This is a genomic window from Streptomyces sp. NPDC041796 (genome assembly GCF_055590785.1).
Genome location: NZ_JBVJAH010000007.1, coordinates 60368 through 103598 on the forward strand (window position 1 = coordinate 60368; position 43231 = coordinate 103598).

40 protein-coding genes, 1 pseudogene and 1 riboswitch are annotated in these 43231 nt (G+C 73.3%); of the genes and pseudogenes, 29 read left to right on the top strand and 12 right to left on the bottom strand.

Features of this window, described 5'->3' with window-relative positions; genetic code table 11:
- Positions 1-225 precede the first annotated feature (225 nt).
- A riboswitch (cobalamin riboswitch) is annotated at positions 226-307 on the top strand.
- 129 nt (positions 308-436) lie between these two features.
- The 8 genes and pseudogenes from ACZ6C1_RS15810 (at position 437) to ACZ6C1_RS15845 (ending at position 8967) form a co-directional block, all read left to right on the top strand.
- Positions 437-1387 carry a cobalamin biosynthesis protein gene (locus tag ACZ6C1_RS15810; protein ID WP_469241359.1) on the top strand — a complete coding sequence of 317 codons (951 nt, stop codon included), beginning with the start codon at positions 437-439 and terminating at the stop codon, positions 1385-1387.
- Complete coding sequence (locus tag ACZ6C1_RS15815; protein WP_469241363.1) at positions 1384-2898, top strand: cobyric acid synthase; 1515 nt, start codon at positions 1384-1386, stop codon at positions 2896-2898. The genes ACZ6C1_RS15810 and ACZ6C1_RS15815 overlap by 4 nt, the downstream gene beginning before the upstream one ends.
- Positions 2895-4913: a putative cobaltochelatase gene (locus ACZ6C1_RS15820; RefSeq protein ID WP_469241365.1), complete on the top strand. Its 2019-nt coding sequence runs from the start codon at positions 2895-2897 to the stop codon at positions 4911-4913. Before ACZ6C1_RS15815 ends, ACZ6C1_RS15820 begins: the two co-directional genes overlap by 4 nt.
- Positions 4913-5521 (top strand): cob(I)yrinic acid a,c-diamide adenosyltransferase, encoded by a 609-nt coding sequence (cobO, locus tag ACZ6C1_RS15825; RefSeq protein WP_126887092.1) that lies wholly within the window; start codon positions 4913-4915, stop codon positions 5519-5521. Before ACZ6C1_RS15820 ends, cobO begins: the two co-directional genes overlap by 1 nt.
- Positions 5515-6852, top strand: coding sequence for a cobyrinate a,c-diamide synthase (locus ACZ6C1_RS15830; protein ID WP_469241367.1), 1338 nt, complete (start codon positions 5515-5517; stop codon positions 6850-6852). Before cobO ends, ACZ6C1_RS15830 begins: the two co-directional genes overlap by 7 nt.
- Positions 6849-7238, top strand: a pseudogene (locus ACZ6C1_RS15835) (cobalamin biosynthesis protein); the annotation flags it as partial. The gene ACZ6C1_RS15830 and the pseudogene ACZ6C1_RS15835, both read left to right, overlap by 4 nt.
- Positions 7239-7346: 108 nt before the next feature.
- Complete coding sequence (gene cobC / locus ACZ6C1_RS15840) at positions 7347-8414, top strand: Rv2231c family pyridoxal phosphate-dependent protein CobC (protein ID WP_469241369.1); 1068 nt, start codon at positions 7347-7349, stop codon at positions 8412-8414.
- A 112-nt stretch (positions 8415-8526) separates the two neighbouring features.
- Positions 8527-8967 carry a hypothetical protein gene (locus ACZ6C1_RS15845; RefSeq protein ID WP_469241371.1) on the top strand — a complete coding sequence of 147 codons (441 nt, stop codon included), beginning with the start codon at positions 8527-8529 and terminating at the stop codon, positions 8965-8967.
- A 61-nt stretch (positions 8968-9028) separates the two neighbouring features.
- On the opposite strand, the gene ACZ6C1_RS15850 is transcribed toward ACZ6C1_RS15845, so the two are convergent.
- The gene (locus ACZ6C1_RS15850; RefSeq protein ID WP_469241373.1) at positions 9029-10021 is read right to left on the bottom strand and encodes an SCO1860 family LAETG-anchored protein; all 993 of its coding nucleotides are present in this window, start codon (positions 10019-10021) and stop codon (positions 9029-9031) included.
- Between the two features lie 333 nt (positions 10022-10354).
- Here ACZ6C1_RS15850 and ACZ6C1_RS15855 point away from each other — a divergent pair, with 333 nt between their 5' ends.
- Positions 10355-12496 carry a penicillin acylase family protein gene (locus ACZ6C1_RS15855; RefSeq protein ID WP_469241375.1) on the top strand — a complete coding sequence of 714 codons (2142 nt, stop codon included), beginning with the start codon at positions 10355-10357 and terminating at the stop codon, positions 12494-12496.
- The gene (locus ACZ6C1_RS15860; protein ID WP_469241376.1) at positions 12483-13049 is read left to right on the top strand and encodes a GNAT family N-acetyltransferase; all 567 of its coding nucleotides are present in this window, start codon (positions 12483-12485) and stop codon (positions 13047-13049) included. The genes ACZ6C1_RS15855 and ACZ6C1_RS15860 overlap by 14 nt, the downstream gene beginning before the upstream one ends.
- A gap of 22 nt (positions 13050-13071) precedes the next feature.
- Here ACZ6C1_RS15860 and ACZ6C1_RS15865 read toward each other — a convergent pair whose 3' ends face one another.
- Positions 13072-14157, bottom strand: a complete 1086-nt coding sequence (locus tag ACZ6C1_RS15865; RefSeq protein WP_469241378.1) for an amidohydrolase family protein — start codon at positions 14155-14157, stop codon at positions 13072-13074.
- An 81-nt stretch (positions 14158-14238) separates the two neighbouring features.
- On the opposite strand from ACZ6C1_RS15865, the gene ACZ6C1_RS15870 reads away from it, so the two are divergent.
- Positions 14239-15342 carry a pyridoxal-phosphate-dependent aminotransferase family protein gene (locus tag ACZ6C1_RS15870; protein WP_469241900.1) on the top strand — a complete coding sequence of 368 codons (1104 nt, stop codon included), beginning with the start codon at positions 14239-14241 and terminating at the stop codon, positions 15340-15342.
- Here the strand turns inward: ACZ6C1_RS15870 and ACZ6C1_RS15875 are convergent.
- Positions 15323-16450, bottom strand: a complete 1128-nt coding sequence (locus ACZ6C1_RS15875) for a LysR family transcriptional regulator (RefSeq protein WP_469241380.1) — start codon at positions 16448-16450, stop codon at positions 15323-15325. The genes ACZ6C1_RS15870 and ACZ6C1_RS15875 overlap by 20 nt on opposite strands.
- A gap of 598 nt (positions 16451-17048) precedes the next feature.
- On the opposite strand from ACZ6C1_RS15875, the gene ectA reads away from it, so the two are divergent.
- From ectA to thpD, 4 genes are all read left to right on the top strand, one after another.
- The gene (gene ectA / locus ACZ6C1_RS15880) at positions 17049-17594 is read left to right on the top strand and encodes a diaminobutyrate acetyltransferase (RefSeq protein WP_469241382.1); all 546 of its coding nucleotides are present in this window, start codon (positions 17049-17051) and stop codon (positions 17592-17594) included.
- Between the two features lie 217 nt (positions 17595-17811).
- On the top strand, positions 17812-19080 hold the full coding sequence (gene ectB, locus ACZ6C1_RS15885) for a diaminobutyrate--2-oxoglutarate transaminase (protein WP_469241384.1): 1269 nt from the start codon (positions 17812-17814) through the stop codon (positions 19078-19080).
- A 31-nt stretch (positions 19081-19111) separates the two neighbouring features.
- Positions 19112-19510: an ectoine synthase gene (locus tag ACZ6C1_RS15890; RefSeq protein WP_344364670.1), complete on the top strand. Its 399-nt coding sequence runs from the start codon at positions 19112-19114 to the stop codon at positions 19508-19510.
- A 3-nt stretch (positions 19511-19513) separates the two neighbouring features.
- Complete coding sequence (thpD, locus tag ACZ6C1_RS15895; RefSeq protein WP_469241386.1) at positions 19514-20398, top strand: ectoine hydroxylase; 885 nt, start codon at positions 19514-19516, stop codon at positions 20396-20398.
- A gap of 97 nt (positions 20399-20495) precedes the next feature.
- Here the strand turns inward: thpD and ACZ6C1_RS15900 are convergent, their stop codons facing one another.
- Positions 20496-21575: an alkene reductase gene (locus ACZ6C1_RS15900; protein WP_469241388.1), complete on the bottom strand. Its 1080-nt coding sequence runs from the start codon at positions 21573-21575 to the stop codon at positions 20496-20498.
- A 123-nt stretch (positions 21576-21698) separates the two neighbouring features.
- Between ACZ6C1_RS15900 and ACZ6C1_RS15905 the strand changes: the two genes are divergently transcribed.
- Positions 21699-22220 (top strand): MarR family winged helix-turn-helix transcriptional regulator, encoded by a 522-nt coding sequence (locus tag ACZ6C1_RS15905; RefSeq protein WP_469241390.1) that lies wholly within the window; start codon positions 21699-21701, stop codon positions 22218-22220.
- 36 nt (positions 22221-22256) lie between these two features.
- Here ACZ6C1_RS15905 and ACZ6C1_RS15910 read toward each other — a convergent pair whose 3' ends face one another.
- From ACZ6C1_RS15910 to ACZ6C1_RS15920, 3 genes are all read right to left on the bottom strand, one after another.
- The gene (locus ACZ6C1_RS15910; protein ID WP_469241392.1) at positions 22257-23300 is read right to left on the bottom strand and encodes an aminotransferase class V-fold PLP-dependent enzyme; all 1044 of its coding nucleotides are present in this window, start codon (positions 23298-23300) and stop codon (positions 22257-22259) included.
- 57 nt (positions 23301-23357) lie between these two features.
- Positions 23358-24056 (bottom strand): DsbA family oxidoreductase, encoded by a 699-nt coding sequence (locus ACZ6C1_RS15915; RefSeq protein WP_469241394.1) that lies wholly within the window; start codon positions 24054-24056, stop codon positions 23358-23360.
- A gap of 85 nt (positions 24057-24141) precedes the next feature.
- Complete coding sequence (locus ACZ6C1_RS15920) at positions 24142-24702, bottom strand: dihydrofolate reductase family protein (RefSeq protein WP_469241396.1); 561 nt, start codon at positions 24700-24702, stop codon at positions 24142-24144.
- Between the two features lie 104 nt (positions 24703-24806).
- On the opposite strand from ACZ6C1_RS15920, the gene ACZ6C1_RS15925 reads away from it, so the two are divergent.
- Positions 24807-25379, top strand: a complete 573-nt coding sequence (locus ACZ6C1_RS15925; protein WP_469241398.1) for a hypothetical protein — start codon at positions 24807-24809, stop codon at positions 25377-25379.
- Positions 25380-25420: 41 nt separating this feature from the next.
- On the opposite strand, the gene ACZ6C1_RS15930 is transcribed toward ACZ6C1_RS15925, so the two are convergent.
- Positions 25421-26485 carry a class I SAM-dependent methyltransferase gene (locus ACZ6C1_RS15930; protein ID WP_469241401.1) on the bottom strand — a complete coding sequence of 355 codons (1065 nt, stop codon included), beginning with the start codon at positions 26483-26485 and terminating at the stop codon, positions 25421-25423.
- A gap of 205 nt (positions 26486-26690) precedes the next feature.
- Positions 26691-28232, bottom strand: a complete 1542-nt coding sequence (locus ACZ6C1_RS15935) for an aldehyde dehydrogenase (NADP(+)) (protein ID WP_469241403.1) — start codon at positions 28230-28232, stop codon at positions 26691-26693.
- 109 nt (positions 28233-28341) lie between these two features.
- Here ACZ6C1_RS15935 and ACZ6C1_RS15940 point away from each other — a divergent pair, with 109 nt between their 5' ends.
- Positions 28342-29112 (top strand): IclR family transcriptional regulator, encoded by a 771-nt coding sequence (locus ACZ6C1_RS15940; RefSeq protein WP_469241405.1) that lies wholly within the window; start codon positions 28342-28344, stop codon positions 29110-29112.
- Positions 29112-29582, top strand: coding sequence for a GNAT family N-acetyltransferase (locus ACZ6C1_RS15945; protein ID WP_469241407.1), 471 nt, complete (start codon positions 29112-29114; stop codon positions 29580-29582). Before ACZ6C1_RS15940 ends, ACZ6C1_RS15945 begins: the two co-directional genes overlap by 1 nt.
- A 172-nt stretch (positions 29583-29754) precedes the next feature.
- On the opposite strand, the gene ACZ6C1_RS15950 is transcribed toward ACZ6C1_RS15945, so the two are convergent.
- Positions 29755-29955: a hypothetical protein gene (locus ACZ6C1_RS15950; RefSeq protein WP_469241409.1), complete on the bottom strand. Its 201-nt coding sequence runs from the start codon at positions 29953-29955 to the stop codon at positions 29755-29757.
- Between ACZ6C1_RS15950 and ACZ6C1_RS15955 the strand changes: the two genes are divergently transcribed.
- The 9 genes from ACZ6C1_RS15955 (at position 29956) to ACZ6C1_RS15995 (ending at position 38386) form a co-directional block, all read left to right on the top strand.
- Positions 29956-30627 (top strand): hypothetical protein, encoded by a 672-nt coding sequence (locus ACZ6C1_RS15955; protein WP_469241411.1) that lies wholly within the window; start codon positions 29956-29958, stop codon positions 30625-30627.
- On the top strand, positions 30624-31874 hold the full coding sequence (locus tag ACZ6C1_RS15960; RefSeq protein WP_469241413.1) for a sensor histidine kinase: 1251 nt from the start codon (positions 30624-30626) through the stop codon (positions 31872-31874). The genes ACZ6C1_RS15955 and ACZ6C1_RS15960 overlap by 4 nt, the downstream gene beginning before the upstream one ends.
- Positions 31875-31903: 29 nt before the next feature.
- Complete coding sequence (locus tag ACZ6C1_RS15965; protein ID WP_469241902.1) at positions 31904-32536, top strand: response regulator; 633 nt, start codon at positions 31904-31906, stop codon at positions 32534-32536.
- Between the two features lie 65 nt (positions 32537-32601).
- The gene (locus ACZ6C1_RS15970) at positions 32602-34050 is read left to right on the top strand and encodes a peptidoglycan D,D-transpeptidase FtsI family protein (RefSeq protein WP_469241415.1); all 1449 of its coding nucleotides are present in this window, start codon (positions 32602-32604) and stop codon (positions 34048-34050) included.
- A 124-nt stretch (positions 34051-34174) separates the two neighbouring features.
- Positions 34175-34549: a hypothetical protein gene (locus ACZ6C1_RS15975; protein ID WP_469241904.1), complete on the top strand. Its 375-nt coding sequence runs from the start codon at positions 34175-34177 to the stop codon at positions 34547-34549.
- A 113-nt stretch (positions 34550-34662) separates the two neighbouring features.
- Positions 34663-35808 carry a hypothetical protein gene (locus ACZ6C1_RS15980; protein ID WP_469241417.1) on the top strand — a complete coding sequence of 382 codons (1146 nt, stop codon included), beginning with the start codon at positions 34663-34665 and terminating at the stop codon, positions 35806-35808.
- A gap of 246 nt (positions 35809-36054) precedes the next feature.
- Entirely contained in the window at positions 36055-36864 is an 810-nt protein-coding gene (locus tag ACZ6C1_RS15985; RefSeq protein ID WP_469241419.1) for an NAD-dependent epimerase/dehydratase family protein, read from the top strand.
- Between the two features lie 43 nt (positions 36865-36907).
- Entirely contained in the window at positions 36908-37138 is a 231-nt protein-coding gene (locus ACZ6C1_RS15990) for a hypothetical protein (RefSeq protein ID WP_469241421.1), read from the top strand.
- 36 nt (positions 37139-37174) lie between these two features.
- Positions 37175-38386 (top strand): TerD family protein, encoded by a 1212-nt coding sequence (locus ACZ6C1_RS15995; RefSeq protein WP_469241423.1) that lies wholly within the window; start codon positions 37175-37177, stop codon positions 38384-38386.
- Between the two features lie 365 nt (positions 38387-38751).
- Here the strand turns inward: ACZ6C1_RS15995 and ACZ6C1_RS16000 are convergent, their stop codons facing one another.
- On the bottom strand, positions 38752-40215 hold the full coding sequence (locus ACZ6C1_RS16000; protein ID WP_469241425.1) for a hypothetical protein: 1464 nt from the start codon (positions 40213-40215) through the stop codon (positions 38752-38754).
- 197 nt (positions 40216-40412) lie between these two features.
- Between ACZ6C1_RS16000 and ACZ6C1_RS16005 the strand changes: the two genes are divergently transcribed.
- Positions 40413-42284 (top strand): endonuclease/exonuclease/phosphatase family protein, encoded by a 1872-nt coding sequence (locus ACZ6C1_RS16005; protein ID WP_469241427.1) that lies wholly within the window; start codon positions 40413-40415, stop codon positions 42282-42284.
- A 16-nt stretch (positions 42285-42300) separates the two neighbouring features.
- On the opposite strand, the gene ACZ6C1_RS16010 is transcribed toward ACZ6C1_RS16005, so the two are convergent.
- A complete protein-coding gene (locus tag ACZ6C1_RS16010) occupies positions 42301-43020 on the bottom strand; it encodes an antibiotic biosynthesis monooxygenase (protein WP_469241429.1) in 720 nt (239 codons plus the stop codon).
- Positions 43021-43231: the final 211 nt, after the last annotated feature.

Below are 43231 nucleotides of genomic sequence, written 5' to 3' on the forward strand. Positions count from 1 at the left end.
CTCTTTTCCTCGTTCCGCTCCTCTCTCGCGTCTCTCCCCCCCCCCCCCCCCCCCATCCCCCCCCCCCCCCCCCCCCCCCCTCCCCCCCCCCCCCCCCCCCCCCCCGACGCATGTGCCCACGTGCGCCGGTGTGTGCCTCAGCACAACCTCCCGGCGCAGGTCAACGGCGAGTTGACGGGCGTTCGCGGGGCGTGGTGGACTGCCGGGGCCATTACGGCGGCAGGAGAGGAAGCCGGTGCGAATCCGGCGCGGTCCCGCCACTGTGAGTCCGGTCCACCGAACAGGGGGCCGGATGAGTCAGGAACTCTCGTCGCCGGTCACGTCGAGCCAGGGCGCGGACCCTGAGTGAGGACATCGCCCATGCCCGGCTGCCGTTCAGCTGCGTACAGACATCCACGTCCACACGGTCGGCGAGGCGTATCGGCGGGCTGATCCGATGCGCAGTGACCATGTGTTCGCGTACGGCGCCGCCGCCGGGCTCGCCGCCGATCTCCTCCTGGCCGATCCCCGCCGCGGGCACCCCGTGGCCGCCTTCGGGCGCGCTGCCGCCGGTGTCGAGGGCGTGTTGTGGCGCGACCATCGCGCGTGGGGCGCGCTGCACGCCGTGGTGTGCGCCGGCGGCGCGGCCGGTGCGGCGGCGCTCGCCGCCCGGGCGGTACGCCACCGGGGCGCCCTTCCCGTCGCGCTGACCGCCGCCTCCGTGTGGGCCGTCGTCGGCGGTACGACGCTGGGCCGCGAGGCCCGGGCCATCGGGGGTGCGCTGGCCGCCGGTGACCTGGAGGTGGCGCGGGAGCGGCTGCCCCACTTGTGCGGGCGTGACCCGCAGGCCCTGGACGGCCCGGGCATCGCCCGCGCCGTCGTCGAGTCGGTCGCCGAGAACACCTCCGACGCCGTGGTCGGCGCCCTCGTGTGGGGCGCGGTCGGGGGCGTGCCGGGTCTGGTGGCGTTCCGGGCGGTGAACACCCTGGACGCGATGGTCGGGCACAAGTCCCCGAAGTACCGCCGCTTCGGGTGGGCCTCGGCCCGGCTCGACGACGTGGCCGGGTGGCCCGGTGCCCGTCTGACGGCCGCCCTGGCGGCGGTGGCGGGCGGGAACCCGCGCGGCGCGGTACGGGCCTGGCGGGCGGACGCGGCGAAGCACCCGAGCCCGAACGCGGGCCCGGTCGAGGCGTCGTTCGCGGGCGCGCTGGGCGTACGGCTCGGCGGGACGCTCTCGTACGGCGGCCGGGTCGAGCACCGGCCGGTGCTGAACGGGGAGGGCCGGGCCGTGGAGGTGGCGGACATCGAGCGGGCGGTGCGGTTGTCGCGCCGGGTGAGTGCTCTGACCCTCGCGGTGTGCGCGGGCGGGCGGCTGGCGTACGGGGCGATCAAGCGGAGGCGTACATGAGCAAGGGTGGGGGGCTGCTCGTCGCGGGCACCACGTCCGACGCGGGCAAGAGCGTCGTCACGGCCGGCATCTGCCGCTGGCTGGTGCGGCAGGGCGTGAAGGTCGCGCCGTTCAAGGGGCAGAACATGTCCCTCAACTCGTTCGTCACGCGCGAGGGCGCGGAGATCGGGCGCGCGCAGGCCATGCAGGCGCAGGCGGCCCGGGTGGAGCCGACCGCGCTGATGAACCCGGTACTGCTGAAGCCCGGCAGCGACCGGTCCAGCCAGGTCGTGCTGATGGGCAAGCCGGTCGGCGAGCTGAGCGCGCGCGGCTACCACGGCGGCCGGCAGCAGGCGCTGTTCGGCACGGTCGTGGAGTGCCTGGAGGAACTGCGGAGCACGTACGACGCCGTCATCTGCGAGGGCGCGGGCAGCCCCGCCGAGATCAACCTCCGCCGCAACGACATCGTCAACATGGGCATCGCCCGTGCCGCCCGCTTCCCCGTCGTCGTGGTCGGCGACATCGACCGGGGCGGGGTCTTCGCCCAGTTCTTCGGGACGACGGCGCTGCTGGCGCCGGAGGACCAGGAGCTGGTCGCGGGCTATCTGGTGAACAAGTTCCGCGGCGACGTGACGCTGCTGGAGCCCGGCCTGGACATGCTGCTGGGGCTCACGGGCCGCCGGACGTTCGGTGTCCTGCCGTACGCGCACGGGCTCGGCATCGACGAGGAGGACGGGCTGCGGGTGTCGCTGCGCGGCGCGGTGCGCGAGTCGGTCGTGGCGCCGCCGGTCGGCGAGGACGTGCTGCGGGTCGCCGTCTGCGCCGTACCGCTGATGTCGAACTTCACGGACGTCGACGCGCTGGCCGCCGAGCCGGGCGTGGTCGTGCGGTTCGTGGACCGCCCGGAGGAGCTCGCCGACGCGGACCTGGTCGTGGTGCCCGGCACGCGCGGCACGGTGCGGGCGCTGGCGTGGCTGCGGGAGCGGGGCCTGGCGGACGCGATCGTCCGGCGGGCCGCCGAGGGCCGTCCGGTGCTGGGCATCTGCGGCGGCTTCCAGGCACTGGGTGAGCACATCGAGGACGACGTGGAGTCCCGGGCCGGTGAGGTGCCGGGCCTCGGCCTGCTGCCGGTGCGGGTGCGGTTCGCGCCGGAGAAGACGCTCGCCCGGCCGGTCGGCGAGGCCCTCGGCGAGCGGGTCGAGGGGTACGAGATCCACCACGGCGTGGCGGACGTGCGCGGGGGCGAGCCGTTCCTCGACGGCTGCCGCGTCGGGGCCGTGTGGGGCACCCACTGGCACGGCTCGCTGGAGAGCGACGGCTTCCGCCGGGCGTTCCTCGCGCAGGTGGCACGGGCGGCCGGCAGACGGTTCGTACCGGCGCCCGACACGTCGTTCGGGGCGCTGCGCGAGGAGCAGCTGGACACGCTCGGCGACCTGATCGAGGAACACGCGGACACGGACGCGCTGTGGAAACTGATCGAGCAGGGCCCGCCCACAGGACTTCCCTTCATCGCACCCGGAGCACCTTCATGAGCGCTGCACCCCATTACCCCTTCACCGCGATCGTCGGCCAGGACGACCTGCGGCTCGGGCTGCTGCTGAACGCGGTGTCCCCCGCCGTCGGCGGTGTCCTCGTACGCGGTGAGAAGGGCACCGCCAAGTCGACGGCCGTCCGCGCCCTCGCCGCCCTGATGCCGGACGTGGACGTCGTCGCCGGCTGCCGCTTCTCGTGCGCGCCCGGCTCCCCCGACCCCGGCTGCCCGGACGGGCCGCACACCGTCGCCGAGGCGGTGCGCCGGCCGGCCCGGATGGTGGAGCTGCCCGTGGGCGCCTCCGAGGACCGGCTGGTCGGCGCGCTGGACATCGAGCGGGCGCTCGCCGACGGCGTGAAGGCCTTCGAGCCCGGTCTGCTGGCGGACGCGCACCGGGGCGTGCTGTACGTCGACGAGGTCAACCTCCTCCACGACCACCTGGTGGACCTGCTGCTGGACGCGGCCGCCATGGGTGCCTCGTACGTGGAGCGGGAGGGCGTGTCCGTACGGCACGCGGCGCGTTTCCTGCTGGTCGGGACGATGAACCCGGAGGAGGGCGAGCTGCGGCCGCAGTTGCTGGACCGGTTCGGGCTGACCGTGGAGGTGGCCGCGTCCCGGGAGCCCGACCAGCGGGTCGAGGTGGTGCGGCGCCGGCTGGCGTACGACGACGACCCGGCCGCGTTCGCGGCGCGCTGGGCCGGTGAGGAGGCCGCGCTGCGGGAGCGGATCGTGGCCGCGCGGGCGCTGCTGCCGCAGGTGACGCTCGGGGACGCGGCGCTGCGGCAGATCGCGGCGACGTGCGCGGCGTTCGAGGTGGACGGCATGCGCGCCGACATCGTGATGGCGCGCACCGCGACGGCGCTGGCCGCGTGGGCGGGGCGCTCGGACGTCACGTCCGACGACGTACGGCAGGCGGCGCTGCTGGCGCTGCCGCACCGGCGCAGGCGCAACCCGTTCGACGCGCCGGGGCTCGACGAGGACAAGCTGGACGAGACGCTGGAGGAGTTCGGCGGCGGGGACGACGACCCGGACCCCGATCCGGACCCGGACCCCGGCCCGGACGGCCCCGGTGGCGGCCCGGACGGCGGTGGCGGCGTGCCCCCGCAGGGCGGGGAGCCGGAGGCCGCGCCCGAGGACGCCCCGGCGCCCGCTCCCGCCCCGGGTCCCGGGGCCGGTGAGCAGGCACCCGTGAAGGCCGCCGAGCCGTTCCGCACGAAGGTGCTGAGCGTGCCGGGCCTGGGCGAGGGCGCGGCTGGGCGCCGTTCCCGGGCGCGTACCGAGCACGGCAGGACGACCGGGGCGCGCCGGCCCCGGGGGACGCTGACCAAGCTGCACCTGGCGGCGACCGTGCAGGCGGCCGCCCCGCACCAGCGGGCCCGCGGCCGCTCGGGGCCCGGGCTGGTCGTACGCCGTGACGATCTGCGCCAGGCGACGCGCGAGGGGCGCGAGGGGAACCTGGTGCTGTTCGTGGTGGACGCCTCGGGTTCGATGGCGGCCCGGCAGCGCATGGGCGCGGTGAAGGGTGCCGTGCTGTCGCTGCTGCTGGACGCCTACCAGCGGCGCGACAAGGTGGGGCTGGTGACCTTCCGGGGCGCGTCGGCCGATCTCGCGCTGCCGCCCACGTCTTCGGTCGACGCGGCGGCGGCCCGGCTGGAGCAGTTGCCGACCGGGGGGCGCACGCCGCTCGCGGCCGGGCTGCTGAAGGCGCACGACGTGCTGCGGGTGGAGCGGCTGCGCGACCCGGCGCGCCGCCCGCTGCTGGTGGTCGTCACGGACGGCCGGGCGACGGGCGGGCCGGAGCCGGTGGCGCTGGCCGCGCGGGCGGCCGGGCTGCACGCAGCGGAGGGCACCGCCTCGGTGGTCGTGGACTGCGAGACCGGGCCGGTCCGGCTGGGCATGGCCGCCGAGCTGGCCGGTCGCCTCGGCGGCACCGCCGTCACACTGGACGAGCTGCGGGCGGACGCCCTCGCGGGTCTCGTCAGGGATGTCAGAGCAACTACTGGGAGGGCCGCTTAATGCCGCAGGGACAGCCGACCGTCGTACCGGACGACGGTCTCACCACCCGTCAGCGCCGCAACCGCGCTCTGGTGATGGTGCACACGGGCGTGGGCAAGGGGAAGTCGACCGCCGCCTTCGGCATGGCGCTGCGCGCCTGGAACCAGGGCTGGCCGATCGGGGTCTTCCAGTTCGTCAAGTCCGCCAAGTGGAAGGTCGGCGAGGAGAACGCCCTCAAGGCGCTCGGCGAGACCGGCAAGGGCGGCACCGTCACCTGGAACAAGATGGGCGAGGGCTGGTCCTGGATTCAGCGCGACCCCAAGGACGGCGAGCAGTCGCACGAGGACAAGGCGCGCGAGGGCTGGGAGCAGGTCAAGCGGGACCTCGCCGAGGAGCGGTACAAGTTCTACGTCCTCGACGAGTTCGCCTATCTGCTGCACTGGGGCTGGATCGACACCGCCGAGGTCGTCGAGGTGCTGCGGAACCGGCCCGGTCAGCAGCATGTGGTGATCACCGGCCGCAACGCGCCCGCCGAACTGTGCGAGTTCGCCGACCTGGTCACCGACATGTCCAAGGTCAAGCACCCGATGGACGCGGGTCAGAAGGGCCAGCGGGGCATCGAGTGGTAGCACGTCTCGTCATCGCCGCGCCGTCGTCGGGCGCGGGCAAGACCACGGTGGCGACCGGCCTGATGGCCGCGTTCGCCGGCCGTGGTCTCGCGGTGTCCCCGCACAAGGTGGGCCCCGACTACATCGACCCGGGCTACCACGCGCTCGCCACCGGCCGCCCGGGCCGCAACCTCGACGCCTACATGTGCGGTACGGACCTGATCGCGCCGCTCTTCGCGCACGGGTCGCGCGGCTGCGACCTGGCGGTCGTCGAGGGCGTGATGGGCCTGTACGACGGTGCGGCCGACCAGGGGGAGCTGGCGTCCACGGCGCAGGTGGCCAAGTTGCTGAAGGCACCGGTGGTGCTGGTGGTGGACGCCTCCTCGCAGTCCCGGTCGGTGGCGGCGCTCGTGCACGGGTTCGCCTCATGGGACCCGGAGGTGCGGATCGGCGGGGTCATCCTCAACAAGGTGGCCACCGACCGGCACGAGCACCTGCTGCGGGAGGCGCTGGGCGAGTCGGGCGTGCCGGTGCTGGGCGTGCTGCGGCGCGCCCCGGCGGTGGCGACGCCGTCCCGGCACCTGGGCCTGGTGCCGGTCGCCGAGCGGCAGGCGGCGGCCGTGGAGGCGGTCGCGGCGCAGGCGGAGCAGGTGCGGGCGGGGTGCGACCTGGAGGCGCTGCTGGCGTTGGCCCGGTCGGCGCCGCCGCTGCCGGACGCGCCCTGGGAGCCGTCCCTGGAGCCGGTCGCCGGCCGGCCGGTGGTGGCCGTCGCCGGTGGCGCCGCGTTCACCTTCTCGTACGCGGAGCACGCCGAGCTGCTGAGTGCCGCCGGGGCGGAGGTCGTGGCCTTCGATCCGCTGCGGGACGAGGAGCTGCCCGAGGGGACGCGCGGGCTGGTGATCGGCGGCGGGTTCCCGGAGATGTACGGGGCCGAGCTGTCGGCCAACGCCCGGCTCCGGAAGGCGGTCGCGGAACTGGCGGCGTCCGGGGCGCCGGTCGCCGCCGAGTGCGCGGGGCTGCTGTACCTGGCGCGGTCGTTGGACGGGCAGCCGATGTGCGGTGTCCTGGACGCGGAGGCGCGGATGTCGCAGCGGCTGACGCTGGGCTACCGGGACGCGGTCGCGGTGAGCGACAGTGCCCTGGCGGCGGCCGGAACACGGATGCGGGGGCACGAGTTCCACCGCACGGTGATCGAGCCGGGTGCGGGCACGGCGCCCGCCTGGGGGCTGCGGCAGCCGGAGCGCAGGGTCGAGGGCTTCGTCCAGGGCGGGGTGCACGCGAGTTACGTGCACACGCACTGGGCGGCCGTGCCGGAGACGGCGCGGCGGTTCGTGGAGCACGGCGCGCGATGACGGTGGTGGTCGGTGTGGGGGCCGGGCGGGGCGTGTCCGCCCGCGCGGTGCTCGCGCTGATCGAGGAGACGCTGCGGGAGGCGGGGCTGGCCGCGTCCGCCGTGGGGGAACTGGCGACGGTGGACTCCAAGGCGGCCGAGGCGGGGATCGTCGAGGCGGCGGCGCGGCTGGGCGTGCGGTTGCGTACGTACCCGGCGCGGGAGTTGGCGCTCGTCGCCGTACCGCACCCGTCGGACGCGGTGCTGGCGGCCGCCGGGACGCCGTCGGTGGCGGAGGCGGCGGCGCTGGCGGGCGGCGGGGAACTCCTCGTGGCGAAGCGGAAGTCGGGGAAGGGGCGAGTGACATGTGCGGTGGCGCGCAGGCGGTTGTTGAATGTGGGTCACGGGTACACCGCTGGGGAGACACCGGAGTGTTAGACCCTGGTCATGGAGCGCTACCGGGAGGCCGTTGGTCTCCCGTCCCCCACCCCCCACTTCACCCACACGCTGGCGGCCATGTATACGCACACCGACACTCACGATCTGCGGCACCACGGTGACGCGGAGGTCCGGGACGAGAAGCTGACCGACCTCGCGGTCAATGTCCGGACGAACACCCCGCCCGACTGGCTGCGGGAGCGCATCGCGGCCTCGCTGACCGGACTCGCCGCCTACCCGGACGGGCGGGCGGCGCGGGCCGCGGTCGCGGCACGGCACGACGTCCCTCCCGAGCGGGTGCTGCTGACGGCGGGCGCGGCGGAGGCGTTCGTGCTGCTGGCGCGGGCGCTTCCGGCGCGGCGGCCGGTGGTGGTGCACCCGCAGTTCACGGAGCCGGAGGCGGCGCTGCGGGACGCGGGGCACGAGGTGCGCCGGGTGCTGCTGCGGGCGGAGGACGGGTTCCGGCTGGACCCGGGCGCGGTTCCGGACGACGCCGACCTGGTGGTGATCGGCAATCCGACGAACCCGACGTCGGTGCTGCATCCCGCCGCCCTGCTGGCGCGCCTCGCCCGCCCGGGGCGGACGCTGGTGGTGGACGAGGCATTCATGGACGCGGTGCCGGGCGAGCGGGAGGCACTGGCGGGACGAACGGACGTGCCGGGCCTGGTGGTGCTGCGCAGCCTCACCAAGACGTGGGGCCTGGCCGGGCTGCGGATCGGCTATGTGCTGGCCGATCCGGGGACGGTGACGGCGCTGGAGCGGGCGCAGCCGCTGTGGCCGGTGTCCACGCCCGCGTTGGCGGCCGCGGAGGCGTGCATGTCGCGGGCGGCGCTGGCGGAGGCGGAGCACGCGGCGCACCGGATCGCGGCGGACCGGGCCCATCTGCTGGCGGGGCTGGCGGAGTTCGACGAGGTGCGGGCGGTGACGGCGGCGGAGGGTCCGTTCGTGCTGGTCCGCATGGCGGGTGCCGACGTGGTGCGGGAGCGGCTGCGGTCGCTGGGGTTCGCGGCGCGGCGGGGCGATACGTTCCCGGGGCTGGGCGCGCAGTGGCTGCGGCTGGCGGTGCGGGACCGGGTGACGACGAACCGGTTCCTCCAGGCCCTGGACCAGGCGCTGGTGATGGCGGGGCACTCGGAGGGGCGCTGACGGCGGCGGTGCGGGCGTCGCCCCTTGGGGTGGACCTGGCGCGACGGCCCACGACGCCTCGGGGGCACCGGTACGTTCGCCCCGTACACACCACTGGTGACGGGGAGGCGCGATGGCGGGCTACGGCCGTGACGAGGGCGAGTGGGCCCGGCTGGTGGACGTCGGCCGGGCGTTCCTGGTCGAGCGTGCCGCCCTCCGGACACTGACGACGTACACCGAGCTCAACGCGACGCTGGTGCGGCGCACCGGCCTGAGGGGCTTCGACTTCGCGCACGCCGAGGAACGTGCCGCGATGGGGCACTTGCTGTACCTGATCGTCGAGGAGTACGCCCGCGACGAGGTCCGCGTCGCACCGGGCCGCCCGCGGGTCATGCTGTCGGCGCTGGTCCGCTATCTCAACGCCAACGACGCCGGGCCCGGCTTCTACACGCTGGCTCAGGAGCGGGCGCTGCTCCCCCGGGGGGCGTCGCGGCTCGTCAAGGAGAGGTTCTGGCTCTCCCAGCTGGAGGAGCTGTACGAGCGGCACGGACGCGGTCGTGGCCTCGGCGCGTAGGGCGGCGGCGAAGCCGGGTGCCCCGCCGCTCACGGAGGGGTGAGGGGCGGGGCGTCGCGTGTCAGCCGCGTTCGCGTGCCGCGCGGGCGCGGCGTGTGAGGGTGAGGGCGCCCGCACCGGCGGCGAGGAGGGCGAGGGAGCCGCCCGCGAGGTAGGGCGTCAGCGAACTTCCCCCTGTCTCGGCGAGGTTGGCCTCCCGGGGCTCGTCGGCCGTCTGGGCCCGCACGTCGCCGGGCTCGGCGTCCGCGGGGGCGTCGGCCGGCTTGGCGTCCGCGGGCTTGGCGTCCGGCTCGGTGTCCGGCTTGGCGTCCGTGGGCTTCGGTGGGGCCGTGGGGGACTCGCAGGTGGCCTCGGCCAGCGTGACCGTACCGGTGACGTCGGCGACGTCGGCCTTCAGCGGGTTCACCGACACCTTGAGCACCAGGGCGGTGGCGGCGGCGGTGCGGGAGGTGGTGTGCTTCCCGGACACCTCGAGGGTCACTTCGCCGACCCCCTGCACGTCCACCCTCGTCGGGCCGCCGGCAGTGAGCGTGACCCGCTTGCCGAGCACGGTGACGCGGCCGAGGAGGGTGGACTCGGCGACCGGTTGCTTGCCGGCCTCGCAGACCGCGCGGGAGGTGACCTTCTCGACCTCGATGAGCGACAGCAGCGGCAGCCCGGGGACGTGCAGCTTGGCGTGGGCGAGCCGGGTGTGCCCTTCCGCACGGTGCTCGTCGGCGGTGGCCTTCGCGGTGGCGGCCTCGGCCTTGAGCACCTGGACGGGCGTGCCCTGCTCGACGCCGTCGAGGGTGACGGTGAGCGCGGTCCTGTGGGCGCTCGCGGGCGCCCGCACCTCGTTGAGCGTGGCCCTGAGAGGCACGTGCACGCCCTTGTCGAGCAGGGAGACGTCCAGGTCGGTACGGAGGACGACCGCACTCGCGCGCCCCTCTCCCCCGCCGGTGGCGTGCGCCGCGGGCGCGGCGAGGAGCACGGGCCCGGTGGTGAGCGCCGCGGCGACCGCGGCGGCGGCGACGGCGCGCCCGCGGGCGGGCGGGCGCGAGGTGTTGCTGTTCACGGTGGTGGAACCCCCACAGGAGACAGGGCGTCGACGCGCCGGCCCATGGGGACACATGAGCGGCGGCGACGCGGGACACCGGAATCTTTACGCACGGAGAGTGAACCGGCGTGAACCTGAAGTGAGTTCACCCCAAAGTGGGATTTCCGTTCCCGTATTCGAATCTTTCGGCACGGACGTTCGCCGGAATCCCACCCGTCGCACGGTGCGAGAGAAGTGCCTAACGCCCAGCACCGACCAGGAGTCACGGGGCATCAACACCACCCCCGGATTGCTTCTGGCACGACCGTGCTTTAAGTTAGGCCAGCCTAACCTAAAGAGATCGGGACAGAAGTGAGCATCGAGGTCTACCGGGACACCTGGGGCATCCCGCATCTCCGCGCCGCCGACGCGCACGAACTCAGCCACGCGCAGGGCCGCACCACCGCTCTGGACCGGGCCTGGCAGCTGGAGGTCGAGCGGCACCGCGCCCAGGGCACCACGGCCGCGTTCCTGGGCCCCGAGGCCGTCGAGTGGGACGTCTTCGCCCGCCGCGCCCGGCTGGCCGACACCGCACGCCGCTGCTTCGACGCACTCGACGAGCCGACCCGTACCTGGGTGTGCGCGTACGTGGACGGGGTCAACGCCGGCCTCGGGGGGGGGGGGGGGGGGGGGGGGGGGGGGGGGGGGGGCGGGCGGGGGTGGGGGGGGGGAGCCCCCGGGGGAACCCCCCCCCCCCCGCCCCCCCCCCCCCGCTCCCCCGAGTTCGCCGCCACCGGCCTGAACCCCGGCCGGTGGGAGCCGTGGACCCCGCTCGCCGTGTGGCTGTCCACGCACATCCTCTTCGCGGGTTTCCCGACCAAGCTGTGGCGCGACCACGTCGCCCGCCGGCTCGGCGAGGAGTACACCGAGCTGTTCGCCACCGACGCTCCCGGCACCACCGGCAGCAACGGCTGGCTGGTGACCGGCGACCGCACCGCCACCGGGGCCGCACTCATCGCGGGAGATCCGCACCGGTTCATCGAGGCACCCGGCGTCTACCAGCAGATCCGGCTGGCCTGCCCGGAGTTCGACGTCGTCGGGCTCGCCGTCCCCGGTGTGCCCGGCCTGGCGCACTTCGGGCACACCGGCACGGTCGCCTGGGCGATCACCAACGCCATGGCCGACTACCAGGACCTGTACCGGGAGCGGCTGCGGCGCACCGACGACGGTGCGGTGGAGGCCCTGGGGCCGGACGGCTGGGCGCCCGCACGCACGCACACGGAGACCATCGAGGTGAAGGGCGCGGAGCCGGTAGCCGTCGAGGTCGTCGAGACCGCGCGCGGACCGGTGATCATCGACGGGCCGGAGGAGGCGATCAGCCTCCGCTACCTGCCCCGGGTCACGCACGAACTCGGCTTCGCCACCCTTCCCGCCCTGCTCGCCGCCCGCACCGTCGCCGACGTGGACCGGGCGTTCGACACCTGGGTGGAGCCCGTCAACGTCGTCCAGGCCGCCGACACCGAGGGCGGCACCCTCCACCGGGTCGCCGGCCACGTCCCGCTGCGCCACCGCGACAACGGGCTGCGCGTCGTCCCGGCGTGGGAGCCCGGCCACGAGTGGCACGGCGCCCACGACCCGATGCCCCGCGAACCGGTCGACGGCATGGCGGTGATGGCGAACGCCCGCGGCCTCGCGAGCCCGCTGGGCGTCGAGTTCGCGCCCCCGCACCGCGCCGACCGCATCGCCCGGCTGCTGGAGACGTCGAAGGACTGGACCGCGCCGGAGATGGCGGTGATCCACACGGACACCCACCTCGCGTCGGCCCGCCCGCTGCTCTCGCTCATCGCGGCCCTGCCCGACCTGGGCCTGGAGGCGCGGGAAGTGCGCGACCGGCTGCTGTGCTGGAATCGCCGCATGGCGGCCGACAGCACGGACGCCGCGCTGTTCGCGGCCGTGCGCGGCGCTGTCGTACGCCGCCTCGCCGCGCACCCCACGCTCGCCGTGCTGGCCGAACCCCCCGCGTACCCGGCGCTCTTCCAGCCCTGGCTGGCCCTGGTGCCGCGCGTCGCGTACGCCCTGGAGACCCTGCTGTCCGGCGGGCCGGTGCCGGAGACCGACCGGCTCGCGGCGGTCCGCGCCGCCCTGGAGGAGGTGGCCGCGGCCCCTCCGGCGGAACCCTGGGGCGCCACGCACCGCCTCGCTCCCTGGGCGGCGCTGCCGGACGCCGACGACGAGTGGCCCGGTCTGGACGGCGACCACGACTGCGTCCTGTCCACCTCGAGCGTCCCGGGCGTCACCGACCTCAGCGTCCGTGGCCCGGCCGCCCGCTACGTCTGGGACCTGGCCCGCCGCGAGGACAGCCTCTGGGTGGTGCCGTTCGGCGCCTCGGGCGTCCCCGGAGACCCGCACCGGCGCGACCAACTGTCCCTGTGGCTACGGGGCGCGCTCGCCCCCGTCGTCACCGACTGGAACCAGCTCACCGAGGAGCGCGAGGAACACCATGACCACGACTGAGTGCGTGTACGAGGAGACCGTCGACGGCTTCGGGACGGTTCGCCTCGTCCGCGTCGACCCGGCGCGGGACGCGGAACTGCTGCACGGCTGGGTCGGCGAGGAGCGCGCCCGGTTCTGGGGCATGCGCGAGGCGGCCGTCGACGACGTACGGGAGATCTACGCGCACCTCGACTCGCTCACCACGCACCACGCGTTCCTCGCGTACCGCGACGGCGAGCCGGTGGCGCTCTTCCAGACGTACGAGCCGGAGGCCGACCGCGTCAGCGAGTGCTACGACGTCCGGCCGGGCGACATCGGCGTCCACCTGCTGATCGCGCCCACGAGCGCGCCCGAGCGGGGTTTCTCGACGCACCTGGTGGCCGCGTTGATCTCGTACGCGCTTCAGGGCCACGACCGGATCGTCGCCGAGCCGGACGCCGCGAACGAGAAGGCGATCGCGCTGCTGGTCCGCAGCGGCTTCGAGGCGGGCCCCGAGGTCGTGCTGCCGGAGGTCGTGCTGCCCGAGGTGCACATCGTGGAGAAGCGGGCGCGGTTGCTGTTCCTCAGCCGGTGACGCGTCCGGCCGGTGCTGTTCCTCAGTCGATGACGCGTCCGGCCAGGATCACCCGCCGCGGTGCCGCCAGCACGCGGACGTCGGCGCGCGGGTCCTCGTCGTAGACCACCAGGTCGGCCGGGGCGCCCTCCTCCAGGGCGGGCCGCCCCAGCCAGGCCCTGGCTCCCCAGGACGTGGCCGACAGTGCCTCCAGGGGCGGGATGCCGGCCTTGACCAGCTCGGCGACCTCCGCGGCGACCAGGCCGTGGGCCAGGGAGCCGCCCGCGTCGGTGCCGACGAAGACGGGGACGCCCGCGTCGTAGGCGGCGCGCACGGTGTCGTACCGGCGCTCGTGCAGCCGCCGCATGTGGTCGGCCCAGCGCGGGAACTTGGCCTCTCCGCCGTCGGCGAGCCGGGGGAAGGTGGCGATGTTCACGAGCGTCGGCACGATCGCGACGCCGCGCTCGGCGAACAGCGGGATGGTGTCCTCGGTCAGACCCGTGGCGTGCTCGATGCAGTCGATGCCGGCCTCGACGAGGTCCCGCAGGGACTCCTCGGCGAAGCAGTGGGCGGTCACGCGCGCGCCGAGCCGGTGCGCCTCCGCGATCGCCGCCTCGGCCTCGGCGCGCGGCCAGCAGGTGCCCAGCTCCCCCGTGTCACGGTCCAGCCAGTCGCCGACCAGCTTGACCCAGCCGTCTCCGCGCCGCGCTTCCCGGGCGACGTACGCGACGAGGTCGGCGGGCTCGATCTCATGGGCGTAATTGCGGATGTAGCGGCGGGTGCGGGCGATGTGCCGGCCGGCGCGGATGATCCTCGGCAGGTCGTCGCGGTCGTCGATCCAGCGGGTGTCCGCCGGGGACCCGGCGTCCCGGATCAGCAGGGTGCCCGCGTCCCGGTCGGTGACCGCCTGCTTCTCGCTGGTGGCCGCGTCCACGGCACCGTGGGCGTCGAGGCCCACGTGGCAGTGCGCGTCGACCAGCCCGGGCAGCGCCCAGCCCCGTACCGTCCTGATGTCCCGCGCGGCGGACGGCCGTTCATAGGTGACACGCCCGTCGACCACCCACAGTTCGTCCCGTACGTCCTCCGGGCCGGCCAGCACCCGCCCCGTCACCTGCAGCACCACGCTCATGTGCAGCACTCTACGAGGGCGGAAGTACGCTCGGCGGAGCAGTTCCGTACGTGAAGAGAAGAGAGCTCCGTGAGGACCCCCGTGACGCACCCCCTCCTCGACCTGCCCCCGCTGACCGCCGACCGTTTCGCGGCGATCGAGCGGCGCGTGGCCGCGCTGCTGGCGACCGAGCAGGACGTGGTGATCACGCAGGGCGAGGCGCTGCTGCCGCTGGAGGGATGCATCCGCAGCGGGGCGCGGCCCGGCTCGACGGCACTGAACGTGGTGACGGGGCCGTACGGCCGGACCTTCGGCGACTGGCTGCGTGACTGCGGCGCGACGGTGGTGGACCTGGAGGTGCCGTTCCACACGGCGGTGACGGCCGACCGGATCGCCGAGGCGCTGGAGCGGAACCCGGAGATCGACTTCGTGTCGCTGGTGCACGCCGAGGCGGCGACCGGCAACACCAACCCGGTCGCGGAGATCGGTGAGGTGGTCAGGGCGCACGGCGCGCTGTTCCACCTCGACGCGGTGGCGTCGATCGGTGCCGAGCCGGTGCTGCCGGACGCCTGGGGCGTGGACCTGTGCGTCATCGGCGCGCAGAAGGCGATGGGCGGCCCGGCGGGTGTCTCGGCCGTTTCGGTCAGCACGCGCGCGTGGGAGCGGTTCGCGGCCAATCCGGCGGCACCGCGCCGCTCGTACCTCTCCCTCCTGGACTGGAAGGAGCGCTGGATCGACCGCGGCCGCAAGGCGCTGCCGCACGCGCCAGCGCAACTGGAGATGCTGGCGCTGGAGGCGTGCCTGGAGCGCATCGAGGCGGAGGGCCCGGACGCGCTGATGGCCCGCCACGCGTCCGCCGCGGCGGCCACCCGGGCGGGCGCGCTCGCGCTCGGCGGCGGCCTGGAGCCGTACGTGTACGAGGCGAAGGACGCCGCCCCGGTGGCGACGACGCTGCGCACCACTGCCGGGGTGGACGCCTCCGCGCTGGTGGCCGAGGCCCTGGCCATGGACGCGTCGCTGCCGCTGGCGGCCGGTGGCGGGGCGCTGGCCAAGGAGATGGTCCGGGTGAACCACTACGGGGTGGACGCCGGCCGGGACGTGGTGGAGTCCTCGGTGGCGGCGCTGGGGGCCGCCCTGGCCCGGATGACCGGCACGGCGGTGGACGTGGCGGCCGCGCGCCGGGCGGTCACCGGGACGTGGGCGTAGCCTCTCGCGCGGGCGTGACCGCTGCCGTGGCCGCGCCGCCGCCCGCCTTCAGGACGGGGTTCCCGGCCTGGTGGGCGGGGGCGCTCCCGGGGGCACTCGCGGCGGGGCGAGCGACGGGGCTGCCGGTGGGGTGCCCGCCCGGGCTGCCCGCGGGGGTCCCGCCCCGGCCCGCGGGGGTCCCGCGCCGGCCGACGGGGGTCCGGGTGGGGGTTGCGGGGAGGCGTGGGGCGGCGCTCGTGGCCGTGAGCGCGTCGAGCAGGGCCTGGACCGGTGGGGCGAGCGGCCGCCCCGCCGGGACGGCCAGGGAGACCGGGACCGTGAGGCCCGGCAGGACGCGGAAGGCGATCCGGCCGGTCAAGGGCAGCGGTCCTGCCGGGTAGAACAGCGTCCAGGACGGCTCGGGGTGGGCGGCCAGCTCGGTGAGTGTCTCCTGGAGGGTGGTGAACGGCGGGCCGGGCGTCCAGTCCGGGAGCGCGGCCGTCACCAGGTCGTGGAAGGCCGGGTTGGCGGCGCGGGGGGCGAGCCTCAGGGGCAGGCGCGCCAGCCGGTCGAGGCTCGGTGCCTCGTCCTCGGCGAGGCCGAGAGCCGCCGCGTGGGAGGCGGGCAGCGCGGCGATCAGCGGGTCGGCCCACAGCGGGTGCAGGGCCACGCCGTCGGCGCGCCGCACGGTGCGGACGAGGGCGGCGTCGAACGTTCCGGAGCGTACGGCCGCCAGGCGGGCCTCCTGGGGCGCCCGCTCCAGGCGTACGCGCAGTCCGGGGCGGCGGGCGGCCAGCGTGTCGAGGGCGCGGTAGACGCGGTCGGCGAAGGCCCGGGTGGTGCCGAGCCGCACGAGTCCCTCGGTTCCGGCGGTGATCCCGACGGCGGTGGCCCGGACCCGGGCGGCCGCGGCGAGCGCGGCGCGGGCCTCGGGCAGCAGCCGCTCCCCCGCGGCGGTGAGCCGGACGTGCCGGGGGGAGCCGTCGAACAACCGCACCCCCAGTTCCCGTTCCAGGCGGGCGATCTGCTGACTCACCGAGTCCTGCACGGTGTCCAGTCGCTCCGCCGCCCGGCCGTAGCCGAGCTCCTCGGCGACCGCGACGAAGTACTCCAGCTGACGCAGCTCCACTTCCCGGTCCCCCACCCATCGCCGTTGATGATCACTGTGGTCGTCAACCGCTTCTCGGTCGCCTGTTCTTCCCGACATGTACGTGATTCCGGCGCCCACTCGGCGTCGAAACACAGGTACGGGCGAGGAGACCGGAATGACTCATCCGGTGGGGCGGGAGGGCACGGCGCCGAACGGGGGGCCGTGGCGGCCGTCACCGCGAGGGGGGGCCGGCGCCACCGCCACCGCCGCCGCGGAAACAGCACGACGTCCACTTCACGTCCACATTCCAGCAATAAAGAAATCGACATTGATACATCAATACCGGCAGGTGTTTTATTGTGGGTAGCTCCCCGCATTCTTCTGCCCGGTTTCCATGACTCTAAACACCAAGATTTCATAAGGACTCGACGGGCAATTCGGGCACGTGTCAAGCCGGTTACTCCGGTGTGACCGACTCCACATGGCGTCCGTTTTGCCGGTAAATATCCGGGCAAAAAGCGGTGATCGGCGAGTGGATCACGATTGGACTCGCGCCCGCGCGATAACACAGGTCAGGGACTCACCCAACCCCTCACCCCGATGCAATTTCAGAATTTGCTGGGTAAGTTCAATCCGCATGACCGCCGCACAAGCAGACCTTGCAGGTGCCCGAAACGAATTCCACCGACCGGCCGCACCGGCCATCGGTATCGACACCCCACGAGTGGAGGACGGAGCCGCGATATGGCGCATTGCCCGCGACTCCGAGGTCCTGGACCTCAACTCCTCGTACAGCTACTTGCTGTGGTGCCGTGACTTCGCCTCCACGTCCCTGGTGGCGCGCGGCGCCGACGGAGAGCCGATCGCCTTCGTCACGGGATACATCAGGCCGCAGCGTCCGCAGACCCTTGTGGTCTGGCAGGTCGCCGTGGACCGGGCGCACCGGGGCCGGGGACTGGCCGGTGTGCTGCTGGACGCGCTGACCGCGCGCGTCACCGGACAGGGCGTCCACACCGTGGAGACCACCGTCACCCCGGACAACACCGCGTCCGACCGGCTCTTCACCTCGTACGCGGAGCGCCGCGGCGCGTCCCTGGAGCGTGAGGTCCTCTTCGACGGAGGGCTGTTCCCCGAGGGGACGCACGAGCCCGAGGTGCTCTACCGCATCGGCCCGATCGCCTGACGCCGCAGCCGGTCGCCCGACGCCGCAGCTCGATCGTCCGCCCCCGGAGCCCGGTCGCCCGACGCCGCAGCTCGATCGTCCGGCCCCGGAGCCCCGGAGCCCCGGAGCCCCGGAGCCCCGAGCGCCTGACGCCGCAGCCGCACGCCCGCACGCCCGCACGCCCGCACGCCGCCAGATCCGCACGCCTGAGACCCCCACACCGAGGAGACGAACCGCCGTGACCATCACCCCGCCCGCCCTGAGTGTCTTCGAGACCCTGGAGTCGGAGGTGCGCAGCTACTGCCGCGGCTGGCCCGCCGTGTTCGACCGCGCGCAGGGCGCACGCCTCACCGACGAGGACGGACACACCTACCTCGACTTCTTCGCCGGCGCCGGCTCGCTCAACTACGGCCACAACAACCCCGTGCTGAAACGCGCCCTGCTCGACTACATCGAGCGTGACGGCATCACCCACGGCCTCGACATGGCGACGACCGCCAAGCGCGCGTTCCTGGAGTCCTTCCAGAACGTGATCCTCCGGCCGCGCGACCTGCCGTACAAGGTGATGTTCCCCGGCCCCACGGGCACCAACGCGGTGGAGGCGGCGCTGAAGCTGGCCCGGAAGGTGAAGGGGCGCGAGTCGATCGTGTCGTTCACCAATGCCTTCCACGGCATGTCGCTGGGCTCACTCGCGGTGACCGGCAACGCGTTCAAGCGCGCCGGGGCCGGTATCCCGCTGGTGCACGGCACGCCGATGCCGTTCGACAACTACCTCGACGGCCAGGTCCCCGACTTCCTCTGGTTCGAGCGGCTCCTGGAGGACCAGGGCTCCGGTCTGAACAAGCCCGCCGCCGTGATCGTGGAGACCGTGCAGGGCGAGGGCGGCATCAACGTCGCCCGGCCCGAGTGGCTGCGGGCGCTGCGGGAGCTGTGCGACCGCCAGGACATGCTGCTGATCGTCGACGACATCCAGATGGGCTGCGGCCGCACCGGTGCCTTCTTCTCCTTCGAGGAGGCGGGCATCACCCCCGACATCGTCACCCTGTCGAAGTCCATCAGCGGGTACGGACTGCCGATGTCGCTGTGCCTGTTCATGCCGGAGCTGGACGTGTGGGGCCCGGGTGAGCACAACGGGACCTTCCGCGGCAACAACCCGGCCTTCGTCACCGCCACCGCCGCGCTGGACACCTACTGGGCCGACGGGCAGATGGAGAAGCAGACCATCGCGCGCGGCGAGCAGGTCGAGCAGGCGCTGCTGGCGATCTGCGACGAGAACTCCGCCTACGGCGCCCACTTCCGGGGCCGGGGCCTGGTGTGGGGCATGGAGTTCACCGACAAGTCCCGGGCCGCGGCCGTCTGCGCGCGCGCTTTCGAGCTGGGGCTGCTGCTGGAGACGTCGGGCCCGCGCAGCGAGGTCGTCAAGCTGCTGCCGCCGCTGACCATCACGCCCGACGAGCTGGACGAGGGGCTGCGGACGCTGGCCCGCGCAGTCCGCGAAACCGCCTGACCCCTCCCGTACGAAAGGAAGTTGCACCACCGTGATCGTCCGATCGTTGAAGGACATCGAGAACACCGAGCGCCATGTGAAGGCCGCCTCCGGCACCTGGGAGTCCAAGCGCATCGTGCTCGCCAAGGAGAAGGTCGGCTTCTCGCTGCACGAGACCGTGCTGTACGCCGGCACCGAGACGTCCATGTGGTACGCCAACCACATCGAGGCCGTGCTGTGCGTCGAGGGCGAGGCCGAGCTGACCAACGACGAGACGGGCGAGACGCACTGGATCGAGCCCGGCACGATGTACCTGCTGGACGGCCATGAGCGCCACACCATGCGGCCGAAGACCGACTTCCGGTGCGTATGCGTGTTCAACCCCCCTGTCACCGGGCGGGAGGACCACGACGAGAACGGTGTCTACCCGCTGCTCACCGAGGAGGGCTGAACCATGACGACGACGACCACGACCACCACTGTGCAGGACCTGTACCCCACCCGAGGCGCGTCCGAGGTCGTCACGCCCCGGCAGGACCCGGTCGTCTGGGGGCCGCTCACCCCGGAGCTGGAGTCGTTCGAGCGTGACGGTTTCCTCGCCGTCGACCAGCTGATCACGGAGGACGAGGTCGCCGTCTACCGTGCCGAGCTGGACCGGCTCGTCACCGATCCGGCGATCCGGGCCGACGAGCGGTCGATCATCGAGCCGAAGTCCCAGGACGTACGGTCGGTCTTCGAGGTCCACCGGATCAGCGACGTGTTCGCGCGGCTGGTGCGCGACGAGCGGGTGGTGGGCCGGGCGCGCGAGATCCTCGGCTCGGACGTGTACGTCCATCAGTCGCGGATCAATGTGAAGCCGGGGTTCGGCGCCTCGGGCTTCTACTGGCACTCGGACTTCGAGACCTGGCACGCGGAGGACGGGCTGCCGCGGATGCGGACGGTGTCCGTGTCGATCGCGCTGACCGAGAACTACGACACCAACGGCGGCCTGATGATCATGCCGGGGTCGCACCGGACGTTCCTGGGCTGCGCGGGCGAGACGCCGAAGGACAACTACAAGAAGTCGCTGCAGATGCAGGACGCGGGCACCCCGTCGGACGAAGCGCTGACGAAGTTCGCGGACGCGCACGGCATCCGGCTGTTCACCGGCAGGGCGGGCTCGGCGACCTGGTTCGACTGCAACGCCATGCACGGCTCGGGCGACAACATCACCCCGTTCCCGCGCAGCAATGTCTTCATCGTGTTCAACAGCGTGGAGAACACGGCGGTGGAGCCGTTCGCGGCACCGGTCCGACGGCCCGAGTTCATCGGGGCGAGGGACTTCACGCCGGTGCGCTGACCGCTGGGGCGGCAGGGGCGGTGAGCCGTCCGGCACACACGCGGAGGGGCGGGACCGGGGTGCGGTCCCGCCCCTCGCGGGTCGTCGGGGGCCGCGGTCAGACGACCAGGGCCGGGTAGTCGGTGTAGCCGCGGTGGTCGCCGCCGTAGAAGGTGGCGGTGTCCGGGGTGTTGTACGGGCCGTTGGCCCTGAGGCGGGCCGGCAGGTCGGGGTTGGCGAGGAACAGGGCGCCGAACGCCACTATGTCGGCCGTGCCGTTCTCGATCAGCGCGAGGTCCTCGGCGCTCGTCGGGCCCTCGGTGGCCGGGTTGAGTACGAGGGTGCCGGAGAACCGCTTGCGCAGGGCCAGGGTGAGCTCGCGGGAGGCGGGCGCGCTCTCCAGGACGTGCAGGTAGGCGATGCCGAGCGGTTCGAGGGCCGTGGCGAGCGCCGTGTACGTCTCCTCCGGCTCGGGCTCGTCGATGTCGTTGAACGGGTTCCCGGGCGAGATCCGCAGGCCGGTGCGCTCGGGGCCGATCTCGGCGGCGACCGCGGTGACGACCTCGACGGCGAAGCGGATGCGGCCCTCCACCGAGCCGCCCCAGGCGTCGGTCCGGCGGTTGGTGCCGGGGGCCAGGAACTGGTGGATGAGGTAGCCGTTGGCGCCGTGCAGCTCGACGCCGTCGAACCCGGCTGCCACGGCGTTGCGGGCGGCGGCCACGAAGTCCGCGATCGTCTCCCGTACCTCGGCGTCGGTGAGCTCGTGCGGGGTGACGAACTCCTTGGGGCCCTCGGCGGTGTACACCTGGCCCTTGGCGGCGACGGCGGAGGGGCCCACCGGGTGGAGGGCGCCGGGCTGGTCCGCGAGCAGGTCGGGGTGGCCGATGCGGCCCGCGTGCATGAGCTGGGCGAAGATCCTGCCGCCCTTGGCGTGCACGGCGTCGGTGACCTTGCGCCAGGCGGCGGTCTGCTCGTCGCTGTGCAGGCCGGGGGTGTCGGGGTAACCCTGGCCGACCGGGGAGGGCTGGACGCCTTCGGTGATGATCAGGCCGGCCGAGGCGCGCTGGGCGTAGTACTCGGCGGTGAGGTCGGTCGGCACCCGCCCGGCGCCGGCCCGGCTGCGGGTCATCGGTGCCATGGCGATGCGGTTGGCGAGCTGCGTGCCGGACAGGTCGATGGGGTCGAAGGCAGTGGTCATCGGAGTCTCCCAAGCAATATGTGGTCGGCCAAGTATTTCGGCGTGACGCCACTGTAGCGCATTCATTGGCCGACCAAGGTAAAATCGGTGACATCGTCCGGACACCCCCCGAGGAGACCCCCGATGTCAGCCCCCCACGACGCCTCGGCGGGCTCCGAGCCCGTCCTGTGTACCGACGCGCTGCCCTCCGCGGCGCGCGGCGGCCCCCTCTCCCACACCCTGTCCCGGGTGGCCCGGCTGCACCGCATCGCCGCGGGCAGGTTCCTGAAGGCGGTGGGGATCTACCCCGGCCAGGAGTTCGTGATGATGTACCTCTGGGACGCCGGCCCGGTGCGCCAGTCCGAGCTGATCAAGGCCGTCGACCTGGACCCCTCCACGGTCACCAAGATGCTCCAGCGCCTGGAGCAGAGCGGGCACGTGCGCCGCTCCCCCGACCCCGCCGACCGGCGAGCGGTGCTGGTCGAGGCCACGAGTGCCAGCTGCTCGCTGCACGATCAGGTGAGCGGCGCCTGGAGCGACCTGGAGGAGCACACCCTCGCCGGGCTCGACACGCGCGAGCGAGCCGAGCTCGCACGGCTGCTGGGCAAGGTCGAGGCGAACCTGTGCAAGGCGACCCTGGACTGTCCGGGAACGGCCGCGGGGTAGCCCGGCAGCCGTTCGACAGGTCGCTTCGGCGGCGGCTCAGGACAGCAGGTCGAGAGTCCGGTCCACGTCGGCGGCCGAGTTGTAGAGGTGGAAGGCGGCCCGGAGGTTGCCGGCCCGGGCGGACACGACGACCCCCGCCTCCGCCAGCTCGGCCTGCCGCGAGCCCAGCCCCGGGACGGCGACGACGGCCGAGTCGCCGGGCACCGGGGCGTGACCGAGGCGGACCAGGCCCTCCCGGAAGCGGGCGGCCAGCGCGGTGGCATGGGCGTGGACGGTGTCGACGCCGATCTCGCCGAGCAGCGCCAGGGACTGCTCGGCGCCGTGGTACGGGAGGAAGGCGGGCGGCTCGTCGAACCGCCGGGCGGTGTCGGCGAGCCGTACCGCCGGACCGTACGGATCATTCAGGTCCTCGGCCGCGAACCAGCCCGCGTGGATGGGCACCAGGGACTCCTGGGCGTCCTCCGTGACGGTGAGGAACGACGCGCCCCGGGGGCACATCAGGAACTTGAACCCGCCCGTCACGGTGTAGTCGTACGCCCCGGCGTCCAGCGGCAGCCACCCCGCCGACTGGGTCGCGTCGACGAGCGTGCGGGCCCCGTGCGCGGCCGCGGCCTCCCGTACCGCCGCCATGTCGGCGACGCGCCCGTCCGCCGACTGCACGGACGAGAAGGCCACCAGCGCCGTCCCCGGCCGTACCGCGTCCGCCAGGTCCTCCAGCGGCACGAACCGCGCCTTGAGGTCGCCGCGCACCGCGAACGGCGTGATCAGCGAGCCGAAGTCGCCGTCCACGAACAGGACCTCCGCCCCGGACGGCAGGGAGCTCGCGATCAGGCCCACGTGCACGGCGACCGAGCTGCCCACGGCCACCCGGTCCGGGCCCACGCCCGCCACCCGCGCGAACCCGCACCGCGCGCCGTCCACGGCCTCGAAACTTCCTGAGCCGCCGGCCGTGCCCGCGGCGAGCTTCTCCGCCAGCGCGGTCACGGCGGCCACGGTCCGGCGGGGCAGCAGCCCGCAGCGGGAGGTGTTCAGATACGTCTGCGTGGGCGCGAACTCGCCGCCACCGAGGGGGATTTCCATGTCCCTACCCTGTGCCGCGCGCCACGCCGGGTCAATCACGCACCGCTGACGCGGATCTCACACCTCGCAGGTCCCGTCCACGTCACAGGCCACCGCCCCCGCGCCGGCCGGCTGGACCACCCGGCCCTGCCAGGCCTGCTCCAGCGCCTGGGTGAAGACCTCGGCGGGCTGTCCGCCGGAGACGCCGTAGCGCCGGTCGAGGACGAAGAACGGCACGCCCGTGGCGCCCAGCGCGGCCGCCTCCCGCTCATCGGCCCGTACGTCGTCGGCGTAGGCGTCCTCGTCGGCCAGCACGGCCCGCACCTCGTCCTCGGCCAGGCCCGCCTCGGCACCGAGCCGGACGAGCACCTCCGGGTCGAAGACGGACCGCTCCTCGGCGAAGTTGGCCCGGTAGGCCAGGTCGAGCAGCGCGTCCTGCCGGCCGCGCGCCCTCGCCAGGTGCAGCAGCCGGTGGATGTCGAAGGTGCTGCCGTGGTCCCGCCCCTCGGTGCGGTACTCCAGCCCCTCGGCGCGCGCGGTGGAGGCCACGTGCTCCTCCATGGCCCGCGCCTCCTCACGCGTACGCCCGTACTTCTTCGCCAGCATGTCGATCACCGGAGCGGTGTCGCCCTTGGCCCGTCCCGGGTCGAGCTCGAAGGAACGGTGCACCACCTCGACCTCGTCCCGGTGGGCGAAGGCCGCGAGCCCCTTCTCGAAGCGCGCCTTGCCGATGTAGCACCACGGGCAGGCGATGTCGCTCCAGATCTCGACGCGCATGTGTCTGTTCTCTCCAGGTCGTGAGGGGGGGCCGGGCGTGCGGAGGCGTCCTCCGCTCGAGCCCTCAACGCCTGCCGGGCACCGCTCATTCCCTCTCGTACCCGAGCAGCACCACCCCGTTGCCGAACCTCCGGGTCTCGACGAGCCGCAGGGCGGTCCTGGTGTCCCAGTCGGGGAACAGCGGCTTGCCCCTGCCGATGAGGACGGGGTGGACGTAGACGCTGTACGCGTCGATCAGGTCGTGCTTCCGGAACGCCGCGGCGAGGTCGGCTCCACCCACCGCCAGATCGCCCGCGTACTGCCGCGCGATGGCCCGCACCTCCTCGGGGTCGACGTCCCGGAGGACGGTCGTGTTCCAGCCGGCCTCCTGGAGGGTGCCGGAGAACACGTACTTGGGCTTCTCCCGCCAGATGCGCGCGAACTCCCGCACGGTGGCGGAAGCGGCGGGGTCGGAGTCGGCCGTCGGCCAGTACCCCGCCATCAGCTCATAGGTGACGCGGCCTTCGAGGAAGGCCCCCATCCCCGCGCACAGGTCGTTGAAGTACTGGTGCAATTCGTCGTCGACCAGGTGCCAGTCGATGTCCCGGTTCGGTCCCTCCATGTAGCCGTCCAGGGACACCGACATGGACAGCACGATCTTTCCCACCGCGGTACCTCGTCTCCTCTGAGTACGGATACTCACGACGATCCCCGCTTCGGTGCGCGAAGCTGCCATGGCCCGCCGTGCCGTACCGGAAATGGAGCCCTCTGGTGAGACGTCTCGCCCTGCCCGCCGCCGTCGCGGGGCTGTTGCTGGTGACCGGCTGCGGCACCGAACGGGTGTCGTCGCAGCCGCCGGGGGCCTCCGGCTCACCGTCCCCGGACCCCGCGGCGCAGCGGAACGCCGCCCTCGCCGAGCACGACAGGCTGTTCCCCGGCGTGGGAGACCGCTGCGCCGGTACCGGGCCGAGCCCCTCCCCCAGCACCTCGGCGGCCACGGAGCCGTACGACCCCGAGCGGTCCAAGTACGCCGAGAACCACGCGTTCCAGCAGCAGATGCCCATGAAGCCCGGCACCGCGTGCCGGGGGCGTGCCCACGCCGGCCGGATAGCCGAGTCCCTGGCGGGCGTCCGTGACGAGAGCGGCCTGAGGGCGGTGCTGGAGGAGCTCGGGTATCCGGCGGACAGCACGGAGGTCTACCGCAACGGTCCGCTCCTCGGCTTCAGCCTGCTCGTCCCCGGCGCCGGGCCGTGCGTCTCCGGACACCTCGGTCCGCCCGCCCGGGCCGAGGCGCACGGCCCGTACATGGAGGGCGGCTGCGTGGAACCGCGCGGGGGCCACTAGCCGGAGTGTCCGGCCGGGCCAGGCCGTGGTCGGGACCGCCTCTACCGGGCGGGGGTCGTCGCCACGTAGTAGACGTTCAGCGGGTCGTCGTCCACCGACCGGACCTGGACGCCGGTGAAGCCCGCCTCCTCCAGCATGCGGCGGGCGGTCTGCTCGCCCCAGACCGTGCCGAGGCCGGCGCCACCGGTGCTCAGGGAGGTGGTCATGCAGTAGAAGACGGAGAAGCCGAAGAGCGTGGGCCCGAACGGGTGGCCGATGTTCTCCTCCAGGTTGCTGGAGGCGGCGATGTCGCCCATCAGGAACGTGCCGCCCTCGCGGAGGGACGCGGCGACGGCCGTGAGGGTCTCCTGGGGGCGGGCGAGGTCGTGGATGACGTCGAAGGCCGTGACGAGGTCGTACCGGCCGGTGATCTCCGTGGAGTCGCCCACGGTGTAGTGGAGGTTGTCCAGGGACAGTCGTTCGGCCTCGCGCCGGGCGGCGGCGATGCCGTCCTCCGACCGGTCGAGGCCGTGGAAGCGGCTGCGCGGGAAGGCCCGGGCCAGGACGAGCGGGGCGTGGCCCTGGCCGGTGCCCACGTCGAGGACGTCGATGCCGTCTCGCAGGCGTTCCGTGAGGCCGGGGGCCAGCGGGACGATCGTGTCGACGAGGGCCGTGTCGTACACCCGGGCCGTCTCCTGGGCCTGGAGCGCCTGGAAGCGGGGGTACGCCGAGTACGGGACGCCGCCGCCGTCGCGGAAGGACGCGACGACCTGCTGCTCGACCTCACCCATCAGGGCGATGTAGGGCATCATCCCGGCGAGGTTGTCGGGGCCGGCGGCCGAGGTGAGCGAGGCGGCGTGCTCGGGAGGCAGGGTGTAGGTCGCGCCCTCGGGTTCGTACTCCACCATGCCTCCCACGACCATGCCGCCGAGCCACTCGCGTACGTACCGCTCGTCGAGGCCCGCGGCCCCGGCGATGTCGGCGCTCGTGGCGGGCGGCAGGGTGCTCATGGTGTCGAACAGGCCGGTCTGGTGGCCGACGCTGGTGAGGAGGGCCAGTGCCCCCTTGTTGAGCACGTCGACCATCAGCTCGGCGAAGGCTTCCTGTCGTAGGGGGTCCGGTGTCATGGCCGCTCCTCACCCGGGTGCGTTCTGCTCCACTTCGTCACGTTACGCCGTGATCGGGGCAGGGGTCCTCAGGGAGCGGCCGGGCGGCGAGCCGGAGCACCAGGTGGTCACCGGGCCCGGCCGGCCCCGGGCGGGGCCGGCCGTATGCGGAGGGCTGCCGGGTGCCGGGGGGCTGCCGGGTGCCGGGGGGGCGGCCCGGGGGTGATCAGGAACCGGACGGGTGCTCCAGCCGTCCGTCGACCCGGCGCGGGAGGTTCAGCGGGTTGTCGTCGCGCAGCTCGGGCGGGAGCAGCGCCTCGGGGGTCGACTGGTAGGTGACGGGGCGCAGCCAGCGTTCGACGGCGGTGCCGCCGACGGAGGTGTAGGTGGAGGTGGTGGCCGGGTAGGGGCCGCCGTGGTGCTGGGCGGGGGCGACGGCGACGCCGGTGGGCCAGCCGTTGACGAGGACGCGGCCGGCGAGCGGGGTGAGTTCGGCGAGGATCTCGGCGCCGCGGCCCCCGGCGGAAGCCTCCTGCGAGGAGAGGTGCACGGTCGCCGTGAGGTTGCCGGGCAGGCGGGACAGGACGGTGGTGACCTCGTCGTCGGTGTCGTACCGGGCGACGACGGTGACCGGGCCGAAGCACTCCTCCAGCAGCAGGTCGTGCGCGCCGCCGTCGGCCAGCCTGGCGGCCGGCACGGTGAGGAAGCCGGGACTGACGGTGTGCTCGTCACCGGCACCGGGGGTGACGGGGGCCTCGACGTCCGGGAGTGCGGCGCGCTCGGCGACGCCCGCGACGAAGTTGTCCCGCATGCGGTGGTCGAGGAGGACGCCCTCGCCGGCGCCCTTGACCGCGCCGGCCAGGGACGCGACCAGTTCGTCGCCGCCCGCGCCGGACGGGGCCAGCACCAGCCCGGGCTTGACGCAGAACTGGCCGACTCCGAGCGTCATCGACCCGGCCAGGCCGGTGCCGATCTGCTCGGCGCGCTCGGCGGCGGCCGCACGGGTGACCACGACCGGGTTGAGGGAGCCGAGTTCGCCGTGGAAGGGGATCGGTACGGGCCGGGCGGCCGCCGCGTCGAAGAGCGCCCGCCCGCCGCGTACCGAGCCGGTGAACCCGGCGGCGGCGATCAGCGGGTGCTCGACGAGTGCGACGCCCGCGTCGAAGCCGTGGACCAGGCCGACGACGGCCTGCGGGATGCCGGCGTGCGCGGCGGCCTGGCCGAGGACGGCGGCGACCAGCTCGGACGTGGCCGGGTGGTCGGGGTGGGCCTTGACGACGACGGGGCAGCCGGCGGCGAGCGCGCTGGCGGTGTCGCCGCCGGGCACGGAGAAGGCGAAGGGGAAGTTGGAGGCGGCGTAGACGGCGACGACGCCCAGCGGCACCTTGTAACGGCGCAGGTCCGGGATGGGTGGGGTGGCGGTGTCGTCGGGGTGGTCGATGATCACGCCGAGGAAGTCGCCCTCGTCGACGATGCCGGCGAAGGCCCTCAACTGGAAGCAGGTGCGGGCCAGCTCGCCGGTGAGCCGCGCCGGGCCGAGTGCGGTCTCGGCGTCGGCCGCGGCCACCAGCCGGTCCTTGGCGCCGTCGAGCAGATCGGCGGCGGTACGCAGGAACGCGGCGCGCACGGCGCGGTCGGCGAGGGCTCCGCGGACGGCGTGCGCCGCGCGTACGGCACGGTCGACGTCCTCGGCCGTGGCTTCGACGGCAACCTGTTCACGCCGCTTCCCGGTTCGGGGGTCGACACTCCAGACTTGTGCTGCTGACACCGCCACGTCCTTCCAGCCCACCGAGGTTGTTCGGTATTCTGAACAGCGTTCCTGATGATGAATGGGACTCTATTGACGGGCGCGGCGCGTCACAAGAGGGGCGAGGTCTATGTCGGCTACCGAATCCGGCGGGGCGCAAGTCAAGTCCGCCGTCCGCACGGTGGAACTGCTCGAGTACTTCGCGGGCAGCCCCGGCATGCATTCCCTGGCCGCCGTCCAGGAAGCCGTCGGCTACCCCAAGTCCAGCCTCTACATGCTGCTGCGCACCCTGGTGGACCTCGGCTGGGTGGAGACGGACGCGACGGGCACGCGGTACGGCATCGGCGTACGCGCCCTGCTGGTGGGGACCTCGTACATCGACGGTGACGAGGTCGTCGCCGCCGCCCGCCCGACCCTGGACCGGCTCTCCGACGACACCACCGAGACGATCCACCTCGCCCGGCTCGACGGCACGAACGTCGTCTACCTCGCCACCCGCCAGTCGCAGCACTACCTCCGGCCGTTCACCCGCGTCGGACGCCGGCTGCCCGCCCACTCCACCTCGCTCGGCAAGGCACTGCTGGCGAGCCACAGCGACGAGCAGGTCCGCAAGATGCTCCCGGAGACGCTGCCGGCCCTCACCGAACACACCGTCACCGACCGCGAGAAGCTCATCGAGGAGCTCCACACCGTCCGCGAGCAGGGGTTCGCCGTGGACCGCGAGGAGAACACACTCGGCCTGCGCTGCTTCGGCGTCGCGATCCCGTACCGCACCCCGGCGCGGGACGCCATCAGCTGCTCGGTGCCGGTCGCCCGGCTCACCCCGGCACACGAACAGACGATCAAGGACGCGCTCTTCGACGCCCGCGACCGGCTGACGCTCGCCACCCGGCGGCTGTGATGGACGTCGTCCTCCGCGAGGTGCGCGAGAGCGACCTGCCGGTGTTCTTCTCGCACATGAGCGACCCCGAGTCCAACCGGGTCGCCGCCTTCACCCGCGAAGACCCCACGGACCGGGCCTCCTTCGACGCCCACTGGGCCCGGGTGCTCGCCTCCGACGCCGTCGTCCGCACGGTGGTCGCCGACGGCGAGGTCGTCGGGCACGCGGCGGTGTACGGACCGCCGGACGAGCGCGAGGTGACCTACGTCGTCGGCCGCACCCACTGGGGACGCGGCATCGCCACCGCCGCCCTGCGCGCCCTGCTCGACGCCGTGCCGGTGCGGCCGCTGCACGCCCGCGCCGCCGCCGACAACAAGGGCTCCGTCCGGGTCCTGGAGAAGTGCGGCTTCACCGTCGTCGGCCACGACCGGGGCTTCGCGCACGCCCGGGGGGAGCAGACCGACGAGGTGGTCCTCGTCCTCCGGGGCTGAGCGGCCTCCGCCGCACGGCGGAGACGGTTCACCGTCACGCAGGAGGCGCGGGGACGGACACCGGCGGGAGCGTAGGGGGCATGACAACGACCTCGCCCGCCATGACGCGGACCACCCGGCCGGGCCCGGCCCGCCGGATCCTGCGTGCCCTCGCCATCGCCTCGTCCGTGCCCTACGTCTCGCTCAAGATCGCCTGGGTGTCCGGCAGCCGCGTCGGCATCCCCGACGACAGCGCGCTGCTGGACGACCCCGGCCTGATGGCCGCGCTCAACGTGGTGACCGTGCTGATGGACGCGGCCGTCGTCGTCCTCGCCCTGCTCTTCACCCAGCGCTGGGGGATGGCGGTGAAGGCGTGGCTGCTGGCGTTCCCCATGTGGGTGGCGACCGGCTGCTGGCCCCGATCATGGTGGGCTATCCGGCCCAGTTGGCGGCCGGGCGCTCGGGCCCCACGGAACCGTTCCTTGACGAGTGGGTCTTCACCGTCGTCTACAGCGGCTTCATCGTCCAGGGCCTCACCCTCGGGACGCTGTTCGCCCTGTACGCGCGGGACCGCTGGAGCCGGGTGTGGCGGGGAAGGGTGGGCGACCTGTCCCCCGCGCTGTCCGGGCAGGCCGTCCGGGTGACCGCCGTGGCGGCCTCGGTGCTCCTGCTGGCGCCGTCGGCGTTGCACGCGCTGTGGCTCTCCGGCTCGGCGTGGGGGCTGTCGGCGGGGCGGATCGCGGAACGCGGCGGCGACTTCGCCGTCCTGGAGGGCGTCCGCCTGCTCTTCCTCGCCACCGCCGTCACCGGTGTGCTGATGCTGGTGTTCCGCCTGGGGCGTTCACTGCCGGTGAAGGCGCCGCTGGCGCTCGCCTGGGTCGGCTCGGGCGGGGTGGGCTGCTGGGGCGGCTGGCTCCTGCTGGCCGCCCTGCTGCCGCAGAGCGATCCCGCCGACGAGCCCACGGTGGCCATGGCGCTGGCCTACGCTGGCGAGATGATCACGGGGATGGCGCTGGGCGCCTGCGTGGCCGTCCTGCTGCGGAGGCGGGCGGTGCGTTCGGCGTGAGGGCGCTGGGCACGGCGCTGCTGGGGCGGCGCGCACGGCTGCGGTGGGTGCATCTGATCCTGGGCGGCGCGCTGTTGATGCCGTACTGGCTGCTGGGCACGCTGGTCGTCGCGCCCTTGGTGGGCGAGGCGGGGATGTTCTCCGGTTCCCCGGCCACGCAGTTCGGGGCGTACGCCGTCGCCCTGCCGCTCGCCGCCGTGACGGCGCTGTTCCCGCCGGCCCGGCCCATGTCGGTGGCGGCGGCGCGGACGCTGTGCGGGATTCCGGCGGAGCGGTTCGCGGACGGGCCGGCCAGGTCGCGGACGGCACGGGCGCGCACGGCCGGGTGGTTCACGCTGCACGTCGGGCTCGGCGGGCTGGTCAGCGGGGCGTCGCTGGCGCTGCCGCCGTTCGCGGTGTCGGTGATGGCGCTGCCCTTCTCTGCCGGGCTGCGCGAGTCGGAGCTCGGCCGGTTCTGGTCACTGGACGAGCGCTGGCTGGTGTACGCCGGGGTGCCCGCGGGGCTCGCGATGCTGGTGGCGCTCGCGGCGGCGGCGGCCGGGGCGGGGGCGCTGCTGGCGCGGCAGGCGCCGCTGCTGCTGGGGCCCACGCCCACCGACCGGCTGGCGGCGGCGGAGCGGCGGGCCGCCGAACTCGCCGTACGCAACCGCCTCGCCCGGGAGCTGCACGATTCGGTGGGGCACGCGCTGAGCGCCGTCACGCTCCAGGCGGGCGCGGCGCGCAGAGTGCTCGACAGCGACCCCGGGTTCGTACGGGAGGCGCTGGCGGCCATCGAGGAGACGACGCGCCGCACGGTCGGCGAACTGGACGCCGTACTGGGCCTGTTGCGGCAGGGCGAGGACGACGGGGAGCTGCCGGGGCGGCCCGGCCTGGAGGCGCTGGACGCGCTGCTGGCCACGACCGGGCGGCAGGTGTCGCTGAGCCTGCGGGGCGGTGACGTGACCGGCGTACCGGAGGCGGTGTCCCGCGAGGCGTACCGGATCGTGCAGGAGGGCCTGACCAACGCGGCCCGGCACGCGGGCGGCGAGCCGGTGTCGGTGACCATCGGGCGGTACGAGGACGAGTTGGAGATCACCATGGAGAACCCCCTGCCCGCCCGGCCCGCGGTGGCCCGCCCCGGCGGCGGCCGCGGCCTGCGGGGCATCGGCGAACGGGCGCGGCTGCTGGGCGGCACCGCCGAGGCCCGCCCGGTGGACGGCGTGTGGCGGCTGGCCGCGCGCCTGCCGCTGCGGGAGGCCGTCCAGTGATCCGGATCGTGCTGGCGGACGACGAGCGGATGGTGCGTACCGCTCTGAGGGTCATCCTGGACGCGGAGCCGGACCTGGAGGTGGCCGGCGAGGCGTCGACGGGCGCGGAGGCGGTGTCCGTGGTGCGCGAGCTGCGGCCGGACGTCGTCCTGATGGACGTGCGGATGCCCGAGGTCGACGGGATCCGCGCCACCGAGCGGATCCTCGCCTCGGCGCCGGAGCCCGCGCCCCGGATCGTGGTGGTGACGACGTTCGAGAACGACGCCTACGTGTACGAGGCGCTGCGCGCCGGGGCGGCCGGGTTCCTGCTGAAGCGGGCGGCGGCGGAGGACCTGGTGGCGGCGGTGCGGCTGGTCGCCCGCAGCGACTGCCTGCTGTACCCGGCGGCGCTGCGGGGCCTGGCGGCCGAGTACGCGCGCGGGCGCCCGGCCGCCGCCGCGCCCTGGGTGGCGCGGCTCACGGAGCGGGAGGCGGAGGTGCTGCGGCTGATGACGACGGGCCTGACCAACGCGGAGATCGCCCGGCGGATGGGGGTGGGCCCGGCGACGGTGAAGACGCATGTGGCGGCGGTGCTGGCCAAGACGGGGGCGCGGGACCGTACACAAGCGGTGATCGTGGCGTACGAATCGGGTTTCATCACGCCGGCCGACTCCCGTGGATGAACGTTTCCTGAGAATACGGGCGTCCCGGAACCCGCCCGTTCCTCCCGTTCGTCCTTGTGTGCGGGATGAACAAGACGATCAGAAGAGCCGCCGCCTTCTCCCTGCTGCTGGTGTTCGCCCTGCTGCTCCGGGCGACCTGGGTCCAGGCGTACGAGGCCAAGGCGCTCGCGGACGACAAGCACAACCGGCGGAACGTCATGGAGCAGTACGCCCATCCGCTCGGGGACATCGTCGTGGCCGGTTCGCCGGTCACGGGCTCGGCGGGGACGAAGGGCGGGGACCTCCGCTACAAGCGCACGTACAAGGACGGCGAGCTGTACGCGGCCGTGACCGGCTACAGCTCACAGGCGTACGGGTCGAACCAGCTGGAGGGGATCCACTCCGACGTGCTGGACGGGACCGATCCCCGGCTGAAGAACCCCCTCGACGCGCTCACCGGCAAGCCGGCCGAGCCGGGCGATGTGCTCACGACGATCGACCCCGCGGTGCAGAAGGCCGGGTTCGAGGCGCTGGGGGACGTCAAGGGCGCGGCCGTCGCGATCGACCCGCGGACGGGTCGCATCCTCGGCATGGTCAGCACCCCGTCGTACGACCCGTCGACGATCGCCGGGACGACGGACGGCGAGGCGTGGCGGAAGCTGACCGAGGACGAGGACAAGCCGCTGGTGAACCGGGCGATCCGGCAGCCGGTGGCGCCGGGTTCGACGTTCAAGCTGGTCGTCGCGGCGGCGGCGCTGGAGAACGGCCTGTACGGCTCGGTCGACGAGCCGACGAGGAGCGAGAACCCGTACCGGATGCCGGGCACCGTCAGGGACCTGGAGAACGAGAACCCGTCCGCTCCCTGCGAGAACGCCTCGATCCGCGTGGCGCTCCAGTACTCCTGCAACAACGTCTTCGGGAAGATGGCCGTCGACCTGGGCAAGGACAAGGTCCGGGCGATGGCGGAGAAGTTCGGCTTCAACGACGACGAGCAGGACGTGCCGGTGCGCGCCTACCCGAGCGTCTACCCCTCCGAGATGGACAAGGCGCAGACGGCGCTGTCGGGCATCGGGCAGTTCGATGTGACGGCCACGCCGCTGCAGATCGCCATGGTGTCGGCCGCCATCGCCAATGACGGGATGCTGGCGGCGCCGCACATGGTGTCCAAGGTCGTGGACGCGGACGGCGACACCCTCGACTCGTACGAGGACGGGGAGGCCCGGCGCATCGTGTCGGCGTCCACCGCCGAGCAGCTGCGCAGCGCGATGGTCACGGTCGTCGAGGACGGCACCGGCTCCAACGCCAGGGTCGACGGTGCGGAGGTGGGCGGCAAGACGGGTACGGCGCAGCGCGGTGTGGAGAACAGCGAGAAGCCGTACGCCTGGTTCACGTCGTACGCCAAGGACGCGGAGAGCGGCAAGGAGGTCGCGGTCGCGGTGCTGATCGAGGACTCCAACGCCCGGCGCGCCGAGGTCAGCGGCAACGGGCTGGCGGCGCCGGTGGCGCAGAAGATGATGGCGGCGGCGCTGAAGTAGCCCCCCGGGGAACCTGGTTGGCGGCCGCACGGTATGCAGGTCCTTCCCGTACCCGATGTGCGCAGGAGGACCCGCCGTGCGACCGCCGCCCCGCCTTCTTCCCCGTTCCCCGTCCGGCTGGACGATGGCGGTCTTCGGACTGCTGGCCACCGCACTGGGCGTGGTGGGTCTGATCGCCCCGGACGCGCTGCTCACCGTCATGGGCTTCACGCCCGTACCGGACGCCCGGCGCGCGGACGGTGACCACACCCTGGTGTTCCTGACCGCCTCGTCGATGGCGGCGGTCAATATGGGCGTGTACTACATGCTGGCCGCGCTGGCCGACTGGAAGGCCTTCTTCCGCTGGACGGTCCCCTTCCGGCTCCTCACGTGCGCGGTGTTCCTCCTCGCGGTGGTCTCCGGCCGCGCCCCTGCGGGGTTCCTCGGCGTGGGCCTGTGGGAGGGGCTCGGCGCGCTGCTGACGGGGGCCGCGCTGCGGTACGAGCGGACCCGGCCGTGAATGGATGACCGGTCAACCACACGTGTCCGGTGAGGCGTTGAGTTGCGGCTCCGCGGGCCCGGATCGACCATGGAAGTGGGTCGAACGCGGGGTACAGCGAGCTGGAGCCGCTCATGAGCGACCGGGATGTGGTAGCGAAAGGCATGAGGGCCTCGTGGACGCAGCGCGCCGCAGCCCATATCGCCGTACTCCAGGCGCAGCTCGACCGCATCGAGCGGATGCAGCGCCTGTCGGCCCATGACCAGCAGCTCGCCGGCAAGGCGCACTGCCTGCTGGACGCGGCCCGGGACGCTGCCGACGAGCCCCGACGGGACTGGAGACGCCCTTCGTGCTTCAGTTCGGCGCGGGACCGCTGCCTGACCAGCATGCACGAGACCGAGCTGCTCATCCTGCAGATCTGTCCCACCGACGAGCTCACCTGGTGGGGCCCGACCGTGCTCGCCCGGGCCTCCCAGCACCTCAACCGTGACGATCCCCGGCTGAGGATCCTGGAGGAGTACCTGCGCCAGAACGACAACGCGCTGGGAGAGGACTACCGGGACCTCGCCGTGGCCGTGATGCACGCGGCGAACCATGCCGAGGAATGGGAGATAGCGAGGGTCCGCGGATTCCGCAACGCCCTCCTCGCCTCGTTCCTCATCATGTCGGTCGTCGTGATGCTGTTCATCCTCTCGGGATACCTGGCTCCGCAGGCACTCGCGGACAAGCTCTGTTTCGAACCACCCGCGGGGCCGAACGGCACACCGGCGAGAGTCTGCCCGATGGGTGCGGGGGACGGCTCCGCCGTCGTCCCGCAGGGCGGGGACGTCCTGCTCGTGGCCTCCCTCGGTGCGGGGGCCGCCGCCCTGACGGGTGCTGTGGCGCTGCACGGCATGCGCGGTACCGCACTTCCCTTCCTGGTGCCCATGAGTCTTCTGCTCCTCCGCGTACCCGTCGGCGCGCTGTCCGCCCTCCTGGGAGTGGTCCTGATTCACGGCGACTTCATCCCGGGACTCACGGCCCTGGACCGCCGGGGGCAGATCGCCGCCTGGGCCATCGCCTTCGGGATCGGTCAGGAGGCGCTGACACGCATGCTGGACAAGAGGGGGAACGCGCTGATCGAGAACGTGCGCGGGGCCTGGAAGGACGTGGGGACGCTGCCCCAGCCCCGCCTGAGTTCCCCTCAGGTCCGGGCCGGCGCGGTGCCGCCCCGCGCGAAGGCCGACCCCGGAACCTGGCTGTCCCGGCACAGACTCGCGCCAGGACGGCGCAAGCCGTAGCGGCGAGACCCCACCGGTGCTCCCGGCCGCCTCAGGCCCGGTCGGCGCGCTGCCCCAGGCGGAAGTCTGAACGTCACCACGCCAAACCCGCCCCCTAGGGCCGGTCAAGGCGGAAGTGTGACGGAAAACCGCAACTCAGGGACGGAGTTGGTGACCCCCCGCCACACTTGACGGTGTTCCGGCCCGCCCTTGAGCACGTTCACCCTTGTGAACATGGCCCATATTCGCGACCAAGGAGATCCCCCCATGCCCGCTCCCCGAACGGTCCTGCTCACCGGAGCCGCCGGTGGCCTCGGCACGCTGATGCGGGGGCTGCTGCCCGCGTACGGATATGAGCTGCGCCTCTTCGACGCCACCCCGCTCGAGGGAGAGCCGGCCGCGATCACCGCCGACCTGGGCGACAAGGCGGCGCTGTGCGAGGCCGTACGGGGCGTCGACGCGATCGTCCACCTGGCGGGCATCTCCCTGGAAGCCCCCTTCGAGAAGATCCTCCGCGCCAACATCGAGGGCACCTACAACCTCTATGAGGCCGCCCGTGCGGAGGGCGTGGGCCGGATCCTCCTCGCGTCCAGCGACCACGCCGTCGGCTTCACCCCGCGCCCGCGCCCGGGCGACCCGCTGATCCCGGTCGACACCCCCCGCCGCCCGGACACGTACTACGGCCTGTCCAAGTGCTTCGGCGAGGACCTGGCCCAGCTCTACTGGGACCGGCACGGCGTCGAAACGGTCTCCGTCCGCATCGGATCCTGCTCGATGGAGCCCACCTCCGTACGGATGCTCTCCCTCTGGCTCAGCCCCGGCGACTGCGCCCGCCTCCTCCACGCGGCGCTCACCGCGGAGGACGTCAGGCACACGGTGGTGTTCGGCTCGTCCGCCAACACCCGGCTGTGGTGGGACCTCTCATCGGCCCGCGCACTCGGCTACGACCCGCAGGACGACTCCGAGCAGTACGCCGAGAAGCTCATCGCCGAACACGGCGAACTCGACGACACCGACCCGGGCCACGCCCACCTGGGCGGCGAATTCTGCACGAACCCCCCGCGGTGGCCGTACTGATAACCGGATGACATCCCGGCCCTCCAGTCGGGAGGATCCGCCCATGCCACGACCTCATGGATTCAGTCACGTACGCCTCACCGGCGGCACCGTAGAGATCACCCACCAGGGCCGCCCCGCCGGAACCCTCCGGGGCGGCCGTGCGGAGAAGTTCCTCGCCGAGGTGGAGTCCGGCGACGCCCAGCTCGTGATGGCGCGGTGGACCGGCGCGTACAAACACGGCAACGAACGGACCGCCCGTGCGCACCCGCGTAACCGGAGTGGCCGAAGGTAAGGGAACGGCAAAGCGACCTCGGTCGTTACCTCAGTCATGACAGCTATGACCCCCGGCTCGAACATCCCCCTTCCCGTCACCCGTGTGGCGGTGGACGTCGCCGCGCCCGTGCGGCTCGACGTATCGGGCCTGCTGCTCACCGCCGACGGCAAGGTGCGCTCCGACGACGACTTCATCTTCTACAACCAGCCGTCCGGCCCCGGCGTGACGTACCGGTCGGGCGGTGGCACGGCGCCCGACGCGATCATCGTGGACACGGCCGCCGTCCCGCCCGGCATCGAGAAGATCGTCGTCACCGCGAGCCCGGACGCCGCCGGGCAGACGTTCCAGGGCATCGAACCCACCGCGACCATCCGCAACGCCGACGACGGCAGCGTCCTCGCCACCTTCACGCCGCCCCAGCTGGGCACGGAGACCGCGCTGGTCGTGGTCGAGGTCTACCTCCGGGCCGGTGCCTGGAAGGCCCGTGCCGTCGGGCAGGGGTACGCCAACGGGCTGGCCGGCATCGCCACCGACTTCGGTGTCTCGGTCGAGGAGGAGCCGGCACAGGCCGCCCAGGCGCCGACGCCGCCGCCTGCCGTCCAGGCGCCGACGCCCCCGCCCGCCGCCCAGGCCGCCCCGCCCGCGTCCCCGGCTGCCCCCGCCGCCCCGGCGCCCGCACCCGGCACCGGGAAGATCAACCTCGACAAGGGCCGGGTCAACCTCCAGAAGAACCAGACCGTGTCCCTCGTCAAGGGCGGCCGCCCCCTCCTCTCCCAGGTCAAGATGGGCCTGGGATGGGAGCCGGCGTTCCGCGGCAAGGACATCGACCTGGACGCCTCCGTCATCGCGTACGGCCCCCGGCGCAATCACCTGGACAGCTGCTACTTCGGCAAGCTGACCATCCTGAACGGCTCCATCAAGCACTCCGGCGACAACCTCACGGGCGAGGGCGCGGGCGACGACGAGGTGATCGTGGTCGACCTGGGCAGGCTCCCCGCCGATGCCACCGGGCTGGTCTTCACGGTGAACTCCTTCTCCGGCCAGAAGTTCACCGAGGTCGCCAAGGCGTACTGCCGGCTGATGGACGCGGCGACCGGTGAGGAGCTGGTCCGCTTCGACCTCACCTCCGCCGAGCCGCAGACCGGCGTGATGATGGCGAAGCTCGTCAAGCAGTTCTCCGGCGAGTGGGAGATGACCGCCATGGGCGAGTTCGTGAAGTCACGGACCGTACGCGGCATGGTCAAGCCGGCCGCGCAGGCGCTGTAGCCGACCCCTCGCTCGCGCCCGGACGACCTCGGCCGTCCGGGCGTGCGGGGACGCCCCCGCAGAGGTCGGCGGCGGGCTCGGAACCGCAGAGACCCAAGGCCGCCGCCCTCGAGGAGGGCGAGCCCGCCAGGGACCACGCCCCACCCACCGTCGAACGCCGCCGCACCGCCCCGGGGGCAAACCCCCAAGGGCACCGCCCCGGCCCGTCGCGCCCGCCCTCCCCCAAGCTCTCGGCCTCGCGCGAGCAGGACCCCATCGCCCCGCGGGACGACTGCCCGCACCGGGCGGGCAGGCACCGTCCCCGACTCGCCGACGGACCGACCCACGGGCCACCGCCCCCGCCCCCGGACCAGGCAGAGCCGCCGTCAGCCGCCCGCCCGCGAGCGGGCCTTGAACGCGGCCTTCCGGGCGTCCTTCGCCACCGCCTTGTCCCGGTGCAGCCGCCCGATCGCCTCCAGCACCTCCGGCGTCGCCGGGTGCTCCACCCGCCACGCCGCGTCGAAGAACCCGCTGTGCCGGCTGGTCAACCCCTCGACCAGCTCGCGGAGTTCCTCCAGGTCCCCGCCGCCCACAGCGTCCAGTTGCGCCGCGATCGTGTCGATGGCCAGCCAGAAGACCATCGCCTCCGGCGGCGCCGGCACGTCCGCCGCGCCGTGCTCAGCGAGCCAGACGCGCGCGAGCCCACCCAGTTCGGAGTCGTCCAGGACCTCCCGTACCGCCGGTTCCGCGTCCGCGCCCACCAGCGACAGCGCCTGCTGGCAGTGGAGCCGGCGCAGCGGGGAGCCGGTGTCCGCGCCCTTCGCCGCCGCGAGCAGTTCGCGGGCCGCCGGGAGCGCGTCGCGGCGGGCGAGCCACCGTTGCGTCTCGGCGCGCGCGGCCGCCTCCGGGTAGTGGGCCACCCCGTCGAGCAGCGCGTCCGCGCCCTTGTCGGCCAGGTCGCCGACCGCCGGCGCGTCGATGCCCGCCTCGAGCATCCGGGCACGGACGCCGTACAGCCCGAGCGGGGTCAGCTTCACCATCCCGTACCGCGACACGTCCTCGTCGTCGCCCCCCGAGGCGGGCGGCTCCTCGCCCTCCTCGGCCATGAGCGCCTCGTCGACCGGCTGGTACTCGACCAGCCCGACCGGCTCCAGCACCCGGAACTGGTCGTCCAGCCGCATCATCGCCTCGGACACCTGCTCCAGGATGTCGTCGGTCGGTTCGCCCATGTCGTCGGGCACGATCATCGACGCGGCGAGCGCCGGCAGCGGCACGGGCGCGTCCCCGGAGCCGCCCTCGGTGACGGTGAGCAGGTACAGGTTGCCGAGGACGCCGTCGAGGAACTCGGCCTCGCGCTGCGGGTCCCAGTCCAGCGCGTCCAGGTCGAGGTCGCCGTCCTCGCCGAGGATGTCCGCGAGGTCGTCGAGCAGCGGCGCGGTCGCGTCGGCGAGCGCCGTTTCCAGGGCGTCCAGCCACAGCGCCAGGACGTCCTGCGGGGCACCGCCGGTGACCAGGGCGAGCTGTCCGCCCGCTTCGACGGCACCGCCCTCGCCACCGCCCTCGTCGTCCTGCGGTTCCTCGACCACGACGAGCCCGGTGTCGACGGCGACCCGCCACGCCTCGCTGGCGTACGCCGCGCCGTCCTCGTCCGGGGTGAGCCCCAGCGCCTCGGCGGCGGCGGGCAGTTGCTCCTCGACGAGTTCGCCGCCAGCACCGACCCGGGTCTCCGGCCCCGCCCAGCGGGCGAGCCGGACGGCTCGGGCCAGCAGCGGAGCGACGAGCGCGTCCCGTGCCAGCTCCGCGTCCGAGGGCAGCCGCACCGGCGGCAGGGTGGGGCGATCCGACGACATCAGCGGTTTCTCCTCGGGGCGTACGTGGGGGGATTGGGCGGCCCCCAGCGTAGACGCATTCACGCACCCGCCCGTTCGTTCATGTACCGGTCAAATTCCGGCCACCCGCGAGCCCTTGACAAGGACACGCCCCAGCCAAGAGATTGACGCGCGTAGAGCTACCGCTCAGTACCTCCCACCATCTTCGGAGCCCCGTGATGTCTTCCTCCCTTCCGAGATTCGCGCCGCGAACCGCCGCCGTCTCGGCCGTCGTCGCCACCGCCCTCGCCGCCGGCCTGATCGCCACCGGGTCGGCGACCGCGGCCGACTCCGCGTCGGCCGACCCCGCCGCCGCAGCCGACGCGATACGCATCCACGACATCCAGGGCACCACCCGCGTATCCCCGCTGGCCGGGCAGCAGGTGAGCGGTGTGTCCGGCGTCGTCACCGGCGTACGGACGTACGGCTCGCGCGGTTTCTGGTTCCAGGACACGCAGGCCGACGCCAACCCCGCCACCAGCGAAGGTGTCTTCGTCTACACCGGTACCGCCCCGACCGTCGCCGTCGGCGACGCGGTCACCGTCTCGGGCACGGTCACCGAGTACATCCCCGGCGGCACGTCCTCCGGCAACCAGTCGCTCACCCAGATCACCAAGCCCACCGTCACGGTGGTCTCCTCCGGCAACCCGGTGCCCGCGCCCACCACCGTCTCGGCCCGTTCCGTCCCGAGCGCGTACGCCCCCGAGGGCGACCCGGCGGCCGGCGGGTCCGTCAACGGCCTCACCCTGCAGCCGGGCCGTTACGCCCTGGACTACTACGAGGCCCTGGAAGGCACGAACATCCGCATCGGCTCCTCCCGGGTCGTCGGTGCGACCAGCCCGCACCACGAGCTGTGGGTGACGGTGAAGCCGCACGAGAACGACAACCGGCGCGGGGGCACGGTCTACGGCTCGTACACGTCGCAGAACACCGGCCGCCTCCAGGTCCAGTCGCTGACCCCGATCGCCCAGCAGCCGTTCCCGAAGGCGAACGTGGGTGACTGGCTGACCGGGACGACCGAGGGCCCGCTGGACTTCAACCAGTTCGGCGGCTACACCCTCACCGCCCGCACCCTCGGCACGGTCGCCGACCGCGGGCTGGAGCGGGAGACGACCGAGAAGCAGCACCGCGGCGAGCTCGCGGTGGCGACGTACAACGTCGAGAACCTGGACCCGAGCGATCCTCAGGAGAAGTTCGACGCGCTGGCGAAGGCCGTCGTGGAGAACCTGGCCTCGCCCGACATCGTCGCCCTGGAGGAGATCCAGGACAACAACGGGGCGAAGAACGACGGTACGGTCGCCGCCGACCAGACGCTGACGAAGTTCACGGACGCGATCGTCGCCGCCGGCGGCCCGGCGTACGAGTGGCGCACCATCGACCCCGTCAACAACAAGGACGGCGGCGAGCCGGGCGGCAACATCCGCCAGGTGTTCCTCTTCAACCCCGAGCGCGTCGCGTTCACGGACCGCGCGGGTGGCGACGCGACGACGGCGACCGGTGTCGTGGGCGAGAAGGGGCGGGCCGCCCTGACCCACTCCCCCGGCCGGATCGACCCGGCGAACACGGCGTGGGACAACAGCCGCAAGCCGCTGGCGGGTGAGTTCACCTTCCGGGGCCGTACGGTCTTCGTCATCGCGAACCACTTCGGCTCCAAGGGCGGCGACGAGTCGCTGGTCTCGCACCGCCAGCCGCCGAACCGCTCCTCCGAGGCCAAGCGTCTCCAGCAGGCCCAGGCCGTCAACACCTTCGTCAAGGACATCCTCGAGGTGCAGCGCACCGCCGACGTCGTCGTCCTCGGTGACATCAACGACTTCGAGTTCTCCGAGACGACCACGGCGCTGACGGACGGCGGCGCGCTGCACGCGGCGGTCACCTCGCTGCCGCGCAGCGAGCGCTACTCGTACGTGTTCCAGGGCAACAGCCAGGTGCTGGACCAGATCCTGACCAGCCCGTCGATCCGCCGCTTCGAGTACGACAGCGTGCACATCAACGCCGAGTTCGCCGAGCAGAACAGCGACCACGACCCGCAGGTGCTGCGGTTCCGCCCGTAACCCGTACCGGCCCGTGTCAGGACACGCCCGCGCTGAGGCTCAGCGCGGGCGTGTACCGCTTCACGCCACCACCGGTCACACCGGGGTACGTCTGCACCGTGCGCCACTGCGGTGTGGCCGTGCCGATTCCGTCGCCCGGTGCGGCGAGCGCCTCGATGTGGGCCGCGGCGCTCTCCCACTCGGCGTAGTTGAGCACACGGGTGCCGTCGAGGCTCACGTGGAAGTGCGCGGAGATACCGCCCGGGTGCAGGCTCGGTTCCGTCTCCAGCGCCTCGAACACGGCGTCCACCCAGGCGCGTTGGCGGTCCGGGTCCGGTCCGTCGAACTCGACGTCGACGATCACCACGCAACCGGGTACACGAGTGTCGTCGTCCGCGCGGAGCCGAGTGCTGCGGTACCGCTCGTACGAGTGCAGCGCGACCCGCTCGACACCGGGCACGGCGGCGTCGATCTCGGCGTTCCTCCCGTCCCGGTGGGACCGGAAGAATTCCTGGTAGGCCTCCTCGCTCGCCCACTGGGAGTAGTGCAGGAGCGTCTCGCCGTCCTCGCCGATGTGGACGCTGTAGGAGAGCAGCCCCGCGTCCGGCCAGTCCCGCCTGCCCCACGTCGCCGCGATGGCGTCCACGGCGGCCCGCTGCCGCTCCGGCGTACCGACGCGCCATGTGCTGACCTTCACCACGCCGACGCCCGGTCGGCGGAGGTCGGGGCGGGCGTCGCTCTCTTTGATCACGGTCATGCGTGTCCCCCTCGGACGGCCGCCGCACCACCGGTGTGGCGCGGTCGCATGACCATGGTGAAAGGTGAAGTGCGGTTGAGGTCAACCGACGACCGCGCGGCCACTCCGCGCACCGTCGCCGAACACCGCGGGGGGGGGGGGGCGGGGGGGGGTGGGGGGGGGGGGGGGGGGGGGGGGGGGGGGGGGGGGGCGTTTGTGGGGGGGGGGGGAG

Excerpts from the sequence above, each read along its gene's own strand:
- ACZ6C1_RS15940 (WP_469241405.1), top strand. The coding sequence starts at position 28,342 with ATGTCGGCTACCGAATCCGGCGGGGCGCAAGTCAAGTCCGCCGTCCGC.
- ACZ6C1_RS15980 (WP_469241417.1), top strand. The coding sequence starts at position 34,663 with ATGAGCGACCGGGATGTGGTAGCGAAAGGCATGAGGGCCTCGTGGACG.
- ACZ6C1_RS15905 (WP_469241390.1), top strand. The coding sequence starts at position 21,699 with ATGTCAGCCCCCCACGACGCCTCGGCGGGCTCCGAGCCCGTCCTGTGT.
- ACZ6C1_RS15930 (WP_469241401.1), bottom strand. The coding sequence starts at position 26,485 with ATGACACCGGACCCCCTACGACAGGAAGCCTTCGCCGAGCTGATGGTC.
- ACZ6C1_RS15950 (WP_469241409.1), bottom strand. The coding sequence starts at position 29,955 with ATGGGGAACGCCAGCAGCCACGCCTTCACCGCCATCCCCCAGCGCTGG.
- ACZ6C1_RS15915 (WP_469241394.1), bottom strand. The coding sequence starts at position 24,056 with ATGCGCGTCGAGATCTGGAGCGACATCGCCTGCCCGTGGTGCTACATC.
- ACZ6C1_RS15995 (WP_469241423.1), top strand. The coding sequence starts at position 37,175 with ATGACAGCTATGACCCCCGGCTCGAACATCCCCCTTCCCGTCACCCGT.
- ectA (WP_469241382.1), top strand. The coding sequence starts at position 17,049 with ATGACCGCCGCACAAGCAGACCTTGCAGGTGCCCGAAACGAATTCCAC.
- cobC (WP_469241369.1), top strand. The coding sequence starts at position 7,347 with ATGTATACGCACACCGACACTCACGATCTGCGGCACCACGGTGACGCG.
- ACZ6C1_RS15970 (WP_469241415.1), top strand. The coding sequence starts at position 32,602 with ATGAACAAGACGATCAGAAGAGCCGCCGCCTTCTCCCTGCTGCTGGTG.
- ACZ6C1_RS15945 (WP_469241407.1), top strand. The coding sequence starts at position 29,112 with ATGGACGTCGTCCTCCGCGAGGTGCGCGAGAGCGACCTGCCGGTGTTC.
- thpD (WP_469241386.1), top strand. The coding sequence starts at position 19,514 with ATGACGACGACGACCACGACCACCACTGTGCAGGACCTGTACCCCACC.
- ACZ6C1_RS15815 (WP_469241363.1), top strand. The coding sequence starts at position 1,384 with ATGAGCAAGGGTGGGGGGCTGCTCGTCGCGGGCACCACGTCCGACGCG.
- ACZ6C1_RS15975 (WP_469241904.1), top strand. The coding sequence starts at position 34,175 with ATGGCGGTCTTCGGACTGCTGGCCACCGCACTGGGCGTGGTGGGTCTG.
- ACZ6C1_RS16010 (WP_469241429.1), bottom strand. The coding sequence starts at position 43,020 with ATGACCGTGATCAAAGAGAGCGACGCCCGCCCCGACCTCCGCCGACCG.
- ACZ6C1_RS15810 (WP_469241359.1), top strand. The coding sequence starts at position 437 with ATGCGCAGTGACCATGTGTTCGCGTACGGCGCCGCCGCCGGGCTCGCC.
- ACZ6C1_RS15860 (WP_469241376.1), top strand. The coding sequence starts at position 12,483 with ATGACCACGACTGAGTGCGTGTACGAGGAGACCGTCGACGGCTTCGGG.
- ACZ6C1_RS15965 (WP_469241902.1), top strand. The coding sequence starts at position 31,904 with ATGGTGCGTACCGCTCTGAGGGTCATCCTGGACGCGGAGCCGGACCTG.
- ACZ6C1_RS15820 (WP_469241365.1), top strand. The coding sequence starts at position 2,895 with ATGAGCGCTGCACCCCATTACCCCTTCACCGCGATCGTCGGCCAGGAC.
- ACZ6C1_RS15845 (WP_469241371.1), top strand. The coding sequence starts at position 8,527 with ATGGCGGGCTACGGCCGTGACGAGGGCGAGTGGGCCCGGCTGGTGGAC.
- ACZ6C1_RS15900 (WP_469241388.1), bottom strand. The coding sequence starts at position 21,575 with ATGACCACTGCCTTCGACCCCATCGACCTGTCCGGCACGCAGCTCGCC.
- ACZ6C1_RS15985 (WP_469241419.1), top strand. The coding sequence starts at position 36,055 with ATGCCCGCTCCCCGAACGGTCCTGCTCACCGGAGCCGCCGGTGGCCTC.
- cobO (WP_126887092.1), top strand. The coding sequence starts at position 4,913 with ATGCCGCAGGGACAGCCGACCGTCGTACCGGACGACGGTCTCACCACC.
- ACZ6C1_RS16005 (WP_469241427.1), top strand. The coding sequence starts at position 40,413 with ATGTCTTCCTCCCTTCCGAGATTCGCGCCGCGAACCGCCGCCGTCTCG.
- ACZ6C1_RS15865 (WP_469241378.1), bottom strand. The coding sequence starts at position 14,157 with ATGAGCGTGGTGCTGCAGGTGACGGGGCGGGTGCTGGCCGGCCCGGAG.
- ACZ6C1_RS15910 (WP_469241392.1), bottom strand. The coding sequence starts at position 23,300 with ATGGAAATCCCCCTCGGTGGCGGCGAGTTCGCGCCCACGCAGACGTAT.
- ACZ6C1_RS15990 (WP_469241421.1), top strand. The coding sequence starts at position 36,908 with ATGCCACGACCTCATGGATTCAGTCACGTACGCCTCACCGGCGGCACC.
- ACZ6C1_RS16000 (WP_469241425.1), bottom strand. The coding sequence starts at position 40,215 with ATGTCGTCGGATCGCCCCACCCTGCCGCCGGTGCGGCTGCCCTCGGAC.